The organism is Paenibacillus sp. CFBP 13594, assembly GCF_014842675.1.
GTDB lineage: Bacteria > Bacillota > Bacilli > Paenibacillales > Paenibacillaceae > Paenibacillus > Paenibacillus amylolyticus_B.
The window spans coordinates 172087-229757 of the sequence record NZ_JACYVQ010000001.1 but is presented as its reverse complement, the minus strand read 5'-3'; the positions used below and the strand labels follow the sequence as shown (position 1 = coordinate 229757).

At 46.7% G+C, this 57671-nt stretch carries 49 protein-coding genes and 1 pseudogene (2 of these 50 only partly in view); 11 read left to right on the top strand and 39 right to left on the bottom strand.

From position 1 onward, the window contains the following. The 7 genes from IFU39_RS01290 to IFU39_RS01260 all read right to left on the bottom strand — a co-directional run. A protein-coding gene (locus IFU39_RS01290; protein ID WP_105599352.1) for a dynamin family protein crosses the window boundary here: on the bottom strand, positions 1-2437 show its 5' portion. 1250 nt of this gene lie to the left of the window's left edge; the window shows 2437 of its 3687 coding nt (coding positions 1-2437); it begins with the start codon at positions 2435-2437; the stop codon falls past the left edge of the window. A 308-nt stretch (positions 2438-2745) separates the two neighbouring features. After that, positions 2746-3018 carry a hypothetical protein gene (locus tag IFU39_RS01285; protein ID WP_017687779.1) on the bottom strand — a complete coding sequence of 91 codons (273 nt, stop codon included), beginning with the start codon at positions 3016-3018 and terminating at the stop codon, positions 2746-2748. Between the two features lie 23 nt (positions 3019-3041). Next, entirely contained in the window at positions 3042-3737 is a 696-nt protein-coding gene (nth, locus tag IFU39_RS01280; protein WP_036607558.1) for an endonuclease III, read from the bottom strand. Positions 3738-3900: 163 nt separating this feature from the next. Beyond that, a complete protein-coding gene (locus tag IFU39_RS01275; protein WP_105599353.1) occupies positions 3901-6639 on the bottom strand; it encodes an S-layer homology domain-containing protein in 2739 nt (912 codons plus the stop codon). 72 nt (positions 6640-6711) lie between these two features. After that, the gene (locus IFU39_RS01270; RefSeq protein WP_105599354.1) at positions 6712-7389 is read right to left on the bottom strand and encodes a GerMN domain-containing protein; all 678 of its coding nucleotides are present in this window, start codon (positions 7387-7389) and stop codon (positions 6712-6714) included. A 35-nt stretch (positions 7390-7424) separates the two neighbouring features. Next, entirely contained in the window at positions 7425-8834 is a 1410-nt protein-coding gene (locus tag IFU39_RS01265) for an N-acetylmuramoyl-L-alanine amidase family protein (protein ID WP_076250034.1), read from the bottom strand. A 258-nt stretch (positions 8835-9092) separates the two neighbouring features. Beyond that, positions 9093-10499, bottom strand: coding sequence for an N-acetylmuramoyl-L-alanine amidase family protein (locus IFU39_RS01260; protein WP_105599355.1), 1407 nt, complete (start codon positions 10497-10499; stop codon positions 9093-9095). Positions 10500-10774: 275 nt separating this feature from the next. Here IFU39_RS01260 and IFU39_RS01255 point away from each other — a divergent pair, with 275 nt between their 5' ends. From IFU39_RS01255 to IFU39_RS01245, 3 genes are read left to right on the top strand one after another with little or no spacing between them, the layout of a single operon-like run. Further along, entirely contained in the window at positions 10775-11449 is a 675-nt protein-coding gene (locus IFU39_RS01255; RefSeq protein WP_105599357.1) for a response regulator transcription factor, read from the top strand. Further along, entirely contained in the window at positions 11434-12531 is a 1098-nt protein-coding gene (locus IFU39_RS01250) for a HAMP domain-containing sensor histidine kinase (RefSeq protein ID WP_105599358.1), read from the top strand. The genes IFU39_RS01255 and IFU39_RS01250 overlap by 16 nt, the downstream gene beginning before the upstream one ends. 51 nt (positions 12532-12582) lie before the next feature. After that, complete coding sequence (locus tag IFU39_RS01245; protein ID WP_105599360.1) at positions 12583-14055, top strand: serine hydrolase domain-containing protein; 1473 nt, start codon at positions 12583-12585, stop codon at positions 14053-14055. Between the two features lie 200 nt (positions 14056-14255). Here the strand turns inward: IFU39_RS01245 and leuD are convergent, their stop codons facing one another. From leuD to IFU39_RS01220, 5 genes are all read right to left on the bottom strand, one after another. Then, the gene (gene leuD, locus IFU39_RS01240; protein ID WP_036607574.1) at positions 14256-14858 is read right to left on the bottom strand and encodes a 3-isopropylmalate dehydratase small subunit; all 603 of its coding nucleotides are present in this window, start codon (positions 14856-14858) and stop codon (positions 14256-14258) included. Positions 14859-14889: 31 nt separating this feature from the next. After that, on the bottom strand, positions 14890-16311 hold the full coding sequence (gene leuC / locus IFU39_RS01235; RefSeq protein ID WP_036607575.1) for a 3-isopropylmalate dehydratase large subunit: 1422 nt from the start codon (positions 16309-16311) through the stop codon (positions 14890-14892). A 360-nt stretch (positions 16312-16671) separates the two neighbouring features. Continuing rightward, positions 16672-18129: a glycoside hydrolase family 1 protein gene (locus IFU39_RS01230; protein WP_091017958.1), complete on the bottom strand. Its 1458-nt coding sequence runs from the start codon at positions 18127-18129 to the stop codon at positions 16672-16674. A 45-nt stretch (positions 18130-18174) separates the two neighbouring features. Next, on the bottom strand, positions 18175-19014 hold the full coding sequence (licT, locus tag IFU39_RS01225; protein ID WP_105599361.1) for a BglG family transcription antiterminator LicT: 840 nt from the start codon (positions 19012-19014) through the stop codon (positions 18175-18177). A gap of 36 nt (positions 19015-19050) precedes the next feature. Next, positions 19051-20949 carry a beta-glucoside-specific PTS transporter subunit IIABC gene (locus IFU39_RS01220; protein WP_105599363.1) on the bottom strand — a complete coding sequence of 633 codons (1899 nt, stop codon included), beginning with the start codon at positions 20947-20949 and terminating at the stop codon, positions 19051-19053. A gap of 361 nt (positions 20950-21310) precedes the next feature. Here IFU39_RS01220 and IFU39_RS01215 point away from each other — a divergent pair, with 361 nt between their 5' ends. Beyond that, on the top strand, positions 21311-22231 hold the full coding sequence (locus IFU39_RS01215) for a LysR family transcriptional regulator (RefSeq protein ID WP_105599998.1): 921 nt from the start codon (positions 21311-21313) through the stop codon (positions 22229-22231). A 246-nt stretch (positions 22232-22477) separates the two neighbouring features. Here IFU39_RS01215 and IFU39_RS01210 read toward each other — a convergent pair whose 3' ends face one another. From IFU39_RS01210 to IFU39_RS01195, 4 genes are all read right to left on the bottom strand, one after another. Further along, positions 22478-22663 (bottom strand): hypothetical protein, encoded by a 186-nt coding sequence (locus tag IFU39_RS01210; RefSeq protein WP_017687767.1) that lies wholly within the window; start codon positions 22661-22663, stop codon positions 22478-22480. A 90-nt stretch (positions 22664-22753) separates the two neighbouring features. Then, entirely contained in the window at positions 22754-23575 is an 822-nt protein-coding gene (locus IFU39_RS01205; protein ID WP_105599365.1) for a carbon-nitrogen family hydrolase, read from the bottom strand. 73 nt (positions 23576-23648) lie between these two features. Continuing rightward, a complete protein-coding gene (locus IFU39_RS01200) occupies positions 23649-25271 on the bottom strand; it encodes an AraC family transcriptional regulator (protein WP_105599366.1) in 1623 nt (540 codons plus the stop codon). A 201-nt stretch (positions 25272-25472) separates the two neighbouring features. After that, positions 25473-26468: an ABC transporter substrate-binding protein gene (locus IFU39_RS01195; RefSeq protein WP_091017968.1), complete on the bottom strand. Its 996-nt coding sequence runs from the start codon at positions 26466-26468 to the stop codon at positions 25473-25475. 260 nt (positions 26469-26728) lie between these two features. Between IFU39_RS01195 and IFU39_RS01190 the strand changes: the two are divergent. The 7 genes and pseudogenes from IFU39_RS01190 to IFU39_RS01160 all read left to right on the top strand — a co-directional run bounded on the left by IFU39_RS01190 (position 26729) and on the right by IFU39_RS01160 (position 34154). Continuing rightward, positions 26729-27936, top strand: a pseudogene (locus tag IFU39_RS01190) (aminotransferase class I/II-fold pyridoxal phosphate-dependent enzyme). Positions 27937-28296: 360 nt separating this feature from the next. Continuing rightward, positions 28297-29400, top strand: coding sequence for a glutamate 5-kinase (gene proB, locus IFU39_RS01185; RefSeq protein ID WP_076317457.1), 1104 nt, complete (start codon positions 28297-28299; stop codon positions 29398-29400). Between the two features lie 58 nt (positions 29401-29458). Beyond that, a complete protein-coding gene (locus IFU39_RS01180; RefSeq protein ID WP_105599370.1) occupies positions 29459-30706 on the top strand; it encodes a glutamate-5-semialdehyde dehydrogenase in 1248 nt (415 codons plus the stop codon). Positions 30707-30742: 36 nt separating this feature from the next. Then, positions 30743-31603, top strand: coding sequence for a pyrroline-5-carboxylate reductase (proC, locus tag IFU39_RS01175; protein WP_036671976.1), 861 nt, complete (start codon positions 30743-30745; stop codon positions 31601-31603). Next, positions 31600-32823: a 2,3-diketo-5-methylthiopentyl-1-phosphate enolase gene (locus tag IFU39_RS01170; protein WP_179198571.1), complete on the top strand. Its 1224-nt coding sequence runs from the start codon at positions 31600-31602 to the stop codon at positions 32821-32823. The genes proC and IFU39_RS01170 overlap by 4 nt, the downstream gene beginning before the upstream one ends. Beyond that, positions 32820-33497 (top strand): 2-hydroxy-3-keto-5-methylthiopentenyl-1-phosphate phosphatase, encoded by a 678-nt coding sequence (locus IFU39_RS01165; protein WP_105599371.1) that lies wholly within the window; start codon positions 32820-32822, stop codon positions 33495-33497. Before IFU39_RS01170 ends, IFU39_RS01165 begins: the two co-directional genes overlap by 4 nt. 3 nt (positions 33498-33500) lie before the next feature. Continuing rightward, positions 33501-34154 (top strand): methylthioribulose 1-phosphate dehydratase, encoded by a 654-nt coding sequence (locus tag IFU39_RS01160; protein WP_091017978.1) that lies wholly within the window; start codon positions 33501-33503, stop codon positions 34152-34154. A gap of 161 nt (positions 34155-34315) precedes the next feature. Here IFU39_RS01160 and IFU39_RS01155 read toward each other — a convergent pair whose 3' ends face one another. From IFU39_RS01155 to dapB, 23 genes are all read right to left on the bottom strand, one after another. Further along, entirely contained in the window at positions 34316-35614 is a 1299-nt protein-coding gene (locus tag IFU39_RS01155) for a multi-tm2 domain protein (RefSeq protein WP_179198572.1), read from the bottom strand. Positions 35615-35642: 28 nt separating this feature from the next. Then, a complete protein-coding gene (locus IFU39_RS01150; protein WP_105599373.1) occupies positions 35643-36095 on the bottom strand; it encodes a hypothetical protein in 453 nt (150 codons plus the stop codon). Beyond that, positions 36088-36588 (bottom strand): RNA polymerase sigma factor, encoded by a 501-nt coding sequence (locus tag IFU39_RS01145; protein WP_244660843.1) that lies wholly within the window; start codon positions 36586-36588, stop codon positions 36088-36090. The genes IFU39_RS01150 and IFU39_RS01145 overlap by 8 nt, the downstream gene beginning before the upstream one ends. Positions 36589-36836: 248 nt before the next feature. Continuing rightward, on the bottom strand, positions 36837-37541 hold the full coding sequence (locus IFU39_RS01140; RefSeq protein ID WP_105599377.1) for a DnaD domain-containing protein: 705 nt from the start codon (positions 37539-37541) through the stop codon (positions 36837-36839). A 20-nt stretch (positions 37542-37561) separates the two neighbouring features. Next, positions 37562-38857 (bottom strand): asparagine--tRNA ligase, encoded by a 1296-nt coding sequence (asnS, locus tag IFU39_RS01135; RefSeq protein ID WP_091017987.1) that lies wholly within the window; start codon positions 38855-38857, stop codon positions 37562-37564. Between the two features lie 101 nt (positions 38858-38958). Continuing rightward, positions 38959-40164, bottom strand: a complete 1206-nt coding sequence (locus IFU39_RS01130) for an acetate/propionate family kinase (protein ID WP_091017989.1) — start codon at positions 40162-40164, stop codon at positions 38959-38961. Beyond that, a complete protein-coding gene (locus tag IFU39_RS01125; protein ID WP_017687750.1) occupies positions 40161-41033 on the bottom strand; it encodes a 3-hydroxyacyl-CoA dehydrogenase family protein in 873 nt (290 codons plus the stop codon). Before IFU39_RS01125 ends, IFU39_RS01130 begins: the two co-directional genes overlap by 4 nt. A gap of 132 nt (positions 41034-41165) precedes the next feature. Further along, positions 41166-42668: an AAA family ATPase gene (locus IFU39_RS01120; protein ID WP_091017991.1), complete on the bottom strand. Its 1503-nt coding sequence runs from the start codon at positions 42666-42668 to the stop codon at positions 41166-41168. Next, complete coding sequence (locus tag IFU39_RS01115) at positions 42661-43188, bottom strand: hypothetical protein (protein WP_105599378.1); 528 nt, start codon at positions 43186-43188, stop codon at positions 42661-42663. The genes IFU39_RS01120 and IFU39_RS01115 overlap by 8 nt, the downstream gene beginning before the upstream one ends. A 300-nt stretch (positions 43189-43488) precedes the next feature. Then, the gene (locus IFU39_RS01110) at positions 43489-44019 is read right to left on the bottom strand and encodes a cell wall elongation regulator TseB-like domain-containing protein (RefSeq protein ID WP_192131018.1); all 531 of its coding nucleotides are present in this window, start codon (positions 44017-44019) and stop codon (positions 43489-43491) included. Positions 44020-44058: 39 nt separating this feature from the next. Next, positions 44059-45366, bottom strand: coding sequence for an amidohydrolase (locus IFU39_RS01105; protein ID WP_105599381.1), 1308 nt, complete (start codon positions 45364-45366; stop codon positions 44059-44061). Continuing rightward, complete coding sequence (locus IFU39_RS01100) at positions 45353-46006, bottom strand: redox-sensing transcriptional repressor Rex (RefSeq protein WP_036607616.1); 654 nt, start codon at positions 46004-46006, stop codon at positions 45353-45355. Before IFU39_RS01100 ends, IFU39_RS01105 begins: the two co-directional genes overlap by 14 nt. A 218-nt stretch (positions 46007-46224) precedes the next feature. Next, the gene (gene dinG / locus IFU39_RS01095; protein ID WP_192131016.1) at positions 46225-49086 is read right to left on the bottom strand and encodes an ATP-dependent DNA helicase DinG; all 2862 of its coding nucleotides are present in this window, start codon (positions 49084-49086) and stop codon (positions 46225-46227) included. Positions 49087-49227: 141 nt separating this feature from the next. Beyond that, positions 49228-49851 carry a tetratricopeptide repeat protein gene (locus IFU39_RS01090; RefSeq protein WP_307534868.1) on the bottom strand — a complete coding sequence of 208 codons (624 nt, stop codon included), beginning with the start codon at positions 49849-49851 and terminating at the stop codon, positions 49228-49230. Positions 49852-49968: 117 nt separating this feature from the next. After that, entirely contained in the window at positions 49969-50352 is a 384-nt protein-coding gene (panD, locus tag IFU39_RS01085; RefSeq protein ID WP_017687742.1) for an aspartate 1-decarboxylase, read from the bottom strand. Continuing rightward, positions 50345-51241 (bottom strand): pantoate--beta-alanine ligase, encoded by an 897-nt coding sequence (gene panC / locus IFU39_RS01080; protein WP_091018001.1) that lies wholly within the window; start codon positions 51239-51241, stop codon positions 50345-50347. Before panC ends, panD begins: the two co-directional genes overlap by 8 nt. Then, positions 51238-52116 (bottom strand): 3-methyl-2-oxobutanoate hydroxymethyltransferase, encoded by an 879-nt coding sequence (gene panB / locus IFU39_RS01075; RefSeq protein ID WP_036672039.1) that lies wholly within the window; start codon positions 52114-52116, stop codon positions 51238-51240. Before panB ends, panC begins: the two co-directional genes overlap by 4 nt. 344 nt (positions 52117-52460) lie before the next feature. Further along, a complete protein-coding gene (locus IFU39_RS01070; RefSeq protein ID WP_091018004.1) occupies positions 52461-53438 on the bottom strand; it encodes a biotin--[acetyl-CoA-carboxylase] ligase in 978 nt (325 codons plus the stop codon). After that, entirely contained in the window at positions 53425-54723 is a 1299-nt protein-coding gene (locus IFU39_RS01065) for a CCA tRNA nucleotidyltransferase (protein WP_342345606.1), read from the bottom strand. The genes IFU39_RS01070 and IFU39_RS01065 overlap by 14 nt, the downstream gene beginning before the upstream one ends. Before the next feature lie 62 nt (positions 54724-54785). Then, positions 54786-55946 carry an N-acetyl-alpha-D-glucosaminyl L-malate synthase BshA gene (gene bshA / locus IFU39_RS01060; RefSeq protein WP_091018005.1) on the bottom strand — a complete coding sequence of 387 codons (1161 nt, stop codon included), beginning with the start codon at positions 55944-55946 and terminating at the stop codon, positions 54786-54788. Between the two features lie 99 nt (positions 55947-56045). Beyond that, positions 56046-56744: a bacillithiol biosynthesis deacetylase BshB1 gene (gene bshB1, locus IFU39_RS01055; protein ID WP_105599388.1), complete on the bottom strand. Its 699-nt coding sequence runs from the start codon at positions 56742-56744 to the stop codon at positions 56046-56048. After that, a complete protein-coding gene (gene mgsA / locus IFU39_RS01050; RefSeq protein WP_017687735.1) occupies positions 56741-57181 on the bottom strand; it encodes a methylglyoxal synthase in 441 nt (146 codons plus the stop codon). The genes bshB1 and mgsA overlap by 4 nt, the downstream gene beginning before the upstream one ends. Positions 57182-57192: 11 nt before the next feature. After that, positions 57193-57671 carry the 3' portion of a 4-hydroxy-tetrahydrodipicolinate reductase gene (gene dapB / locus IFU39_RS01045; RefSeq protein ID WP_036607633.1) on the bottom strand. Its footprint extends 325 nt past the window's final position, so 479 of the gene's 804 nt are visible here — the last part of the coding sequence; its start codon lies off the right edge, out of view — the gene reads right to left on this strand; its stop codon occupies positions 57193-57195.

Sequence of the window (57671 nt, the reverse complement as noted above, 5' to 3'; positions counted from 1 at the left end):
CGGCTCCTGGTGTGTCGACCAGCACAATACCCTGTTCCGTTACATCGCAACTGTAGTAGAGATCGATACTGTCTACAAAGCAGGACTTCTTCTCGTTTGCGACAAAATTACGGTAACCCTCCAGATCCACCAGTACATCCTGACCTAACTGGTCCGCTGTTTCTTCCCAACCGGCTGCCGCTGCCTGCAAAAAGCTGTAATGAGGGCGCCCCGCCGGATGCACATCCTGAGGTGAGAGGGACCGTACTCGCTTCTGCCACTCCGCTCCAGGCTCACCCAATCCGAGCAATCGGAAGGAATAGCCGAGGTCTTCCTGGAAGGCGTCCCGGGTCTTCATGCGGACCCGGGCTGTTCCATGCTCCGCGCCCCCTGCAGGAGCCATGATCCGGTTAATCGCCGCTGTTGTTGGATGCGGCGAGACGGGTAGTACAGCTTCGCCCAGCAACGCGTTGGCGAAGGAGGATTTGCCAGCGCTGAATGCTCCGAACAGCGCCAGTGTGAACGTGCCGCCCGCAAGCGAAGCCGCGCGTGCACGCAGATCCCGTACCGCCGACCCCATGGCGGGGTACGGCTCCACCAGCGCAGCAGCGGCTTCAAGCCGTGCCGCTGCTGCGTCCAGGCGTCGGCGGCGTTCAGCGCCAGCCGCCGACGATGGCCCAGGCACCGCCGCCGCGACTGCGCGCTGCTGCGGCGGTGCCTCTGACGTCTGTGGCTGCGCAGCCACAGACGTTGACGTGCCCGCATGCGAACCGGAAGCTTCGCCCGGTTCAGGCACCGCGGGCACGTGCGGGCCCTTCACCTCCGGCAATAGCCCGGAGGGGAGGGGGCCCGCATCAGGCAGCAGGCTGCGCAGCCCTGCTGCCTCTGCGGCGGCGCTGCGCTGGAGCGCCGTGTAGCGCGCCGCCGCCGCGGATTGCGCGAGCAACGCTGCGCGGCTGGCGTCCAGCGCCTGGAGCGCGGCTTCGCCTCGCGCGCCCAGCGCTTCCAGCATGCGGTCGGCCAGCATCATGGCCGACCTGCGATAGCGGGCCTCAATCTCGCCCCGCACATCTTTGCTGAATTGAATCACATACTCTGGAGATACCTCTGCACTGGCACTTCGTTTCATCTCCAGCAATGCTTCATCTACAGCAGGCAGCTCCGAATTGAGCGCCTGCTCCCACTCCGCTCCCCATACCTGATGGGATTCACCCAGCTGCCTAAGCATCGTACGAATATGTACTTCCACTTGTCCGGAAGCCTGATCCTGTAATAACCGCACCAGTTCAGAAGCACGGCGTTGTTTCTCCTGCTCGGTTTTGCCGCCTGAGAACAATAAGCCTACCCTGAAACCCGGTTTACGGCTCTCCAAATAGGCAGCAGCCGACGCGCGAATATCCGCAGGAGTAAGATTTGCATTCGCCAGAAGAGGCTCAAGCTCTGCCCGGAATTTCTCACGCACTCGTGAAGGCCCGGTACGAATGTCTTCTGCTTGTTGATCGAGAAGCTCCAGCTCCCGTTCCAAGCGTTCAATTCCTTCCTTGCCACCAATCTCATCCAGCAGAGAATTTTCTTCATCCTCACGTTTCTCCGCTTCTCTCGTCAGGTGTTGCTCCGTTACATGACTGGCCGAACTTGCCAAACTGTGCGTAATTAACGCTTCCTTCTCTTGCATCATGTGTCCAATGAGTTCCGGTAGCATATCCCACTGGTTGTAGCGATGCTCCTTGTCGCGGAGGGAAGTAAACAACAGTCCGTCATATCTAACTTCCCAGGCTGCAAATATAGCTTCGACCCCTTCGGTATATTGCTCAAAAGAAAGCTCACGTTCCCGATGCTTGTCGATCTGGTTTACGATCAAAAACAAGGGTTTGCCCCAATCCGACAGACTCTTGGCAAATGAAAGGTTTGTCTCGGACTGGACATGATTATAGTCCATGACATAGAAGACCACATCCGCCAGATGGAGCGCGGAATGGGTCGCAAGACTGTGCCCCCGATCTGTAGAATCCACACCGGGTGTATCCAGCAGAACAGCATCATCCTTCAGCAGGGGAATATCATCCCATACCTCAATGGAACTGTACGCTCCCCCATTTTTGCAATACGCCTCCAATTCCTCTGGAGAAACTTCAAGTGTTCCTGCTCCATTGTCAGCGCTTACGTTTGGCGTAGTATAAATAAGTGCTCTCGGCTTACCATTACGTATAGATACCACATTCGCACTTGTTGGCACGGGACTTGAAGGCAGCACTCGCTTACCGCACAAACTGTTGATGAGACTCGATTTGCCTGCAGAGAAATGACCACAGAACGCAATCGTCAGATGTTTCATTTCCGCCTTGCTGATTAAATCCGTTATAGCCTGTACAGCTGTATGGTCCCCTGTCTGCTCCATCGCTTCACGCAGCGGAAGCAGAGGTTTGGCCATTTCTTTTGGGTAATCTGTTCTGGACATGACTGGCCTTCCCCCTGGCTCCTCTAATTTGACATCCGTTTCGACGTCTATCTCTTTTACAACATTTATTTTAACATTATCAAGTTTGAATTTGAACGGTTGGAATTGAATATACATAAATGAACGTATAAATCTATAAACTAAAAAAAATAAAACCGAACAAGTCGGTTTTATCTGTAATACTCTTTATACTCGGCATTTAGCAAAATGCTTAAGCCAAGTGTCTGTTGCATGAATGCGATGCGATCACTTTAACCACAACGATCCTCATGACATTAATACAACAGACCCCACAGTGTAATCACTTCTTATGAAACTGCATTCTCCATGGAAGGCAGCAAGATTTCAAATACTTGTCCATGTTGCAGAATTGTAATGTCTCTGCCTTTGTCTCTCATAACCACAACTTCTGGTTTAACGGACATACGCTCCAGATAATGTTCAGGCACGTCGCCAGAATGGCTTACTGTGATACCTTCTACTTCTTTTTCTTCATTTTCAGCCATTTCCTGTTCAACGATTTGTTCAAAAATATCGGAGAAGGCCTCAAAATTGTCAGTGTACACGGAAATGCATTTCATGATTATTCATCCTTTTCTGCTCATTAATTTATTTTTCGTTTTCGGGTGGTGACACGTTCCTTATCTTTCCTGATTTGGGACGTTTTCATACGTTTTTTCCCTTCCCTGCATATGTCCAGCAATGGACAGATATGACACGCAGGGTTCTGTGCCTTGCAATGGTAGCGTCCAAAAAATATAAACCGGTGGTGAGTTAAAGTCCACTCATCCCGAGGTACGCGCTTCATTAGTTTCTTCTCGACTTCAAGTACGGAGTCATCCCAACCTGCAAGCGCCAGCCGCTTGGATACACGTTCAACATGAGTATCTACCGCAATTGCCGGTACACCAAACGCATTGGAAACAACTACATTCGCGGTTTTCCGCCCGACACCTGGTAGTGTCACAAGCTGATCATGTTCCTGCGGTACATCACCGCCATACTGCTCTATTAGAATTCGGCACATGTTCTGAATATGCTTGGCCTTGTTCCGGTACAAGCCGATTCGCCGAATATCCTGTTCCAACTCTTCGAGAGGAACCGCCAGATAATCTGCCGGGCTTCTGTACTTCTGGAACAAATCTGCGGTTACCTTGTTCACCGTTTCATCGGTGCACTGGGCAGACAAAAGGACAGCTACCGTCAATTCAAATGCATTGCTGTGATTTAATTCGCAATGTGCATCAGGAAACATTGCTTCCATAGTTTCGAGTATATGCCTAACCGTCGCTGCATTCATGAAGAGCTACCTCCCACAAAATGACTCCACTCTGCGGAGCCTTACTTCGAAGCTTCATCCGAGTACTTTGCGGGGACCTCAAAAAGCTTGCAAAAAAAACGTCTTGATGCGGGAAAGATCCCGTATCAAGACGGTCATTCTTTTGATCCTCGAAAAGAAACGATTACTGTTTTTGAATCTCCAGAATAACATTGTTCAGGAGATACAATACAATATTATCATTATCTCTGAGAGATTGCACGCTTAAAGTATTGTCACCCTGGTGAACAAAAACACTTGATCCGAGTGCAAAACGATAGTTTGTGTCTGCTGTCGTTTCCCGTTTAACCAAAATCTGGTTACCCACGCCATCATAAGACCAGAATTGTTTGCTCATGACAGTTAGTACTCTGAAGCGTGTGGAATTATCCGTATCTTTTGTCATTTCGACACGATCTCCAACCGTAAGACTCGTCAGTGAAGTTAATGTAGAGCCAGATTTCACGACTTTAACAGCACCGCTAACAGGCACGGTTTCAGTCTGACCGTTAAACTGCTTGAGCGTTACGGATGAAGCATCCACCGCTGTAACTTCAGCCAGCGTACGCTTCACGACTTGAACCGCCTTTGGCGTAGTTCCTTCAAACGTTACATTAATCAAGTTGCCTGCTGTCAGTTGTGAAGGCGTGATCGTCTGACCACTCTCTCCTGTCAGTATTGCTTGATCCACGTAGAACTGACTTGTCAACAGATCGGATTTTACTCGAATACGACTATTTGCTTCCAAGGCAACCACTTCGAATTGAGCCACAGTGTTCAGTGCAACCTTCTGCACTACATCCTGATTTGCTCCAAGCGTTACAGTCACTTTGTCACCAATCTTCAAATCTCCCAGACTTGCGCCCGATTTGTTATAGATCTCAACCGTAGGTAAGGTAGTATAAGGCACTGTAATCGTCTGATTACCAGACAACAAACTGATTTTTCTGCCCGATGTGTCAATGTTGTTGATCGTACCTTCGTACTTGTAAATCACTTTAACGGACAACGCACGTGTTCCCACATAGGTCAGATCCAATTTGCGACCATCATTTAAAATCGACTCCAGACCAGCCAGTGTAGGTTTGGTCGAATTGTAGTCCAGTTTGGTTTTTTCGTCCAATGTAAATACAAACGGTTTTTTGTTGTTGTCCAGTACGGTAAGTACCTTTGTTTTGCTGTTGTAAGATACAACCGTTACTCCGTTCATAGGTTCCATTTGACGTCCAATCACCTGAATACGCGTTACCTGATCGTCAGCGTTCAATGACAACTCCACCTGATCCCCGTTCGTTGCATCTGTGATGAGATCATTTAGCGTCGCATCCTGAATACCATTAATAATAACTTCCGGCTTTTCAGTCAGCAATTTCGCCTCAAGGGAACCCCCTTCACGTTTGAACGTTAACGTGGACTGGTTGCCACCGATCTCAACCAATGTTCCGCGCACAGATTGCTCCACACCTTGAGACAATGTGATAGTTTGCAAAACACTGTCCTTTACGGTGTATTTCACGGCACTGCCGGCTTTGAGATCGGCCACTGACATGATACGGTTTTGATATGTGATAAGCAGATTGTCATTGTATGCAAACTGCTCTGTTGCACCCGCTGCATTGACAAGTTTGATCGTTTTGCCAGAAGTGGATACTTCAGCAACTACGCCATTGTCACTCTTGTTCACAATGCCGGATTTCACACGAATAGCAACTGTTTTTTTGTCAGCCGAGAACGTCTCACGCTGTACTTCGATGATGCTATCTGCCGTAATATCGGACAGTTTGATTGCATTACCATTCTGATCGATGAATGCAGTTGCCTCATCATAACTGTACGTTTCGTAATTCTCGCCCACAAAGATACCAATTTTATTACCAGACAATGAACGTGCAAATGTACCTTCAACGCTTTCCACCTGTGGTGTAGCATCAACCACTTCCACATAGGAAGCCCCACCTGCCGAACCCACAACCATAACTTTTGTATATAGTTTCACATCTGTGGATGAAGCACGCGTCTCACTGTCTTTCGTAAAGTAAGGCGTACTGCTGTTCACTGCGAAGTTAACGGCTTTGCCGTCCACAACCAGCGTGATCTGCCCATCTTTCAATCCAGTCACATAACCCGTGGAAGTGTTCGGATACTTTGTATCTGTTAGCGATTCACCACGACTGAAGAAGGTAGCCAGTTGAGCACGGGTTACGGAACCAGTTGGATTGAATTTGTTGCCTTCCACACCTTTGGCCAGATCCAGGCTAACAGCCAGATTGACATAACCTTTACCACTTTCGGAAATACTTGCATTATCAGCAAATCCGGTAGATTGATTGTTTTGTGCCTTCGCTTCAGCATCCTTATCCAATGAACGGATTAACAATTTCGTAATCCATTCCCGTGAAGCAGGTTTTTGACCCCAGGAGGTCTTGGATACATCCACCGTTGATTCTTCCGTTTTGTCAATCAGTCCCAGTTGAAGTGCCAGCGCGACATATGGCTTGAAATAATTTCCCACTTCCATGTTTGTCGGTAATGCCGCAGCCGTGTCGGTATTCAACTGGCCCTCTTGATTCATAAAACGGATTGCCATCGTTACAGCTTCTTGCTGTGTTACCGCGTCTCCTGGACGGAACAGGCCGTTGTTACCGAGAAGAATGCCTTGATATGCCAGTTTGTACACATGTTTTTCAGCCCAGTATCCGACCTTGATGTCACTGAACAAACCAGTTGGTGCAGCCGTATTTGTTATTGCAGCAGTCTGACCCTGCCCCGTTTCTGTTGATTCTGCTGCCATGGCAGCTCCGCCGGCGCTAAGGGCCATCATGCCTGCAAGCACGGCTGATACTACTTTTTTAGAGTGTGATGTATGGTTATATTTAAAAGTCACCTATGATTCCCCTCTCTCATGTAAAACGACCCATATTCCGTGGATTCACGGTACAACAGCCTGTTGCACAGCCTATTCGGATCTTGTCATTGGATGTTCAAGATCCACATGGCCCATCAGACTCTCCGTCTGCTGACCATCCACCAGTAAATCTAGTGATTTTACTTCATCAAACTGGAAGAACGTTTGTTTTAGAGCATCCAGCGCATAAGATTCTCCACCTGCTCCAAGACGTGCCGTATCTGGCATATGAATATCCAGCGTAAGAGCTCCATCCTTGAACTGAACAGACTTCAATTCAATTTCTTTAGACCACAGCGGAACAAGTTTAGCGTCTTTGCTCTGTTGCAGTGATTCAAAGGCAGCTTTATATTTGGCATCATCCGATGCGTATGAAATCTCTGCCGAAGCTTTGTGCAACTCCAGTTCTTCTTCATCCGTATAGAATACAGTGATCGTTTTCTTTTCATTACTTTCGGAAGTTGTTGGCGTGTCCGTAGACGTTTCGCTTGGCGGATTAGTTGTAGTCGTTTCCTCCGAACTGCCTTCCGTGGATTCTGTTGGTGTTGTGTTCTCTTCTGGTTCAGCAGTTACCGGTTCGGTAATTGTTTCGCCTTCAACCTCGGTCACATTGTTTTCCGTTCCTGCGCCTTGCGTCTGATTCGGAGCCGCTGTTGGCTTGCTTCCACATCCAGCAGCTACTGCCATAACCGTTACCAGCAAGGCTGCAATCCATATTTTCTTGTTCATTCTAACTCCGCCTCCTCAACATAAGGGCTTGTCCCTTATTTAATTCCCAGATACTCCTTGATTCCTGCAACAATACCTTTGGCAACACTGTTCTGGAAACTCTCCGTGAACAGGGCTGCTTCGTCGCTCTTATTGCTAAGGAATCCACCTTCCAGCAGAACTGCTGGCATTGTCGTTTCACGGGTCACATGGAGACTTGCCGTTTTCACTCCACGATCTTTCAGTCCGGATGACTGCAAAAGATACTTGTGCATCACTGTAGCAAGTGCTTTACTGTTGGAGCGTGTATAGAATGTCTCTACACCGTTCGCAGCAGTAGGGCCACTGTTAGCATGAATGGAGATGAAGATATCCGCTTTTATGTCTTGTGCAATCTTCACACGTTCTTTTAATGCCAAAAATGTATCATCGCTGCGCGTTAACACAACGTCAATTTTGGATTCTTTTTTCAACAAGGCTTCCACTTTCAGAGCCATTGCCAGATTGAAGTCTTTTTCACGTTTACCAGTTACACCGATTGCCCCAGGATCCTGATCTCCGTGACCTGCATCGATAACGACAACTTTTTTGCCATTATTACCAACTGGAGGAGCAGGTGTACCACTTTGATTGTCGAGGTTAATCATAACCAGCCCGGAATCATTTTGCACACTGTACCCTTTTGAACTGGACAGATCGATTACAAAACGAATTGTAGATGGACTGTTGCTGTATAACGAGTAACGAATCTTCGATACATCCGGATAGCCGCTAACGACGAGTTGTCCATTCTGGTTGCTGTCTAGAGCCTGTCCTTCACTGAATGAATCAGCAAATGCGGTATTCGGCAAGTCTATAACGATTCGATCTGGTCCTGTCATCGTGAAGACGTTCGGCTTCGTACTTCCGCTTGTTGCAATCATGAAGCGGTTGTCGCTGAAGCTGATGCCGTTCACCAGTACAAGACCTTCTTGATCCGATCCTCCGCCTTCATTGCCAGAGTTCGGAGGTGTGGTTGTCCCGTTTCCGGAACCTGAATTCTGGGTAACTAATGTTACCGTCTTCGTGGTATTGTTCCAACCCACCTTAAGACCCATTTCCTCACCAATAAATCGGAGAGGTACGAGCGTAGTACCATTTTTCACGAGTGGCGGGGCATCCAAGTTTACGTTACTGCCGTTCACCGTTGCCGTCTTCTGTCCAACAATCATCTGCATGGCAGTGTTGTCTTTGCTAATAGTCACTGTTTGCGTTTGCTGCTTCCACTCCACGCTATATCCAAGATTTTCGGACACAACCCGGATCGGAACCATCACCTTGCTGTTGATAATTTCCGCTTTTGTATCCGATGGCTGTACGATTTCTTTTCCGTCTAGGATAATTTTCGTGTCTGTTGCTGCGTGACTATAGCCCGGGAATACGAGCCCAAAGACAAATAACAGTACCAAAAAACCGAACTTCTTCATCCTTCACCCCTACCATTCTCATATTTTTTTGCCGCATGTTGTCATTTTCCAACTCCGACTGACCGCTTGGGCATTACCAGACACCTATTAGACGCCCCTCGCTCTCAAAAGTTGCGAATATATTCCAACATAACAGAAAAAAAACGTTGTCAGATCAAGCTTTTTTTACATTTTAATGTCTTCTTTTTTCCTTATTTATCAAGTATACATCTCCAAACAACGTAATACCCTAACCTTCATATTTGCGCAAAATCCACTTTACAGTCCCAAAAATTCAACAATACCGTCCACAATCGCCTGTGCACATTTGTCCTGGTATTCTTCTGTGAGCATGACTGCTTCATCTGTAGGATTACTTAAAAAACCAAGTTCAAGTAACACTGCAGGCATGGTTGTTTCACGCGTCACATGCAGACTAGCCGTTTTAACCCCACGATCCTTGAGTCCTGTTACAGGCAACACATATTTGTGAAGAGTGTCAGCCAAAGTCTTGCTTTCTTTACGACTGTAGAGCGTTTCAATGCCGTTTGGTACCGGTGTAGTAAATTTGTTTCCATGAATGGACACAAAAACATCTGCCTGATTCAATTCAGCAATATCCACACGCTGTTTAAGTGAAAGTTCTGTATCATCCTGGCGTGTAATGACCGTTTGAATATTTGGGTATTGTTGAAGGATTGCCTGTACCTTCAGTCCTACAGCCAGATTGAAATCCTTCTCATAAGCTCCTGACAAACTCACTGCACCCGATTGACGACCACCATGTCCCGGATCAATGACCACAATCGTTTTACCATCATTGGTAGGTACTGCCGGTTGGCTTGTCGGTTCTCCATTCGTGGCTGTCAGGTCCACGAGCAAGACATTGTTATCTCCAACAGACCATTTGGCTGTAGCCGTCTGATTCAGATCCAGAACGACACGCACGGTAGAAGGCGATTTACTGAACATGGCATAACGGACTTTGGAAACTATTGATGAATCTGTAACGATAATCTGTCCACTGCCATCCGGATTAGATGCTTGTCCCTGAATGAATTCCTGAGAGAACTTCGCTGAAGGCAGATCAACAATAATTCGGTCTGGCCCACCAATACTGGATACTTTGGGGCTAATATTACCGTTTGTTGCTACAATCAACCGATCTCCGCTGAAGCTGATGCCTTGAAGTTCTGTCAAACCATCCGGGACAGGTGCATCGACGGGGTCACTGTCACCTTCCGTTTCAACTACAGGAGGAATACTAAATAGGCTTACTGTCTTGGTTCCATTGTCCCAGCCAACACGTAGACCCATGCCTTCCCCAACAAAGCGTAACGGAACAAGCGTAGTTCCCTGTTTGATCAGTGGGGGCGAATCCAAGTTCACCACGTTTCCATTCACTGTAGCTGCATCTTTGCCAGCCGTCATTTGGATCATGCTGTTTCCTTTTTGAACCTGGACTGACTGAGTTTCCTTCTCCCACTTCACCTTATAACCCAGGTTCTCGGATACAATTCGAATTGGAACCATGACCGTTTTCCCGATATTCTCTGCAGGTGCACCCGTCTGCTGGTTAATGGTTACACCGTCGAGTACAATCGAGGGAGTGGTGTCTGCATGGGCCATGATTGGGAATAAACATAGGAACAGAAGAAAAACGACTGCTGCCGACCATTTTTTCATACCTCATCCACCATTCTTTTTGTCTTTTGAACATCCGACCTGATTCTCTGCAGCGTAACATCAGTGACAATATGTAACCTTCCATAATCTACTAATCAGTTTATCAGATATTGTCTGATCATCCGGTTACAACGTTGTCATATTTAGTCGGAAACAGAGTGGCAAAAAGGTTACTTTCTCCATCGTCTAGTTCCCGAAATCATATGAAAATTACATTCCTCATCCATTTTTGCTATGCTGAGTTCAAATACTTGATTACAGGAGATTGAGACTTGATGCCTAAAATACTGATCGTGGATGATGAAGCAGATCTTCGAAAGCTACTGACTGATTATTTTGAAATTAACGGATATTCCGTGATGACGGCCAAGGACAGCCGGGAAGCGCTGCGGAAAGTGGAAAAACAACCCGATATCGTTTTGTTAGATATCAACATGCCTGAACAGAACGGACTTCAATTATGTGAGAAAATTCGGGACTTCGTCTCTTGCCCGATCTTATTCTTAACGGCCCGAATCGAAGATGCTGATAAAATAGCAGGTTTTCGTGCCGGAGGCGATGACTATATCCTGAAACCTTTCAGCATTCGCGAGTTGGGCGCCAGGGTCGAAGCACATATACGCAGGGAACAACGAATCCAAACTAAATCTTCGGTAAGGTTTAACAATGAATTGGTCATTGATTATACGGCTAGGGAGCTCTACTACCTGGATAAGCGAATTTCACTGCCAAAAAAAGAGTTTGATATTGTCGAATTGCTGTCCACGCATCCTGATATGGTGTTTGGAAAGGAACGCATATACGAAAAGATTTGGGGCATGGACGAGCAAGGCGACAGTAATGTGATTGCAGAGCATATCCGGCGAATTCGCTACAAATTAAAGGAATATGGCTGTGATAATCAAATCGAGACCGTTTGGGGAGTAGGCTACAAATGGCCAAGTTCATGACTAGACTCCTGTTTTTAAAGCGATTGTCCTTACTGCACTCTTTTATGCTGTTGTGTGTGGTCACACTCGTTGCCGTGCTGGCCGTTATAACTATGGAGTTTGCTTGGGCGGAGAAGCTGCGGCTACGTTTCGGAGAAACGGATTGGGTCATGCCCTCCCTCGTCACGGCGGTTCTGCTCACCGTAGCGACTGGAATTGTCACCATGGCCGTTCTATTTTACAGATGGAAGCTAAAACGTCCGCTGGAGCTATTAAAACGAGCATCCGAGAACATTTCAGCCAACGATCTAGATTTCCGCATTTCCTATGACAGCCAGGATGAGATGGGCGAGCTGATCGCGCTATTTGAAATCATGCGCTCACAATTGGAAAAAAACCTCAAGACACTTTGGCGTTCGGTTGAAGAGCGCAAGCAGATCAATGCTATTTTTGCCCATGATCTGAGGACCCCCCTGTCCGTGTTAAAAGGAAACGCCGAGCTTCTCGCCACCTATCTTCCCGAGAAGAAGTTGTCGGAAGAAAAGGTGCTCGACCTGATCCATACTATGAACCTTCACATCTTGCGTCTGGAGAGTTATGCAGAGGCCATGAACTCCATTCAGAGACTGGAGGATGTGCCGTTGAACATCCAATCGATGGATACGATCTCATTGACGGCTTTGCTGGACGGCAGCGCTGAGCAAATCGCGAAACAGTACGGCATACGTTTTGTCTCTTCCGTGGAATATGATAATGCCTCAGTGCATGTAGATCCCTATCTCGTCATGCAGATTTTCGAGAATATAGTGGCTAATGGGGCAAGATACGCAGCCAGTCAATTAAACGTTCACTATGACGTGCAAGGGGGCATTATGAAGATTACCGTCTCCGAGGACGGTCCTGGTTTCTCTGACGAGGCCCTGAGTAAGGCTATACTCCCTTTTTACCGAGGCGAAGTATGGGATGCGAGCGAACATCGCGGGCTGGGCCTTTACGTTTGCAAGGTGTTTTGCGAAAAACAGGAAGGTAGTCTTCAGATTGCAAACGGTCCTGACGGAGGTGGAAGCGTGACGGCAAGTATTGGGACGCAAGTTGATAAATAGTTGAAAATGATCTGATAACATCTCCTTATCTTGAATTCGAGGAGTGTTATCATGCTAAAACTGAAAAAAATGATGTATATCACAATTAGCTGCTTGTTGTTATGTATCGCGTGGGCGAACCCCTTATCCGCCAATGAAACCAGAGACAGGACAGAAGTTCTGCAGGAGATCGATGAATATATGAATCGGAGCATGAAGGCCAATCACATTAAGGCTGCTTCACTGGCGATTGCCAATAACGATGAGGTCTTTTACGCAAAAGGCTACGGGACATTTGCAGATGGCCAGAAGGTTACGGGCAATACCCCTTTTCCCATTGCTTCACTTAGCAAGTCCTTTACTGCATTGGCCGTTCTGCAGCTGGTGGACAAGGGGCGGATCAACTTGGATGCTACTTACGCTTCCTATTTTCCAGAGCTTTCTCCACAGGATCCCCGCGTTCTTGACATCACGGTCCGTCATTTACTGAATCAGACGAGTGGTCTCAATGACAAGATAAATCCCGATATGACAAAGACTCCGCAATTCCAATCACTGTCGGAAGCGAACCAATTATTAAACACGGTTCAACTTGCCCATATCCCCGGAACGGCCTACAGCTATCATAATCCTAATTACGTGCTGCTGGCGAACCTCGTGGAAAGTGTTAGCGGAGAGCGCTTTTCGGATTACCTGAAAAAACATATTTTTGAACCGCTAGGAATGAATCATACCTTCAGTGTCAGTACAACGCAGCAGTTCCATGAGAATAATACTATCCCGCTAGGACATTACCTGAGTTTTGGACGCTCTATAAGTCAATCCGAACCGCTTTGGTTCATTGAGGGCCCCGCCGGCATCGTTTCAACTGCAGAGGACATGTCCCTTTGGATGCTTTCCCAATATCACGGCCACCTCGTTTCCCCTGTGCTGATGAAACAATATCATTCCGCAGGAGATATCAGTCCATACGGCATGGGCTGGCTTGCAAACCAAGATGCTTCTAGCGGCCAAACGATCTCCCACAGCGGCATTTTCTGGACCTACAAGTCAGAAGAACTGGTTTATTTGAACGAGCACATGGGCATTGCCGTAATGTTTAATTCTGGTATAAACGCTTATGTGAATTACTCGGCATTTATTGATGGAATAGCGGATATTATGAGGGGGCAGGAACCCCAAACCTCTTTTGTAAACGGTCGGAATATGGAAACGATTATGATTGCGCTGATCATCGCTACGCTTGCATGGGGCATCTACGCCTATTTTCGCATACTTCGGAGCAACCAACGCCTAACGATTAGCAAATTGATTCTGATCACAGTGGGTAGACTGATCCCGATTCTAATTCTCTTGTCTCTGTTCCCATTGGTTACATTTATCGGCGGAGGACGTGTGCTGCCATGGTTTGGTATCTGGACTACCCTATCAACTCCAATCATATGGCTTATGGTTTGGTCACTTGTGAATTTCGTGCATTTGGCTTGTTATATCTATGTCTATTTTCAGAATACAAAAAACGACCCTTTGGATTTACCTCAGTAATCTATTTTTAGGTTTATCTATTTAGTCGGCTGTTGATTGTATCTGTTGAAGTATTCGACCAAAAAAAATGAGAAGTTCTATATATAGCTGACTTATTAAGCTAATTTAGCTTCTGAAATTACAAAAAGCTTCTGCCTCACCGATGGGAACAAGGTCCCTTTGGCGAGGCAGAAGCTTTCTACTATACGATACTTTAACGATTAACCGAACAGTTTTGCCGCATGGCGTTGTTCGTAAGCAGCGATCTCATCATCATGTTGAAGAGTCAAACCGATATCGTCCAATCCTTGCAACAGGAATTGACGACGATGCTCATCCAGATCAAAATCGATATGCAGTCCGTATGCATCAGTAATCGTTTTGTTTTCCAGATTTACATTCATCTCATAGCCTTCATGTGTCGCTGTACGTTGGAACAAGTCTTCAACTTGCTCTTCTGATAGCTTGATTGGCAAGATTCCGTTCTTAAAGCAGTTATTATAGAAAATGTCTGCATAAGATGGAGCGATCACACAACGGAATCCATAGTCCAAAATCGCCCATGGCGCATGCTCACGGGATGATCCACAGCCAAAATTGGCACGTGAGATCAGGATGGATGCCCCTTCATAACGAGGTTTATTCATTTCGAAGGAAGCATTATTGTTGCCCTCTTCATCAAAACGCCATTCATAGAACAAAAATTGTCCAAATCCGGTACGTTCAATCCGTTTCAGGAACTGTTTCGGAATGATTGCGTCTGTATCTACATTGACCCGGTCTACCGGTGCAACGATGCCTTGTAATGTTTTAAATTCTTCCATATTAAACGTTCTCCCTTCTGTCTGTTATAGATTAGATCGCTGCTTCTGTTTTGAAATTCCAATCCCGTACGTCCACAAAGTGACCCTTAACCGCTGCTGCTGCTGCCATTGCCGGAGATACCAGATGCGTACGTCCTCCGCGTCCTTGGCGTCCTTCAAAGTTACGGTTGGACGTCGAAGCACAACGTTGACCTGGCTTCAATACATCCGGGTTCATCGCCAGACACATGCTGCATCCCGCATCACGCCATTCAAATCCGGCTTCCGTAAAGATTTTATCCAAACCTTCTTGTTCAGCCTGAATTTTAACACGTCCTGAGCCTGGTACAACAATTGCTGTAACCTGACTGGATACCGTGTGACCTTTAGCCACTTGTGCTGCTGCACGCAGATCTTCGATCCGACCATTGGTGCAAGAACCGATAAATACATAATCAATTGGAATCTCGGCGATTGGTGTTCCCGGTTCAAGTCCCATATATTCAAGCGCTTTTTCAGCCGCTTTGCGTTCGTTTTCTGTAGGCAATTCAGCCGGAACAGGAACTTTCGAAGAAATGTCGGTTCCCATGCCAGGGCTTGTTCCCCAAGTTACTTGCGGAATCAATGTCTCCACATCGATTTCAACCACATGGTCGAACTCGGCACCTTCATCGGTTACAAGCTGTTTCCAACCTTCAACAGCTTCATCGAATTTGGCATCCGCTGGTACGTATTCACGTCCACGCAGATATTCAAATGTTGTTTCATCCGGAGCGATCAATCCTGCTCTTGCTCCACCTTCGATGGACATGTTGCAGACCGTCATACGCTCTTCCATGCTCAACTCACGGATGGACTCACCTGTGTACTCAATAACATAACCTGTTGCAAAGTCTGTACCGTATTTGGCAATGACTGCGAGGATCATATCCTTCGCGGTTACACCCGGGTTACGTTTGCCGACAAAACGAACTTCCATTGTTTTGGCTTTTGCTTGTTGCAAACATTGAGTTGCCATAACGTGCTCAACTTCACTTGTTCCGATTCCGAATGCCAGTGCGCCAAACGCACCGTGTGTGGACGTATGACTGTCACCACATACAATCGTTTTACCCGGGTGAGTCAGACCCAGTTCAGGTCCCATAACGTGTACAACGCCTTGATCAATCGTGTCCAGATCATACAATTTCACGCCGAAATCACGACAGTTTTGCGAAAGTGTATCAATTTGTTGTTTGGAGATAGGATCTGTGATGTTGAAACGGTCTTTCGTTGGAACGTTGTGGTCCATTGTTGCAAATGTCAGTTCAGGGCGACGAACTTTACGTCCGCTCAGACGAAGACCTTCAAATGCCTGTGGAGAAGTTACTTCGTGCACCAGATGCAGATCGATATACAGAATGCTTGGTTTGCCTTCTTCTTGATGAATTACGTGATTTTCCCAAATTTTCTCAAACATCGTTTTTTTACTCATCATTTTCACCTCATTATAAGTTCGGTCCTTGGAAGAGCCTCTGTTTTCTTTAAAAAGTGAAGCTCTTGAATGACATAAATATATCACCCTGTCCTTCATTGTTCCAAGATATAATATCTATAGATGTAATAGGTTTAACCTATAATGAGAGAAAGACAAATAAACCACTGCTCGTCGCAAAGGTTTCAATTGATAACAATTATCATTATCAGATACGTCTTATACTACGTTTCCGCTGCTTCGCTGTCAATGCTTTTTATCTAGAACATAAAAAACAGCCCTGAATCCAGAGCTGCTTTGCTAGTTTCTGTTATGAAATGAAAAGACGCCTTCTATGAGACTGCTTGTCCGACTACTGTATTACAAACCGTTTTTTGCAATCACATCTTTGTACCAATAGAAACTCTTCTTTCGTTTTCTCTCCAGTGTTCCATTGCCGTCATTATCCTGATCTACATAAATAAAGCCATATCGTTTCTCCATCTCTGAAGAAGAATAACTAATCAGATCAATTACTCCCCAACTGGTATAGCCGAGCAGTTCAACACCGTCCAGAATCGCCTCATGCATCTGTTCAATGTGAGAGCGGAAGTAATCAATACGATAATCATCCTGAATGCTACCATCAGCTTCAATCGTGTCTACCGCCCCAATTCCATTTTCAACGATAAACAAAGGCACCTCGTAACGACTATACAGTTCATTCAGTGAGATGCGCAGACCTACCGGGTCAATCTGCCAGCCCCAATCATTCGTTTGCAGATACGGGTTCTTCACCCCTCCAGTTGTATTGCCACTCACCTGCTCCAATCGGTCGCCATCCACACTTGATACCAGGGACATATAATAACTGAATGAGATAAAGTCCACAGTGTGTACTTTCAGAATCTCTTCATCCCCCTCAAGCATATCCAGGTTAATCCCTTTTTCGGCAAAAAATCTCTTCGTAAAGTACGGATACGCTCCACGCACCTGTACGTCCGTAAACATAAGATTGAATTGATTATCCCGGGAAGCAACAAGTACGTCTTCGGGATTACATGTATGAGCGTACGTTGTCAGTTTGGTAAGCATACATCCGATCTGGGAACCGGGAATGATCTCATGACAGTATTTCACTGCGAGTGCACTCGCTACAAATTGATGGTGTAACCCCTGATATACAGCCTGCTCCACATTTTCGAAACGCTCCGGCACAATACCACCACTCGTAAACGGATGGCGAACAATGCTGTCAATTTCATTAAATGTAATCCAATACTTCACTTTGTCCTTATAACGGGTGAACACGGTTTTGCAAAAGTGAACAAAATACTCGACGACTTTCCGATCCGTCCATCCACCGTGGTGATTCACCAGATACATCGGCATCTCATAATGCGACAACGTAATTAATGGTTCAATCCCTTGTTTCAGCATGCCATCAATAACGCGGTCATAGAACTGCAAACCGGCTTCATTCGGCTCTGTTTCGTTGCCATTCGGGAAAATTCGGGTCCAAGCAATAGATAAGCGCAACGTTTTGAGACCCATCTCCCCAAACAGGGCTAGATCCTCCTCGTAACGGTGGTAAAAATCAATGCCTCTGCGTTTCGGATATTCTCTGTCCGAGGTAGACTCCATCGCAGTTTTGATCTGTTCTTCATTGATCGCATTATGCTTTTTATACTCACTCTTGGCTACACCTTTTCGATAGATAGCAATGTCGGCTGTAGACAGACCTTTGCCATCCACATTCCACGCTCCTTCTGCCTGATTGGCAGCAATCGCTCCTCCCCATAGAAAATCTTCTGGAAACGTTCTTGTTGTATTGGTCATTGTGTATTCCTCCTTGGATTATCTCTGTAACTCTTTGATTCTTGCTCAATTGCGACTCATGACCCGATTGATATGAATAATCAAATACATCATCTCTTCATTGGAGATCGTATGTTCAAACCGTGCTTCAATATAATCCTTGATTAGCAATACGCAGGCTTCCTCCTGCGGATATTTATTCGCGATCTGCTCAAAGAGCTCATGATCCTGCGTGTTTAACGTTTTATGTTCAAAAAGCCGTTGAATGAAAAATTGCAAATGGGTCAAAAAGCGTGAATAGTTGATGCTGTGTGTATCCAGCTCCACTTGGTAGTGAATTTTGATAATATTGAGTACATCCTTGACGGTATTGGTCATCATCATGACCTGATTCATATTGTCATCATTCTGCTGCGCATTCACGAGATGAAAGGCAATATTCGCCGCTTCCTCTTCAGGCAGGGAGAGTCCAAGCTGTTTTTGAATGAGAGACAGACCATGCAACCCGATGTTGAACTCCTGTGGATAGAACTTTTTAACTTCCCACAACATTCGGTTCTGGATCGTCATATTGTCCTTGAATCGCTTCATGGCCATATACAGATGATCCGTTAATGCGACATAGAGATGATCACTCATATGGCGGGACAATGTATGTTTGGCATGGGAGATGATTTCGTCAGCCAGAATCAGATATTCTTTTGGCGTTTCCTTCATCAGAGCGGTGAGATCCGAAGAGATCATTTCATTTTCAAGGACATAGATCTTCTCGATCTCATCCTCGCCCACGACATCTCCCGGTTTGCTCCTGTAGCCGATGCCCTTTCCCATCACAATAATTTCCTTGTCATCCTCACCACGTCTGGCAAGAACAATGCTCGAATTCAATATTTTTATGACTTCCATATCAGGCTGCCTGCCTTTCATTCATATTTCAGCGAGTTATAACACCGTAATTAATGGTTTCCCCGGTCCTGTTGTCGCCGCAGATTCATTGCCCAGCACCTCCAGATAATCCGAGGAATTGGTCACAATTACAGGGGTCGTGGTGTCATAACCTGCGGCTTGTATAGCTTCAAGATCAAATTCAATCAGGAGCTGACCATGAGAGATCTGTTCTCCTTCGTTCACTTTTACATCAAAATGCTGGCCTTTCAGTTTCACCGTATCCAATCCGACATGAATCAGAATTTCTACACCTTCTACCGATCTCAGACCGATGGAATGTTTAGTGCGGAACACCGTCTCAACGTTACCATCAAACGGGGCAAACACCTTGCCAACACTTGGCTGAATGGCCATACCTTGTCCCATGGCTTCTTGCGAGAAGGCCTCGTCCTTCACCTCTCTTAATGGCAGAACTTTGCCTTCCAGTGGAGCAAAAACGATCTTTTTCGATTTGATCCCTTTGGATGGCTGGATTTCAGATTCGCCTCTCGCTTTGTTTGTAGGACTGCCTGCTATCGACACTGCTGTTGGAACAACATCCTGAAATCCAATGACATATACAGCGACAAACGCGACAAGAGCAGAGATCAGCATGGTAATGATCGCATAGATAATATTCATATGATCTTCACTGATAAACATAGGCATAGATGCAATCCCCGGACCCACGGCAGCATATGCCTTGAGATTCACAATACCTGCGAACAACCCAGCGACTCCGGCGCCGATCATGCAGGCAAACAGCGTTTTCTTGAGCCTTAAATGTACACCGTAGAGAGCAGGTTCCGTGATACCGAATACACCTGAAATTCCTGCAGACAAAGCGACTTGTTTCAACTTGATGTCTTTGGTTTTGAATGACACCGCCAGTGCGCCTGCTCCCTGCGCCATATTGGATGCCAGCATCGCGACCAGCACCAGTGTTTCATATCCAGGTGAAGCCAAGGCTGCGAAAATAATGGGATAAAATACTTTATGCATACCGAACATGACAATCAGAGGCATCAGTATAGCCATAATGACAACGGTCAACCATCCAATCTTATCCTGAATCCAATAGATCAGGTTGGACATTCCCGTTCCGAGATACATCCCCAGAGGTCCAAGTACAATCAGGGCAACTGGAGCAACAATGAGAATAACAATCAAAGGTTTGAGGAAAATTTTTACTGGTCCTGGTGAGATCTTGTCCGCGAACTTTTCAATGTAAGACATGAACCAGACCGTTAAAATAATCGGTACCACGGATGTCGCATATTGAACGGATGCAACAGGTATGCCAATAAAGGACACCGGATCTTCCCCCCCAAGCAGACCAATCATATTCGGGTGTAACATGATTCCACCAAACAGAACGGCAACAAAGGGGTTCGTTTTAAATCTATTTGCACTGGAATAGGCCAGTAGAATCGGAAGAAAGTAAAAGGCAGCATCAGACATGACACTCAAAACGGTATATGTCTGGCTCTCTTTAGACATCAGGCCGGTCACGGTCGCCAGTAGCAAAAGTGCCTTAAGCATGCCCGAGGCAGCAATGGCTGGGATAATAGGTTGGAAAATGCCTGCAATGACACTGGCAAAAGTATTAAACAGTCCTTTGGGGCTATAATCCGCTTTTTGTTTCTCCTGAATTTCGTTTGATTGCCGAGTATCCATCATCTTGGCAAGTTCATTGTAGACGTACGCGACGTCATTACCGATAATAACCTGATATTGTCCGCCGCTATTCACTGCGCCAATAACACCATCAAGGCTCTTAATTTCTTGGGTCTTCGCCATATCCGGATTCTTCAGGGTAAGTCTGAGCCTGGTAGAGCAATGAATTAACGTGTTGATATTATCATTGCCACCGACCAGCTCCATAATCGATTGGGCTAATTGTTTGTGATTCATGGTGCACCTCCGTTTCTTGATGGGAACAAAAAAAGACCTAAAAAGGGCAGGAAAAGAGAAACTCTTCCCACCCAATCTAGGTCTTGCCTGCCGAACAGTAACACGCCATCGTTGGATGAATGTTATTCAATTATATGAACGAAAAAGAATATGAACATTTGAAATGGTTCTGTGCTAACACTTGAAACTGGTACACATGAAAACGTTGATTTTGTTTTACCCGGGTAAGTGGTTCTTATTAAGCGTTTTCAAAATTAGTATAGCAACTCTTCTGATGGAGTGCAAGCGGTTAAGCGAAATTAATGATTTCTTTATCTGTAGTGATATAATGGTGGCATAACGAAAGGAATGACCAATGACGATGGAATTCAGACAACTTCAATATACGTTGCAAATTGCGGCCGAACGCAATTTCTCCCGGGCAGCAGAGAAACTGCATATTGCTCAACCTTCATTAAGCCAGCAATTATCCAAATTGGAAAAAGAATTGGGTGTGCTGTTGTTTCAGCGTAATACAAGTACCGTGGAGTTAACCCATGCGGGTGTTACGTTTGTCGAGCAAGCCCAGAAGATCGTAGATGCCGTGGAGCTATTGCGTCAGGAAATGTCAGACATCTCCCAGCTTCGCAAAGGTAAAGTCGTTGTGGGCAGCATGCCGATCACGGGTTCACACTTGCTCCCACACGTGCTTCCAGCTTTCCAACAAGCTTATCCCGAGATTGAGGTTACCTTATTGGAAGACTCCGGGCTTACGCTTGAGAAATTGACAGCAAGCGGCAAAGCAGATCTCAGTCTGTTATCTCTTCCTTTACAAGAGCCAAGTCTCGCCTACGTTGCCATTGGAGAGGAAAAGATTGATCTGGCAGTTCCCCCGAATCACCCTTTGGCACGCAGGGCAGATCCGGAGCATCCGATTCCTGTGCGAATTGAAGAGCTTCGTGATGAACCCTTTGTTGTATTGAAAAAAGGACAGGGTTTCCGCAAACTTACATTTGATCTCTGTGAGCAGGCTGGTTTTGATCCCCAAGTTGTGTTTGAGAGCACAAATATTGAAACCGTTCAGTCGCTGGTCGCCACAGGCATGGGTATTACACTGGTTCCACGCTTTATTGCCCGTGCGCCGCGCAGTGAATTCGTACCTGTGTACGTGCCGCTTGCTGAGCCAACTCCCAGCAGAACACTTGTTGTGGCTTATCGTCAAGGAAGAGTACTGTCAAAGGCAGCCGAAGCATTCATCCATACGTTTCAACAAACGGTGGCCGAACTGTCAAAGGGAAACTAAGAAATTGCTCTATGTTAAAGGTACATTTCTTTAGGTACAATTCATACTGAACCAAAACAAAGGCTTGACCCTTATGGGCCAAGCCTTTGTCATATACTCGTTTCCTGCATCCGCAGGATAGAGTTCTTACATTGCAATCACAGTAACTGGTTACAGTACAATGTTGCTTGTTAAGTTGTTTAGCTACAATGCTAATTTATAATGTTAACGTAGAAACGTACATAAGAAAACTTCATGTCTGGCGGTTTATTTACGCAAATTACGATCGCTTGTCAGCCTGTTTTGCTGATTCATTACACGGCCTTCGTCCTGAACAGTTGAATCAGGGGGTGATAGCCCTCCTGCTCCATTCTCTAAGAATGCTCTTAAGTGATCTTCCCTTGTGTTATCCTGTTCCAGTCTCCTGAGCGTATCTTTCACATGGTTGTCCATTGATTGATCATCTCCTTGGTAACGGGATAGTTATCATTACCCGCGCCCTGGAAGAATAAACACTTTATCTAAAGAATTTTATTTCAATTTTTATTTTTCGCCAAAATAAACGCCAGGTCGACGGTCTTCAAACACGGGAATACGCCCGCGAACCTCATCTACCAGGGAAGGGCGAATGATTCCAGTCACGATCTCTTCCCCTTCGCCACCTTCAGCCACAATCTCACCCCACGGATCAATGATGAGAGAATGTCCGAAAAACTCGGTGTCCCCCCCTTTTCCCACACGGTTACAGGCGATCACATACATTTGGTTCTCAATCGCTCGTGCAGTAAGTAACGTACGCCAGTGGTGCAGACGAGGGTTCGGCCATTCGGCCGGTACAATCAATGCTTTGGCACCATTCAAAGCAAGTGTGCGGGCTAGTTCCGGGAACCGGATGTCATAACAGATCGAAGCACCCGCTGTAAGACCGTTCTGCAATTCAAAAATTTCAGGTTCCGCACCTGGCTGTAAATATTTCTCCTCGTCCATTAGACGGAACAAATGTAATTTATCATATCGTGTTACCTGTTTTCCTTCACGATCATACGCGTACATTGTATTGTATATTTGACCATCCCGTTTCTCGGCAATGGAACCGCCAACGATGGAAATTTGATGTTTTTGAGCAAAAGCAGACAGCCATTCCCGAGATTTCCGGCCTTCCGGGTCAGCGAGTTCATGAATTTGGTTCAAAGCGTATCCGGTATTCCACATCTCAGGCAGCACAGCCAGCCCCAGATCCGGATATTGTTCTACCGCACGCTCAAGCAACGTCTGCATATGTTTATGATTGGCCTCAGGGTCTCCGAGTTGAATATCGCCCTGAATCAGGGCTACACGCATTTCTCCCTGTTGTTTTTCTGTCATGACAAGCACTCCTCTGAACCGTAATACCTGCTATCATAGCTTGATCCTCTTGAGGACTGCAAGCCTGTTTTTATTATGAACTTGCACACAACAACTCAGGCAGCAGGGTCAACAATCGATCACTCGTGAGCGCATCACCCACATTCCATGTTGACTCCTCCACAGGGTATACCCGTCCATTCTGCACAGCCGGAAGGGCCTTCCAGCTGGGACTTTTCATTAGCATCTCTGTAGCCTGTCTCGCCACGAATTCCTCAGGCAGCATAACAAATACATGATCTCCCGCATACTGACGTACCGCTTCAGCCGAAATTTCCTTATAGGCTCTGCCCGCTGCAAGTGCTTCCTTCACTTTGGTAACTGGCCTGAATCCCATCGGATGATATAACAATGGCGCCAGACCGATATTGCCCATAACAAATAATCGTGCACCCCGATGATATGTAAATACCGAAGCCGTTTCCCCCTCTTCAATCACAGTATGGATCTTCGCCCACATCTGCTCAGTACGCTCCTCATAGGAGGTTAGCCATTGTTCAGCCTGAGGTTGTCTGCCAAACCAGCTGCCCAATCTGCGCATTCGTTCTTCCAACGTGGCATGTGAATTGTAAGCAAGCGTCGGAGCAATCCGGTAAAGTTGTTCATACTGCTGTTCATTGCTGCTATCAAAAATAATCAAATTCGGCTTCATTTGAACAGCTGCTTCCACATTAACCGGAGCAACCGCGTCATAGGTCTGATCTCCCAATATCTGAATACCCAGCATCAGCAGATCCCCAGCCGAATCTCCGTAATACATAATTCGCTCCGGGTTTACTGGAATATTCACATCATGACCCAACCAATCTTGTACCAACGTCTGCTGCTGAATCGATCTGTCATATTGACGAGGAGATAATCCGGTCATTTGGCGAAAACGCCTGCTGAAATAATACTCATCCTTAAACCCTACGCGACTCGCTATATCCCGAAGTGGTTCATCTGATTTGCGAAGCCAGTCCTTGGCATGTTTGATGCGTACATGATTTACATAATCGAGCGGCTTGTGACCCGTGAGTTGTCTGAAAAGAGTCGTAAATTGTACAGGTCTGATCTCCGCAAGACGTGCCAGTTTCTGTACAGTGATTTCTTCAGCATAATGGTCGTCCACATACTGAATCGTACTGTGTAGTCTTGCTTCCATACTCTGTTCCGTCTTTGGAGAAGTGTACCGGATAATGATCATCTCCATCCATTTTTGGAACTGTGCATTCAAATGACTGTATTCGGCATCTGTTTTATAATTCCGAATAACATACATTTGCTCAAGCAGACCACTTAACGGAGCATAGGGATAACCATTCAATTGGTTTCTGTGCTCAAATACAGGGCGGGTAAAGAGCTCGGGATCACCCGTCAACACATGAATAACATCAAAAGCCATTACGAAATATTTCAATTCCAAGTTGTTACGATGTTCAATCTGGTGCCCCTCTCCCGGAGAAAGCGGATAAACACATCCCGTAGTAAACGGAAACTGTTCATGTCCAATATATAAACGCCCATCCCCTTCTTCGCAGATCAGGAAGGCATGTTTCTCGCAAGCAACTTCCAGCATCACCTGTTCAGGTGGTTCAATTCGTCGTACCAGATGATCCAGCCGAAACATGAATGCTGAAAAGAACAACGCTCCCCCATCGGCATCCAAAGCCTGCATGTCGGTTCACCTCGTTTTTCTAAAATGAGAATAATTATCAATCATTCTGTATGGTCTGATTATAAGCGAGCGATGGTCAATAATCCAGATATGAGTTTATTCAGCAAAAAAGAGCCTTCAACGAAAGGTTGAAGGCTCCTTTTACTTTTTAAATCCGCATTACTCAAAGGTGTTACCAGTGCCTTACTAGCTCATAACTAATTATTGGATCATCTGTTTTGGCAGCTCTTGTAACAACCACTCCCTGGAAAGGGCATCACTAGAAGCTTTGACGATATCAAAGCGGTATACTTTTCCTTCTTTCACCGCAGGCAGGTTCTTCCAGATTGAACTATCTAGCAATTCTTTGGTGGATTGCTTCGCATCGTCGGTCACAGGATCCAGAATAAATATCCGATCACCGGCAAATTCAGATAATTTTTCAGTCGAAATCTCTACAAATCCCATGTCTTCATCCAATACTTTCTGGATTTCCGCGGTTGGCTTCAGCCCGTCTTTTCCGTATAACAACTGTGGCAATCCTGCACCCGCCATGACAAACAGACGGTTCCCGGGATACATGGTGAATACCGAAGCGGTCTCCCCTTTTTTCAATCCGTTCTCATGAAGTTGCGTCCACATCTCTTCAGTCGCTTTTTGATGAGCCGTAATCCAGTCCTCCGCTTCTTGCTTCTTATTCAACAAATCGCCAAGGATACGCATGCGATCTTCTATTAAACCAAACGAATCAAATGTAACCGTGGGTGCAACCTTCGCGATCTGATCATATTGACCCTCGTCACTGTTGGAGAAAATGATCAGATCGGGATTCAGGTCTAACGCCTTTTCCACACTGATCGGAAATCCTACATCTTCTGCCTGAGCAACCTGATCATCGAATACGGTTCCCTCTTGACGAAGTATGCCGACAGGGACAACACCAAGCGCGAGCAGATCCCCTGTAACTTCTCCGTGATAGATAACTCGCTTCGGATTTACAGGAACCTCTACTTCATGGCCTGTCCAGTCTTTGAATATCCGGGTCTCGCCTTCATTCGTTTCTTCCATTGCAGTCGTGGTCTCTGTCGTTTCTGTGGCTGCTTTGGATTCATCTGTGCCGGCAGCAGGTGTTGCAGCCTGATTTCCACAAGCTAGTAGCAAAATGGATAACCACGTTACTGTAAATAATACTGCCGTATTTCGAATGCCCTTTTTCATTTCTATTTCTCCCCCTATATCACGTGCGTTGTGGAATGAATTAATGATATTGATTATCATTATCGGATATTATCATAAAACATGGCTTCTCTTAGCTCAATGGACAAAACTAAATGAGTACTTTCAGTTTTGTACAATACTCTGCTCTTTGCTCCTATGTACTGTCTATTCAAATCGATTTCCCTCTATACAGCTCGGGATTGGCGTGATAAATTAATGAGAACTATTTGCCATTTTTAATAACCGGAGTGATGAATATAATGACCCATCCAGACCATATAACTGCTCGTTCAGCTTTTAAGATACCAACTTCTGATGTAATGACACAGCTGCCAACGCAATTTTTTGCTACCCTTGTTCAAAATGTAAATCGTGAAATCGCAAGTGGACATGATGTAATCAATCTGGGGCAGGGCAACCCGGATACACCTACACCACCTCATATTGTGAAAACACTGCAAAAGTCGGCTGAAAATCCCCTCTACCACAAATACTCCCCTTTTAGAGGGTACTCTTTCCTGAAGGAAGCTGTCGCCAAACGTTATAAGGAAGATTACAACGTTGATCTGGATCCCGAGACTGAAGTAGCCATTCTGTTCGGAGGCAAAACCGGATTGGTTCAGTTACCTCAAGTCCTGCTTAACCCCGGCGACACCATTCTCGTTCCCGATCCAGGCTACCCGGATTACTGGTCTGGTGTTGCACTCGCCAAAGCTAACATGTCATTTATGCCTTTGCTGGAGTCCAATGCATTTCTGCCGGATTACGAAGCTGTTACAGCCGAAGATCGGGAGAAGGCCAAGCTGATGTTCCTGAACTATCCCAACAACCCAACGTCAGCAACGGCTCCCCTTTCGTTCTACGAAGATACCGTTGAATTCGCCATTCAAAATCAAATCGTAGTTGCCAGTGATTTTGCTTACGGTGCAATTGGATTTGACGGACATCGTCCCGTAAGTTTCCTGCAAGCCCCTGGTGCCAAAGAAGTGGGCATTGAGTTCTATACGTTATCCAAAACGTATAATATGGCTGGATGGCGTGTTGGATTCGCATTAGGTAATGCAGCGATTGTCTCTAAAATTAATCTGCTTCAGGATCATATCTATGTTAGTCTTTTCGGTGGGTTCAAGCAGCCGCAACGGAAGCACTTACTGGATCTCAGGAATGTGTCACTTCGCTGGTTTCACGTTACGAATTCCGTCGCAATGCATTTTATGACGCTCTATCATCCATTGGCTGGCAAGCTTCGAAACCCGCAGGTTCATTCTTCAGCTGGTTGCCTGTACCTGCAGGTTATACCTCAGCTTCATTTGCAGACTTGTTACTACGAGAAGCGAAGGTGGCCGTAGCCCCAGGTATTGGTTTTGGTTCGCATGGCGAAGGTTATGTGCGCGCAGGACTGCTAAGTGATGAAAACCGATTACGCGAAGCTGTCGAGCGGATCGGCAAGCTGAATTTATTCAAGTAATTTACAGGACCATAACCCCTTTGCATATGCCAAGTTTCCATGGTATGTTATAAGAAATATTGAACGAAACGTGATGACGGGACCAGTAAGAGAATATCAGTCGCGCCCAGAGAGTAAATTCCACCCTGCTGAAAGAATTTACCGCGACTCTTCTCTGAAACCTACCCCTGAGCGGCCTGTTACGTGCAGGACAGTGCCTTCTGTTACAGGGCATGAAGCCGGATGATCTAATCATCAATAAAGGTGGTACCGCGGAAGTAACGAACTTTCGTCCTTTTTAACTAAAGGGCGGGAGTTTTTTTTGTACCGCAAAAGCCAGCTCCAGAAGCACTAATTAATCATGTTTAAGGAAGTGAAACCATGACTTCACGTATTGTAGTTAAGATTGGAAGCAGCTCGCTTACAACGGAAGAAGGCGGTCTGGATCGCAGTTCGATCACTTTTTTTGCCGGAGAAATTGCGGCATTGGCTGATCAGGGCCATGAAGTACTTCTGGTCACCTCAGGAGCGGTAGCGGCCGGATTCCGGGAGATTGGTTACCCTCAGCGGCCCAAACTGCTACATGAGAAACAAGCCGCAGCGGCCGTTGGGCAGGCATTACTGATGCAGGCATATCAACAGGCTTTTGCAGCGCACCGCGTTACTACGGCGCAAATTCTGTTAACCCGCACAGACTTTCACAGTCGTAAACGCATGGGTAATGCAGGCATGACCGTGGAAGAGCTGCTCAAACAGCGAGTGATTCCAATTTTCAATGAGAATGATACAGTGTCGGTGGACGAATTGAAGTTTGGTGATAACGATCTGTTGTCCGCGTTGGTTGCAAACCTGGTGAAGGCACAGCATCTGATCATTCTTACGGATACCAACGGCCTGTACACCGCAGATCCGCGTAAAGATCCATCTGCCGTGCGTTACGACCGTATCCCCGAGATAACGGCTGAAATTTATGCTTTTGCTGGTGGTTCAGGTTCAGCGGTTGGGACAGGCGGAATGCGATCCAAAGTCGATGCAGCCAAGGTAGCAACCCGTGGAGGCGTACCTGTATTCGTGGGAAGTGTGAAAGAACCCGGAGATATGCAGAAAGCGGTTGATGGCACGGGCAAAGGAACTTACTTTGAGACACGACTCGCTTCGTTATCCCGTAAAAAGCAGTGGCTTGGCTTCATGTCTACTCCGCTGGGAACCGTCGTTGTGGATGATGGTGCTGAAGAGGCCCTTGTCCATGGGGGCCACAGTCTTCTGCCTGTAGGGGTCAAACGCGTACTTGGAACGTTCCATGCCGGAGACGTCGTAGAGGTCATTGGCATGGATGAAACCTTGCTCGGTCGCGGTATTGTCAATTATGATGATGACCAGCTTCGACTCATTGCCGGACTTCCCAGTGGCGAAGTGATGAAACAACTCGCTAGCATCCACAGGCTTGAGGTTATTCATAGAGACGAATGGATTACGTTAAAATAAAGATGAAGCTATATAGTGGTCGAAATACTCAACTTTATATATATGAGGAGGAATTAAGATGAGTGAAGTCAGAGAAAAAGCCATCAAAGCCCAAGCCACGGTTCCACAGCTGAACCGATTGAATACAGAACAGAAAAATGCGGCCCTGCGTGTCATGGCAGATGCATTGATTACAGAGACGGATTCCATCATTACGGCAAACGCTGAAGATCTGGTACGAGGCAGAGAACAAGGTACGCCGGAATCCATGCTGGATCGGCTCGCACTTAATAAGGAGCGCATTGCTGGCATTGCTGAAGGATTACGTCAGATTGCAGATCTGCCTGATCCAGTCGGCGAAGTGTTAGAGACATTTACCCGTCCAAACGGATTGCATGTTGAAAAATTAAGAGTGCCGATTGGCCTAATTGGCATCATCTACGAAGCTCGTCCGAATGTAACTGTAGACGCAGCTGGATTATGTCTCAAAACAGGTAATGCAGTGCTTCTGCGCGGTGGCTCCTCTGCCCTGTCCTCCAATCGTAAAATTGTGGAGGTGCTGCATCAGGCACTCACAACGACAGACATGCCTGCTGATGCTTTGCAATTGGTTGAAGATGCAGATCGTGCTTCCGTAGATGAGATGCTCAAGTTAAACGGACTGCTGGATGTTATCATTCCACGCGGAGGGGCTTCCCTCATTCGTAATGTGGTTGCCAATGCAACCGTACCTGTTATCGAAACTGGGGCAGGCATCTGCCATACCTATGTGGATGAATCAGCTGATCCAGTTATGGCAGCCGAAATTGCCATCAATGCCAAGGCACAACGGCCATCCGTATGTAACTCCATGGAAACGTTGCTGCTGCACGCCGCATATGCAGAAAAGCATCTGCCTGCTCTTGCCGAGGAATTCCGTGAGGCCAATGTAATCTTGAAAGGTTGCGATACCGTGCGCCGACTTGTTCCTTCTGCCCTTGAGGTAACCGAGGAAGACTATGCGACCGAGTACAACGACTACATTTTAAATATCCGGGTGGTTGAGAACCTGGACGAAGCGATGCAGCACATCGCACATTACGGAACCAAACATTCCGAGTGTATCGTAACCCGTGATACAGACCATGCAGAGCGCTTTATGCATGATGTGGATACAGCAGCCGTCTATCACAATGCGTCCACGCGTTTCACCGACGGATTTGAATTTGGCTATGGAGCCGAAATCGGAATCAGTACCCAGAAACTGCATGCACGAGGACCAATGGGACTACCAGCACTGACGTCAACCAAATATCGGATTACAGGCAATGGACAGATTCGTCAATAATATCCCAGCACCAGTTATATAGGAGGAACGATTAATATGAGTCAAGAGCAACAGACGTTATTACAACAGAAGATTACTTTCCACGGAGCAGGCGCGATGGCCGAAGCCATCGTGCGCGGACTCATCTCCCGCCTAGTCGTTCGTCCTCAGGATATTACGATGCTGAACCGCAGCAACCAGAAACGTCAGGAGGAGCTCAGCACCCGTTATGCTGTACATACCGGAACTGCCTCGCAATCCTTGGATCACCTTGCCTCCACTCCGGTCATTGTACTCTGTATGAAACCCAAAGATGCTGCCGCAGCGCTGCGCGAGCTTGGTCCGTTGTTATCACCTGATCAACTGATCGTGTCTGTCATTGCCGGATTATCGATCCGCACGATGCAGTCCTTGCTTGGTCGTAAACAGCCAATCGCCAGAACCATGCCGAACACATCCAGTACCATTGGACTTGGTGCAACCGGGCTTGCCTTCTCTGCGGAGATTACGGATGAACAGCGCAGTACGGTAATGACCATGTTTGAAGCGGTTGGTATCGTGACCATCGTGCCTGAAGATAAACTCGAAGTGCTCACAGGGATTTCCGGAAGCGGCCCTGCTTATGTATACTATTTAATGGAGGCCATGATTGCCGCAGGTATTCGTGGTGGCTTATCCAGCCAGCAATCTCGTGATCTCACTGTTCAAACGGTGCTGGGCGCGTCACGAATGGTACAACAAACCGGTTTGGAACCGATGAAGCTTCGTAGTGATGTGACATCCCCAGGAGGGGCAACGCAAGCAGCACTGAAGACGCTGGACGAAGGAGATTTCTTTGAAAATGTAATCGCAGCCGTCAACCGCTGTGCAGAGCGCTCACGGGAGATGGGAGCTGCTTTGGAAGGGGATTTAAAATGAATAACATGTGCACAGCCACATATCGTCTGCACGATGATCATGCAGACTTTCGCAAGAAAGCTCAGTCCATCGCGATTGGCATGACCGTGGGTAGCTGGACGGAGTTGCCACAAGCTCAGCGTGAAGTGATGCAGAAGCATCTGGGTGAAGTCATAAGCGTAGAAGTCCATGAAGCTGATGGAATGGCTGCGGGTGAGCGTTACGCTGACATTACCATCGGATATCCTGATATCAACTTTAGCCGTGATATTCCTGCCCTGCTCGTGACGGTCTTTGGCAAAATCTCAATGGATGGCCGGATCAAATTAACAAAGCTTGGTTTCTCGAATGGTTTCCTCAGTGCATTCCCGGGACCCAAGTTTGGACTGAATGGCGTTCGTGATCTGCTTGGTGTGCATGATCGTCCACTATTAATGAGTATCTTCAAATCAGTTATTGGGCTGGATGCAGATGAACTTCGTGAACAATTTATTCGTCAGGCACTTGGGGGCGTTGATCTGATCAAAGACGATGAGATCCTGTTCGAGAATAAATTGACACCTATCGAAAAAAGAGTCGAGGTCTGCATGAAAGCTGCCGAACAGGCACGCCAGGAGACTGGCAAGAAACTTCTATATGCAACTAATCTCACTGGGCCTACATCTCGTCTGAAAGAGCAAGCTGAACGCGCCATAGGTGCAGGAGCCAATGCCCTGCTATTCAACGTATTGTCTTACGGATATGATGTGCTGCATGAACTCAGCAGTGATCCTGACATCAATGTGCCAATTATGGCTCATCCTGCTCTTGCAGGCGCACTGTATCCTTCACCACATTACGGCATGTCGGCTTCGGTTGTACTTGGTCAGTTGATGCGTCTTGCAGGTGCCGATCTGGTGCTCTTCCCTTCTCCTTATGGATCAGTAACGATGCCGAAGGAAGAAAATATGGCGATCACGGAGCAATTACTGACAGCTGATCTGCCAGTACGAACCAGTATGCCAGTGCCTTCAGCCGGCATCCATCCAGGCCTTGTACCGCTCATTTTGCGCGACTTTGGTACAGATGTCATCGTTAATGCTGGTGGCGGTATTCATGGACATCCTATGGGCACTGAGGCAGGCGGACGTGCATTCCTGCAAGCGATTGAGGCAGCTCAGCGTTCCATTCCACTCGCGCAATATGCAACCGAGCATCCGGAGCTAAAAAGCGCATTGGACCTGTGGGGTGGCGAGCGATGAGAAGTGATAAGAAAACAGTCATTTTCTGTGACTTTGACGGTACGATTACCCTCTCGGACAATATCGTAGCGATCATGAAACATTTCAAGCCTGAGGGCATTGAAGCGATCATGAAAGATACGATCGAGCAAAAAATCTCGCTGCGTGAAGGTGTTGGAGCCATGTTTGCTCTTCTGCCTGCATCGCAGAAAGATGAAATTGTGGAGTTTGTGCTTGGACAAGCGGGGATCCGTGAAGGATTCAGCGAGTTTCTTGACTACGTTCGCAGCGAAGGGATCGAATTCAATGTGACCAGCGGCGGCATGGACTTTTTCATTGAACCGTTACTCGCACCATTTCATATCCCGCAGGATCACGTCTATTGCAACGGCGCTGACTTCTCTGGTGAAACCATCCGGATTGAATGGCCGCATCCCTGCCAGCTTCCTTGTGAGAACGGCTGCGGCATGTGCAAAACGACCGTGATTCGTACCTTCCCGGAAGATCAATATAATCGAATTCTTATTGGAGACAGTCTGACTGATTTTGAGGGTGCAAAGATTGCCGATCTAGTATACTCCCGCTCCATTTTGACGGACAAATGTATTGAGCTGGGTGTAGACCATGTGCCATTCGCTACCTTTTACGATATCATCGAAGATATGAAACAGAAGCAAACACAAGGAGTGCTGTAAACGATGGGCTTTGAAAAGATTACATTGGAACACAAACGTCAGGTCCTTGAAGAACTGGCTGATATTAAAGCGTTGTTCGCCAGTCGTAACTGGTTCCCCGGAACAAGTGGCAATCTGTCGATGCGTGTAGGAGACTTTGACCCGGAGCAATTTTATTTTGCGGTTACCGCCTCAGGCAAAGACAAATCCCTTCGCACACCGGAAGACTTCCTTTTTGTGGACAAGCACGGCAAAGCGATTGAGACAACAACGTTAAAACCAAGTGCCGAAACGTTGATTCACTGTGAAATCTATCGTTTGACCGGCTGCGGTGCTGTATTTCACGTGCATACCGTGTTTAACAACCTGATAAGTGAATTCTTTGGAGCAGATGGACACATACCGATTCAAGGAATCGAATTGATTAAGGCTTTCAACATTTGGGAAGAAAATGCGGAGATTCGTGTCCCCGTCCTGCCTAACTTTGCAGATATTCCATCTATCGCTGAATTGGTGCCAGGTGTACTTGATACCAACGTACCAGGGATCTTGCTTCGGAACCACGGTATTTATGCCTGGGGTAAAGATGCTTTTGAAGCGAAACGTCATCTGGAAGCGTTCGAGTTCCTGTTCGAAGTGATGTACCGTCAACTTCTGCTGAAGGGCGCTACGAAATAGCAATCATTTATTCAAAATCAAAGCTGCAAAACCAAAAACACGCCAGAGGCTGGTATACATAGCCCTTGGCGTGTTTTTATGTTGTGGGATGACATGCAATGAAAGGTTTCTTTGTCATCCCAGCGTCAGTAAAATCATCCTTAATCCACTTCGATTACAACTTACAGTCGATCATCCCGATCCTTGAATAAAAAGAGGCTATCCACTTCTTCGTCATTCCGATGAATCGCATGATTGGTGCCTATACCCCGTTGCTTACCGAACAGCAGCTTCAAGCCGCCAAAAATGAGCAGCAAGGATACAATGACGGTGTTCAAATAGGAACGGATCTCATACGTCATGAATGCATTAGGGAAGAGCTCATTCAGCTGTGGAATGACAAGACGGATCGTCAGGTAATATAGACCCAGCGCGGCAATTCCGAATCCAATCAGGCGCTGATGGCGGGCCCAATCCTTAAAGATCGGCTGATCGATCAATGGCTCGCGTCCATAGCGACTGGAGCACTGTAGCCCGTCAAAGAAACTGTAGAACCAGATCAACGGTATCATGAACAGGAACACTGATAAGTGAAGCAGGTCCAGAACATAGATGCTGCCCAGGAACAGGAACATCAATTGCATGCCTCTTTTTTGCAAACCCAGATATAGATGACCCGCACCTGGAAAAGCAGATAGCAGCGTCGCAAGCACTTTACTGCGTCGTCCGGCTACTCTGCCCATCTCCAATTCCTCGAATAACGTCCGATCCTGCAGTACCTCTCCAGCCTGCTTACGGTGGACATGCTGCACCGCATCAAACATGCAGTATACCCATATTACAGGCAGAATGAGCAGGAACATTAGAAACACCGATTCATTGGTGATTGAAGCTACAAAAACCATCATGGCAAAGGAACCAAAAAACGCCATCAGAAACGACAACCCGCGATGCAACAATCCCAGATGAAGATGTCCCAATCCAGGAACAAATGAAAGCAAAATGGTAAAGAATCGTTCTCCCTCACTGCCTTTTCGGTACATGGGTTGACCATAGGGCCCCTCGGGCACACCATACACTCCACCATGATCCTGATGTGGCTCCTCCTGATCCATCTGTCCGAGAGGCTCTTCCTGGCCAGCATATGCTTTCTGGTAAGCGGCGCCTTGATGGAGACCACCGTAATGTGTCCCATAACCTTGGTAATGAACTTCGTGCAATGAAGGGGCACGGAGTAGAACGATAATCATATCCAGCATGCTGATACACCAGAAGAATATGGCTCCAAGGAACCCGACAATCATCAATTCCTTTTCATCAGTCAACAACGCCAACATGATGAAGCCAATGCCTGTTCCAAAAAAGAGTAATGGATAGACCACAGCTCTGGTAGGCCGTCCCCAATACATAAAACCGAGACCTGGTATCAGGTTTAATAGAAATGCGAGTAGTTTGTTACGATCTGAGTGCACAGTCGTCATCCTTTCTTTTCAGGCAATGCAAAACTATTTATGGTTTAGGCTTGAAGTTATCCAGCCATGTAGTGGCTGCCTCCGTCCATTTCTCGGAAAAAGACCCTCTGTGGTCGCCATCCTGGAACTTGTGATATGGTGCTACCTTGTCAAAAAGTCCAGACGAGAGGAAGATCAATGTCAAACAGGCTGCTACCGCGTAATGGAACACTTTATGATCAAGCCAGCGCCGGTTTCGTCCAGCACGGGATTTGCGTTGTACCTTGGGTGATTGAATGCCCTCAATCCGATGCATGACTGAATCCGCAAACCCTGTTGGGTCATGTAGCGGAGGCAGTTCTCCGTGGATACCAAGCGCTTCCAGATAGATGTCCATCGCATCCGGATCTTCCATCAGAATCTGTTCCATTTGGTTCGCTTGAGTTTCACTCATATGGCCTTCAATATAATCAGTCCATTGCGCAGCGGTATACTTCTCCTGTTTACTCACGCCATTCATCCTCCTTCCAATGTTTTCGAATCCACTGCCGTGCACGATACAAGCGGGATTCCACGGTCTTCACAGCCACCTGTGCATCACTGGCAATCTGCTCATAATTTTTTTCGCTTAGATAATACGCAGTGATAATGTCACGATGCTGAGCAGGCAACTGATTAATTCGTTCGCGAAGTTTATCCTGACGTTCTTCACGAACGAGACGGGTAAGAACGTCTTCATCCCGTCCGGGCAAATTGATTATTTTTTCTTCTCCACCCAGATCCTCAGCAGTTCGTCTGCCCAGCTTGCGTTTGGCATCAATCGCTTTGTGAAAGGCAATTCGGGTTAACCACGTTTTGAAACCTTCAGAACGGTAGTCGGGGAGAGACTTATACATCTGTATGAACGCCTCCTGAGCTGCATCCTGTGCTTCCTGATCGTTCCTGAGTACGGAATAGGCCACATGGTATACATGCTGGCTATACTTATCAATCAGAGTACGCATCTGGGATGTATCTCCTTGACGGATTTGTTCGATTACGCGCGCTTCATCAATAACTCTCCCCTCCTCTCCAATACAATAGACGACAGCTTGTGTGTTAACCCCTGCGTGATCTATCAAATTTTTGTAAAACAAAGTGAAAGCATTGCCTGAAAGGTTGATGTTACTGATCACTCATCTATTCTATAATCCAAAAAAAACAGGCACAGAATGACTTCTGGCCTGTTTCTTGTGTCTTGCCTACACTTGAATCAACGTCCACCATTACGAAACCGCTGCGTGTATGCCTTCGCGTCTTGAACGGTCTTGACACGATTACGGCTCCACTCAAGCAGTATTCGATCGATATACCGGAAATGTACTTTGCCTGCAAAAACCGCTTCCTTCAGAGCCATTAGAATCAATTCCTCTTGGTAACGGTCCTGATCCAACCAGCCGGATATCGTCTCACACTCCATTGGAGAGAGCGGACGTCCGAATTCTTTTTCAAAGATGGAGAACATGTTCCGTTCTTCCTCTTCTTTTTGAACACTGTTCGAATCTTGACGTGCTGTACTGATGCTCAGCTGCTCCGCACGGAATGCGGCTACTTCTTCCGCAGTGCACGCTGCAAGCTTGGCATATAATCCATGTAAGTCATATCGCTCGTACTGGATGTCACGTTCCTCGTCACGATGCTCGTCAATAGCGATATATCCATCCCTCATCAGACGTTGCAACATTCTGGCAATACCTTCAGGTGCAAGTCCCATACGCCCAGCAAGCTCTTCAAGCGTCGGAAACTCATTGAACTCCGCCTGACGGAACCCTAGCAATTGAATCAGAAGAAGCACTTCTGCATCTGATAGGCCAAGCTGGTGATAATAACGTAACAAGGCATAAGGCAGATGGGCTGTACCCGAAGTCATGCCATAAGCTGCTCCATCCAACCAAGCTTTCGATGTGGTGTCTTCCATAGACGCTCCTCGGTTAAGCATTAAGGGTACAGACGATAGAGCATACGTGGGAATGCGATTGTTTCACGCACATGATCCAATCCACAGATCCATGCTACCGTCCGCTCCAATCCCAGACCGAAACCGGAGTGAGGAACCGATCCGTATTTACGCAAATCCAGATACCATTGGTAAGCTTCATCCGAGAGATTGTGCTCCTCAAAACGTTGTTGCATCAATTCCGGATCATCGATACGCTGCGAACCGCCAATAATCTCTCCGTAACCTTCTGGTGCAATCATATCAGCACAGAGAACAACTTCAGGACGATTTGGATCTGGTTTCATGTAGAAAGCCTTGATTCCAGCAGGATAATGTGTGATAAAGACAGGTGTATTGTACTTCTCAGCAATAGCTGTTTCGTGCGGTGCACCAAAGTCTTCTCCCCAAGGAATATCAAAACCTTGTCCATGCAGGAATTCAATCGCTTCATCATACGTAATACGCGGGAATGGAGCTACGATGCCTTCGAGTTTGGATACGTCACGACCGATAGATTCCAGTTCTGCACGGCAGTTTTTCACCACGGATTGAACGACATGAGCGATAAATTTCTCTTGTACGCGCAGACTTTCCTCGTGATCTACAAATGCCATTTCCGGCTCTATCATCCAGAACTCAATCAAGTGGCGACGTGTTTTGGACTTCTCTGCGCGGAATGTTGGACCAAATGAATATACCTTACCCAGCGCCATGGCTGCGGCTTCCATATACAATTGACCACTTTGTGTCAGATAAGCATCTTCATCAAAGTATTTGATGTGGAACAGGTTCGTTGTTCCTTCCGCAGACGATGGTGTCAAAATCGGAGGATCAACTTGTGTGAATCCGTTACCATCAAAGAACTGCTGAACAGCGCGAATAATCTCTGCCCGAATCACCATAACAGCACGTTGCTTCGTAGAACGAAGCCACAGGTGACGATGGTCCATCAAGAAATCAACACCATGCTCTTTAGGCGTGATTGGATAGTTTTCAGTCAGATGAATGATTTCGACCCCAGTAACAGTCATTTCGTAACCGGACGCACTGCGAGGTTCTTCACGAATAATCCCTGTAACATACAAAGAACTTTCTTGTGTCAAGCTCTTGGCATTGTTCCAGATCTCTTCGCTAACTTCACTTTTTACAACAACCCCTTGAATATATCCGGTTCCATCACGCAACTGCAAAAACTGAATTTTGCCGCTGGAACGTTTGTTGTTAATCCAGGCACCGATCGTTACGGTTTCGCCCACATGCTCGTTCACATTACGAATTACACAATTCGTATCCATGCCATATCTCCCCTTGATTCCTGAAATTTGAAAATGCAGCGGACAGGCTGTTGCCTGTCCTCTGCACTTCCTTGCCATTCTATATTTACTTTACAGTTAGATTACTGAGAATTCAATACGATTCGATGCGTATCGCGAGCAATGACCAATTCTTCATTCGTTGGAACAACGAGAACATCAACTTTCGAGTTCGCAGTTGTGATGCGACGCGGCTCACCAGAACGGACTGCGTTCAGGGCTTCGTCCAGCTCAACGCCAAGATACGTAAGCTGTTCACATACTTTTTGGCGAAGTACAACGGAGTTCTCCCCTACACCAGCTGTGAAGACGATCACGTCTACACCGTTCATTGCAGCTGCATATGATCCGATGTATTTACGCAGACGGTATTCGTACATTTCAAAAGCAAGCGTGGAGTTGGCATCGCCATTCTCCATACCTTCCGTAATCTCACGCATGTCACTACTGATTCCGGAGATCGCAAGCAATCCACTGTGTTTGTTCAACATGGAGTTCACTTCGCTTACACTCAGTTCTTCCTTGTTCATTACATAAGGTACGATGGCTGGGTCAAGGTCACCCGAACGCGTTCCCATCATCAGTCCCTCTAGTGGAGTCATACCCATCGAAGTATCAACGGATACGCCACCTTTAACTGCTGTTACACTACCACCGTTACCGACGTGACAAGTGATGATTTTCAGATCTTCCACTGGACGATCCAGATATTCAGCAGCTGCCTTGCTTACGAAATCATGGGAAGTACCATGTGCGCCGTAGCGACGTACTTTATATTTTTTGTAAAGTACACGCGGAATAGCATACAGATATGCTTTTTCCGGCATCGTTTGATGGAACGCCGTATCGAAGACCATTACCTGAGGCACACCTGGCATATTTAATTCAGCCGCACGAATCCCCATCATTGCTGCAGGGTTATGAAGTGGAGCCAAGTCGAACAAACGACGAATTTCAGCTTTGGCAGCATCATCTACCAATGCAGATTCTTTAAATGCTTCACCACCGTGAACAACACGGTGTCCAACAGCTTGAATTTCACTTACAGAATCCAGTACACCATTTTCTTTATGAGTCAAAATATCAATGACTTTACGGATCGCTGTTGTATGCTCCAGAATCTCGCTAACTTCTGTAACATCCTCGCGGCCTGTCGGTTTGTGTGTCAGAATGGAGGAATCCATTCCGATCCGTTCCACCAAACCTTTGGCCAGTACAGATTCGTCAGTCATATTATACAGTTGATATTTGAGCGAGGAACTCCCCGCATTAATTACGAGTACTTTCACAGTCGGTCACCATCCTTGTCGTACTTGAAGAATCCTTCGCCTGTTTTGGCACCCAGGTGTCCTGCACGCACCATTTTCTTCAGGACTGTAGAAGGACGATATTTCAATTCTCCGAATTCACGGAACATTCTTTCGAGTGCAGCTTCAACAGAATCCAATCCAAAACGGTCAGCCATTTCGAGTGGTCCATGTTGGAAGTTGTATCCGATACGCATTGCATCATCGATATCTTCAGCAGATGCAACACCTTCTTGCAATACATGCAACGCTTCGTTAATCAGCAGGCAGATCAGACGGGAAGTTACGAAGCCAGGGGATTCATAGATCATGACTCCTTTTTTGTCTGCTACTTCTTCAACAAAACGTCTGGTCTCTTCGAATGTTGTATCCGAAGTTTTCAGTCCACGAATAATCTCTACAAGATCAACCCGGGATACCGGGTGAATAAAGTGCATACCAATAACACGCTCTGGGTATTTGGTCGAGCTTGCAAGCTCGGTCAAACTCAGCGTGGATGTATTACTTGCCAGAATGACATTGCTTGGACAAACTTGGTCCAGTTGGCTGAATACTGCTTTTTTCGCATCCAGATCCTCTGAAATTGTCTCAATGACCATGTCGCAAGTTCCAAGTTCAGCTAAATGAGCTACCTTGGTAATACGGGAAAGAATCAATTTCTTCTCCGCTTTTGTAATCGCCCATTTCTCCAGTTGTTTATCCAGATTGGTTTCGATCATGTCATAGGCATGATCCAGCTTTTGTGTTGTGTGCTCCACGAGAAGCACATCAAGTCCTTTGGCTGCGAGCATCTGGGAAATACCTTGTCCCATCGTACCGCCGCCGACAACTCCTATTTTTTTGAAAAACATGGTTCTGCTCCATCCTTTCGGTTCTCTATTCTCTATTGTACCCTGTTCGCCGAAAATTACAAATTTCGACCCAACATATAATAATATCTTAGCACGAGTGAAATGTAAAAAAAAATAACCAGCATAAATAAATTATGCTGGTAGAAGGGCACTGTCACGAAATTGACAACGAAATTGCTCGCCAGACAAAACTTCCTCACGAATCAAGATGTCCAGTGAATTGTCGAAAATTGTCCGTTGTTCTTCAAGCAACCGCTTTGTCTGTTCCATCAGATCTTGCAGAATCAATTTATTCTCCCGCATGAGTTCTTCGGTTGTAACCATATCCATGTTCACAATACCAAGTGAAGTCAATCCCGAAGCCATCATGGTCTGTACGACATTCGTTGCCTGATCAAAGTCATTGCGTGACCCAGTGGAGCGTCCACCGTAGTACATTTCCTCCGCAGCGGCTCCTCCGAGTGCAATCATGATCTGCTCTTCCAGGAAACGCTTCGTATAGAGGAACTGTTCCTGTTGCGGGTTGTGACGTACATATCCCAGCGCCTGACCACGCGGACTAAGTGCCACCTGACTAACACTGCCTGGACGAACGAGTTCAGCCATAATGGCATGTCCCAATTCATGAATGGCAACCCTTTTCTTCTCTTCCACACTGGACTCACGGTCCGTCTTCTCACCCATCATGACTTTATCAATAGCCAGGGACAAGTGCCGTTGTTCAATGTGTAACAGCCCGTCCCGCATGGCGTATATTGCTGCTTCGTTCATAACACTTTCAAGCTGCGCACCGGAAAACCCATATGATTCCTCGGCTGTCTTCTCCAGATTAACTTCCTCCATCAGAGGTTTGTTCACCGCATGCAGTTCAAGAATGTGCTTTCTGCCCTTTTTGTCGGGCAAGTCCACTTGAATGTGACGGTCAAAACGTCCCGGACGTGTCAGGGCACTATCCAGCATTTCTTTGCGGTTTGTTGCAGCTATAACCAGAATTCGAGGTGTCTCAGAAGAATAAATTCCATCCATCTCCGTCAAGAGCTGATTCAGAGTCTGATCATACTCGCGCTGTTGACCACCTTCACGTTTACCCCCGATGACATCAATCTCATCGATAAATATAATGGCATTTTCCTTATTTTCCTTGGTGGCACGGGTTCTCGCATCCTTGAATAAATCCCGAATTCTGCTGGCACCCACACCAACATACATTTCCACGAACTCACTACCCGATGCTGCTACAAATACAGAATCTGTGTAATGGGCAGCAGCCTTGGCCATCAACGTTTTCCCTGTCCCTGGAGGGCCCGTCAGCAAGATCCCTTTTAACGGACGAATTCCGAACTTCCGAATTTCTTCATGTTTGATGAGAAAGTCAAGTGCTTCACGCAATTCCTGCTTGGCACTGTCCTGACCTCCAATTTCTTCAAAAGTAAGCTTCGAAGGTCCTTTCTTCTTCCGTTTACGTTCCTGTGCAGCGCCTACTGTAATCCCGCCGCGCATTTGCATCATGAACAGCAGACCACCGACAACCGCCGCCGCAATAAGAATCGGAACAATATTAACACCCGTAAACGCAAGGAAAATAATCAACACAGGAAAAAATCCGATGGCAACTTCTTTTGTCCATTTAGGCATTAGGCCACACTCCTATCTGACCGGGCATACGCGGCAGAATAATAAACTTGCTGGCATCTCCGTCACTGAGACTGACATATACATTGTTGTCATCCATAGCTGTATTCACCTTAATCCCGTTCGTCGCCATCTTCGACAACGTTGGTGTAATCTCGGTGTACTGCTTGTTCTCCATCGCCTGGGCTACGGTAAACATGGCATCACCCCACCAGTTCTCAAGCGCCTCGTTGGAATGATCCACAACATCCAGCTTTAACGAGCGTGAACCAATCACCGTCTGTCCTTCTTTGTGAATATATTGTACCAGTCTGCCCAAATCAACATCCGGTTGCAGATCCAGTTTCAATTGTACGTCATTGCGGTTAATAGTTAATTGAACGTCATTGACTCCATCGTACTGGGTAACCATCTTTTCAATCGGATTCTGCACGGCCACCTGACGATATACAAACCAACCTCCAAACAACACAACGGCTGAAATGACGGCAGTTAAAGCAATAGGCAATACTTTTAGCTTCAAGTGAATTACCCCTCCCAGATTTTGGCCCAACCTACTGGCTTATTGGTATATACGAATATGTGCACATTGACTCCTGCGATAATTTCGACAGGATTATTTGTTTTGAATGTAACTGTGAGTACATATCTGAGTATATCACATCGTATATACATTTTCGAAGGCGAAAATATGAATAAATTATTAATTTTAACTATTTAAATCAAAAATGTTTACAGGCAACACAAAGAACCGGTTCAGTCGGATATCCGTCTGCCGGTTCTTTCATTTCTCTAATTCTCTAGTTATGTCACTCTATTTGTACTAGCTGTTCGGGAGTGTGTAGACCAGGTCCACCTGTTCTCCATTGCTAAAACGATAAAAGCGATAGTGGTTATGCGTACCGTCTTTATAATACACTTGCCACACATATATTCCATTCACAACTCCGGGCATGATTCGTTTAATCTCGCCGGCAGGAACTTCAGAACTGAAGCGATTGCGGATCTGCGCTTCGGACATGCCATTCTGCAGCAGCTCACTGTGTACAGCGTTTGCACCCTTAGCCGGTTCATTGTTTGCATCGAATTTAACCCAGACCATAACATCCTGGTTATCCTTATTTTTGCCGATCAGGGTCCAGTAGATGTTGTCTGAGCCTTCTTTGTCTCCCCAGATGTACTTGCGCAATTCATCATAGGATGTAATGCCCAGTTGCTTCTGTGCTGCCTGTATAGCGAGAGCTTCTTCCTTACGCTGGTCCTGCGTGACATAGACGTAATAACGCTGAAGTCCAAACAGAATCAGAACCAGTGCAAGCAGCGAAATCCATATCCACTTCTTTTTTTTCTTCAAAAGTCGAACTTCCTTTCCCTATGATGCTCTGTCCTGCAATTAACGAGCAAGCAGACCATCAAATGCCAATTGAGCCTCACGCAAAATGCGTTCTTCATCCAGCGTCAGACATTCGCCGTGTTTGACCACTTGTTTTCCATCCACCCATACGTGCTCAACATCTTTGGCAGAAGCCGAGTAGATCGTATGTGAGATCAGGTCTGTATGTGGATAGAAATGTGCCTGTTCAATGTCAAGAGCGATAAAATCAGCCTTCATGCCGACCTCAAGTGCTCCGGTATTGTTCAAGAAAATGGATTTGGCACCGTATGACGTTCCGAGGAGTAACGCTTCGCCTGCTGGCACAGCCGTCGGGTCACCAGATACACCTTTGTGGATCAATGCAGCCAGTCTCATTTCCTCGAACATATCCAGGTTGTTGTTGCTTGCCGGTCCGTCTGTTCCGAGTGACACGGTAACTCCTGCTTTCAGTAACGCTGGTACCCGCGCAACACCGGAAGCAAGTTTCAGGTTACTTCCCGGGTTATGGGATACAGCCACATCATGACGGGCCAGAATCTCAATCTCTTCGTCATTCAGATGCACCGCATGTGCAACCAGGGATGGACGTGAGAAAAAGCCCAGTTTCTCCAGATGTGCCACAGGACGCAGTCCATAATCAGCCACGTTCTGCTCCACTTCACGAAGCGTTTCAGACATATGTGTATGGAGAGGAAGGTTCAGGTCGTTCGCGACCTGCACAAGCTTCTCTATGTAGTCAGGAGGGCATGTATATGGGGCGTGTGGCGAGATTACAGTTGTAATGCGACCATCTGCCTGTCCATTCCACTCACGTGCAAACGCTGCCGACTCCTCCAGTTTCCGCAGTTGCTCTTCTTCCGAGCACAGCCCGATTACACCACGTGCCAGTGCTGCTCTAACGCCGGATTGCTCCACAACTTTGGCAACTTGATCCATGTGATCGTACATGTCCAGGAAAGCTGTAGTTCCGCCTTTCAACATTTCAAGCACCGATAGCGAAGTTCCCCAATATACGTCTTGTGAAGTCATTTTCGCTTCCATCGGCCACATTTTTTCCTGCAACCATACTTGCAACGCAAGATCATCTCCGTGCCCTCTGAGCAACGACATTGCTGCATGACCATGCGTATTGATCAGACCCGGCAGGAAGAACAGTCCTTTTCCATCCACTTTGGTACAATTTTTGTCTCCATCCGGCAATGTCTCACCAATATGCACAATCTTGTCATCCTCGACAACCATGTATCCTTGAACCACGTTCCATGTTGTGCCGCCTTCATTAACGGCAAATTTGCCGTTGTGAATTACCCATCTATTTGTTGTCATCTTCCTCGTCGTCCTTTCCAGTCTCCAAGTAATAGGCCAAACTAAGCAGATCCGTTGTAAAGTCAGCATGGTGAATGCGGATATGCGGCGGTGTTTTTAGAATGGTTGGTGCAAAATTAAGAATCGCTTCGATTCCGGATTCAATAAGCTGATCGGCTACATTTTGGGCTTCCGTATCCGGAACCGTGATAATTCCGATGCGGATGTTTTCTGTTTTAACCGCTTCCGTCAATTCATTCATTGGTTTAACCGTCAAACTGTTAATTTGACTACCAATCTTCGGTCCATATGCATCAAATACAGCAACAATCTTCATGTTGTCTTTCAGATATGCGTTGTAGTTGGACAAGGCTTGACCGAGATTACCCGCTCCTACCAGAGCTACATTAATTTGCTGATCGATTTTGAGAATGTGACGAATTTTCTCGATCAAATAGGATACATCATACCCGATCCCTTTACGACCAAAATCACCGAAGTAAGCCAGGTCTTTACGAATTTGGGCCGGATTCAGATCCAGCCTCTGTCCAAGCTCTTGAGAAGAAACAGTAGCCACCTCACGCTGATGCAACTCGTTCAAATAACGCAAGTATACAGGCAGACGTCGTACCACCGCTTCCGAAATTTTATCCGATTTCATTCTTGCTCCCCCTTACCAAGGCCACGATAAAATAATAGATGAAAAGATGAGCATTCTGTATAAACTCAAAGATAAACATGACATTTTATACAGAATGCTCCTTGTAATTTAGGTTATAAGTTCTTACGTGCAACTGCTTTAATCGGATACGGAAATATCTAATAAAGTTTAACGCCAAACGATAGTGTCATGCAATGATATAACGAACAAAACAACCATTATTCTTGTTCATTAGCAGGTTTTTCCAACCACTCGGTAATTCGTGGAACCATCTGCTCCGTGAGCATATGCTCCATTTTGGGACCAGGCAAAGAATATAAAAAGAATTTACCATAGTACGCTTCAATCACCCGTGTATCATAAACAATGACAATTCCTCTGTCCTTCGCTGTACGCACCAACCGGCCAAATCCCTGCTTGAAACGAATGACCGCTTGCGGCACGGACAGTTTCATGAACGGATTTTTCTTCTGTTCCTGAAGCAACTCACTCTTGGCTTCCACCAACGGATGATTCGGTGGCTGGAAAGGCAGTCGCACAATAGCGAGACAGGTTAGCGCCTCTCCCGGGATATCTACACCCTCCCAGAAGCTGCTTGTACCCAGAAGTACCGTAGCTTTGGCATCTTGGAACCTGCGAGTCAGCTTAGAGCGGCTTCCACTGTCAACGCCTTGCCCAAGCAACGAGATGTCGTTACCAGATAGCGCCTCCTTCAGCGGATCATAGACCTGTCGCAACATCTTGTATGAAGTAAACAGAACCATCATGCGTCCACGCGTGGCAATTGCCGTCTCTGCAAGTGATTGCACCAGCATATTGACAAAGTGCGCATCACCCACACTGCCCTTCACACTCGGGAAATCACGCGGAATCACCAGAAGTGCCTGATCGCGATAGTTGAAAGGTGATGGCAGCATCGACGTTAACAACCGATTATTCTCGGAAGCTTCCTGCAAGCCAAGCTGTTCAATCATGAACTGGAATGATTTATCTACCGAAAGCGTAGCCGATGTAAGCACAACACTTTTCTTTTTATCAAAAAATAAATCCTTAAGTTGTGCACTGACATCTACAGGTACAGCATACAGCTGGAGAGATTTGCTGCGGAATTGACCGCTGGCTTCCATCCAGTACACCGTTTTGGCATCATCCATACGCATGAAGAAACGCAGATTCTCCTTCAATGTGGTCAGATCTTTCAGCAATCCTGTAATGTCCGTAATCAGACTATCCGATTGATAATCATCCTGATCCTCTTTCACTTCAAGCAGCAATTTGTCCCCTTTGCGAACCAAATCGCCCAGAGTCACATAGATCTGGTTCTCCAGATCCTGCAACTCCTGCCATTTTGCAGGTTTCTGAGAAGCTTTCAGACGCAGGGAAAATTGCCCCGTCTCTCCCGGTGAAGCATCACTTCGTTCAGGCAACAGACCGAACAAGGCATCACTCATACGATCCCACAGCTCCTTAACTTCAAGAGCGAGCGGGAACATCTGATCCACCATGGAGCCCCATTGCACCGAATTTTCATGCCCGGATAACTGCGAACGAAGCATAGGCAGCTGTCCATTACGACTGTCTTTAAACAGGCGGGTCAGTGTATGAACCAAGGTGAAATATTTCATATGCATTCCAAGATGTTTACCAGCTACATCCTCCAGATGATGTGCTTCATCGATCACAAGACTCTCATAGGCTGGCAGCAGCTGATGCGCGGCTTTCACATCCGTAAATAATTTGGAGTGATTGGTGATTACAATATCAGACAACCCGGCCTCATGTTTGGCACGATGGTAGAAACATTTGCGGAACCATGGACATGATCTTCCCAGACAAGACTCAGATTCGCTCTGTACCGTCTCCCAGAAGTCCCCTCCGCGTCCGCTAAGGTTAAGTTCCTCATCATCTCCGGTTTCGGTCTGCGTAAGCCAGACAATCATCTGAGCAGCTGTGAAATAATCCTCTTTAGGTGTGGCGAATTCACGTTTATTGATTTTGTGTTCAAATTTGCGCAGGCACAGGTAATGTCCACGTCCTTTGAATACAGCAGCCTTAAACGGGAACGGAACCACTTGAGTCAGCATCGGAATGTCCCGCTCTCTCAATTGCTCCTGCAGGTTGATTGTATGCGTGCTGACCATAACTTTCTGTTCTTGCTTCACACTTTCGTAAATAGCAGGCAAGAGATAACCCAGAGATTTACCAGTGCCTGTTCCTGCTTCGATCAAGAGATGTTTCTCTTCATCCAGGGCTTGCCTTACACTGCTGAACATCTGAGTCTGCGCTTCACGCTCTTCATAATGATCCAGCGTATCCTTCAGGTTCTCCCGAACCTGGTCCATAAACTGTTCGAAGCTTACACCATCGAGGGGGTTAGCCTCCCGCTCATCGCGTGGTGCACCTATATCAGTCCAATCACTTACATTAAGAGCAAGCTGACGATAATAGGTATGTCCGTCCAGATCCTGAATCGGCTCTGCTTCCTTCTCACTGCGCATTCCGTCCAAAAACCAACCCAAGTCACTGTCTTCTGGTGCAAACAGATCACTGAGGCGCTGAATCGTTATGAGCGGTAATTCCTTTAACTCATCCAGACATTTGAGCAGCACATAGGCTGTCGCCAGTGCATCACTGTCTGCCTGGTGAGGGCGATCATGTTGAAATCCAAATTCGGAAGACACATAACCAAGTTGATAAGAACCCAGTGATGGGAATGTAATCTTCAGAAAATCAATCGTGTCCAGAATGCGGCCAGTGAACGGCAAATACCCGCAACGGTCAAGAGCATTCTGCAAAAAGTGAAAATCAAAAGCGACGTTGTGTCCAACAAGCACCACATCATTAAGCAGCGGAACCATCTCCATCATCATCTCTTCGAGTGAAGGAGCGCCCGCCACATCTTCATCGGTAATACCCGTCAACCCCGAAATAAACGGGGGAATCGGTACACCAGGGTTCACATAAGAACTATATATTTGAGTTATGCTGTAGTCATGATCTATGATGGCAAGTCCGGCCTGTATAATCTCACCGTCGGACTGCGTGCCGGTTGTTTCGAAATCCAATACGGCAAATTTCATTGCAATGTACGGTCCCTTCCATTCCAGTCTATGTTACAGCATAGCAAAAAAAAGGGGATTTGAAAATTAACTGACAAAAAAGCGGTGTCCCCGCCGCTATGCCAAAGGAGGGAACACCGTTTTTTGTCGCCGAATTCCCGCTTAATGAAGGGTCGTCAGCTGATTAGCATATTGCAATTTTCCCCTGTTCAACCTGCAAGCTTCCATGTTGTACAGTGGTTCGGTCAATGTCGGGTCATACTGAAGGGCCTGTGCAAAGAGTGAGCATGCAGCTTCGGGATTCGCAAGCTTGGCTTGAATACAGCCCAGGGCGTTACATACAAGCCCTTTTAATCGAGGAGAACCCTTAAGGTACATGATCTGCTGCAAATGTGTCCCGGCTTCCGCCATTTGTTCCAGATTCAGATACGCGAGCGCCAGGTAAAAACGTGTCAATGCACTCTCCGGATGGTCGGTCACAACCCGGGAGAACTGCATGATCGCCTGCGGATACATCTGTAATTTGAAATAGCCCTGACCTCGACTGAAACATTCCAGATGGAGTTCAGGCAGAGCAGTAACAGCTTCCTGTTCCGGTTCAAGGGAAGTAGGCTTATCCATCTCCCGCTCCCTCACCTGGCTCATCTTTTCTTCAAACATCAGCCATTCATCCAGCATTCCGTCACTCATCCGCTTAAGCAAATTCCACTTTTGCAGCAATTCCTGTTTGTTCAGGCCTTCAGCGGAAGGATAGCTCTTGATAATTTCATCTAACATGTCGTTCATTTCTGCGAAAACATGCTGGAACATCGATGCATCCCCACCCTTGAAAAAATGGATTAGTGCAGTGACCTGTACTCATTTTTTGCTTCAAGGGCCGATTTCATTCTCCTTACCAGTCGATTACATAATTGTTGCGTGGACTTCCTGTTTCATCGTTTGTACAGGTTTATTCTGTCCATCTACAAACACAACGGTTGGTTTGTGAGTATTTGCCTCTTCTTGCGACATCATGGCGTAAGAAATGATAATGACGTTATCTCCAGGCTGCACCAGACGTGCAGCTGCGCCGTTAAGACATATGACCCCGCTTCCGCGTGGTCCTGGAATCACATAAGTTTCCAGACGTGCACCATTGTTGTTGTTCACGATTTGCACTTTTTCGTTTTCCATCAAGTCGGATGTTTCCATCAAATCTTCATCTATGGTAATGCTACCCACATAGTTCAAGTTGGCTTCCGTTACCGTAGCCCGGTGAATTTTGGATTTCATCAGTGTTCTAAACATGGGACAGTACCTCCGATTTTTGCAACCTTATATTGTCAATCAATCTTGTTTTTCCGAATTTCACCGCAAGTGCAATGAGCAGATCATCACGTCCTTGAACTTCTTCCTGATCTGCGAGCGGCTCCAGGCTTGGAAAAGCCTGAATCTCGGCGTAGTCGATAACCGCAAGTGGTGAGGTTGCAATCTGCTCGTGCAGAATACGACGGATATCTGCGGCGTTTATAGCTGCACCTGTATCTGCGGCTTCCTGAGCTGCACGCAGTGCCTTCGACAGAACCAACGCCTGTGTACGCTGTTCAGCGCTAAGATAGACATTTCGTGAGCTGAGGGCAAGCCCATCCTCTTCGCGAACAATTGGACAGGGTACAATTTCTACAGACATATTCAAATCATTCACCATCTGTTGAATGACCGCAACCTGCTGAGCGTCTTTCATACCAAAAAATGCACGCTGTGGCTGTACGATGTTGAAGAGCTTGGAGACTACAGTTGTTACCCCATCAAAATGACCCGGACGGGAAGCACCACATAAGCGATCCGTCAGTTTTGAGACAGATACCGTCGTTTGCGTTGCCTGTGGATACATCTCTTCCACAGAGGGAATAAATACGATATCCACTCCTTGTGAGCGTGCTGTTTCCACATCTCTGGCTTCATCCCGCGGATAGCTGTCAAAATCTTCATTAGGGCCAAATTGAATCGGATTAACAAATATGCTTAATACCACGATATCGCTCTGTTGTCTGGCTGCCTGCATCAAGCTTGCATGACCTTGATGAAGATAACCCATTGTTGGTACCAGACCTACAACGGATGTATTGGACCTAATCGCTTGACGCTTCAAGCTTAGTTCCTGTCTTAACTCTGCGATTGTCCGTAATACTTTCATGAGTTACTCCCCACCTTTTCCTTGCGTTGTCCGCCGTACAGTTGATCCAAAACACCATCCGCAGCATTGAATACATGCTCTTCGGCCGGGAACGAACGATCTTTCACTTCTTTCACGTATGCTTCGATGCTGGTTCTGATTAATGTACCCACATCTCCATAGGTTTTGACAAAACGTTTGGGCGTATACGGAGAAGCGTATTGAACCACATCATGGAATACCAGTACCTGACCATCACAGCCTCGTCCTGCTCCAATTCCGATGGTAGGGATGGATAGTTCCTCCGAGATCGCCCGTGCAACTTCTTCCGTAACCAGTTCAAGCACAATACCGAACGCACCAGCAGCTTCCAAGGCCTTGGCTTCGTCCATCAGACGTTTCGCATCCGCTGCATCCTTGCCCTGAATGCGGTAACCACCAATCTGATTAACCGATTGAGGTGTCAGTCCGATATGTCCAAGAACCGGCACGCCTGCTTGCACGACTGCTCTGACGGTGTCCGCTATCTCAACTCCGCCTTCCATTTTAACCGCATGGGCATGCCCCTCTTGCATCAGTCGACGTACACCCTTAAGCGTCTCATCCACGCTGCCATGATACGTCATAAAAGGCATATCAGCCACAATAAATGTCTTCTCAGCACCGCGCACAACGGAACGTGTGTGGTACACCATGTCGTCGATGGTCACCGGAAGCGTCGAATTATAACCCAGTACTACATTGCCAAGTGAATCGCCGACCAGGATCAGATCGATACCTGCTTCCTCTGCTAGGAGTGCTGTTGGATAATCGTAAGCCGTTATCATGGTAAGCGGCACGCCATCCTGCTTATATTTTTTCATTTTCACAATATTCAATGCTTGTTTGTTCGCCATTTTCTCTCATGGCTCCTTTCTTCTTTTCAAATAAACGCAACAAAAAAACCTTTTAGTTTTCCACTAAAAAGTCCCGAAAAGTCAAAAAAGAGTCACTTGCGATCGTCCCTTCTGTCTCGGTCCTCTTCGGCTCAGAGCAGAATCCAACAACTCACTTAAACGTATTTCATTCTTGCACTGCGGTCTGCTTATATAAAACACATCAAAGCAGAACAAAGGTTACTGTTACGGGAGTGCAATTCGGTCTGCATTAGCCGATATCGCCTCACGAACACAGTATACCAAAGTTCTGCTCAAACTTCACGTCTTATGTTCATTTTACCAGTGAAAATTCGACAAATTGTTTATGATTTCCAGGAAATCTCACCAGAGATGATTAGTGTATGTTCTCCATCGTGCTTCTCCACGATAAGTGCTCCAGAAGGGTCAAGACCGATTGCCTTCCCTTCAATGACACCATGAGGATTCGTCACTGTAATCTCTCGATTCATCGATACGGACAGGGCCTCCCATAGGGCTGAGATTACGCCAAATCCTTCTTTTTGATACAAAAAATATAACTGTTCAAGCTCCGTCAGAATGGCAGCCGTTAGTTTGGTGCGATCTACGGATTGCCCCGTCTCCATCTTGAGTGAAGTAGCTATAGTTGTCAGATCTCCCGGATAATCCTCGGGATCAAAATTCACGTCAACACCTATACCTGCAATACAGTATCTGACTTCATGATCTTCCACCGTGGATTCAAGCAATATGCCACATACCTTGCGTCCATCAATCAACAGATCATTTGGCCATTTGATGCCTGCATCAGCTCCTGAACAAGCTCGAACGGCACGACATACAGCCACACCTGTTAATAAAGTTAGCTGCGGCGTGTGCTGAAGTGGTAGATCAGGGCGTAACAGAACACTCATCCAGATTCCTTTACCCGGAGGAGAGAACCACTGTCGACCGAAACGTCCTCTTCCTCCTGTTTGTTCTTCCGCAATGACCACAGCACCTTCTGCCTGCCCTTGCTCAGCTAGCTTGAGAACATCCCCTTGCGTAGACAGGGTCGAGGCCAACAAAACAGCCTTACGGCCAAATACGGTTGTATCCAGTGCCAATTGGAGGCCAGTAGCATCAATGCTATCCGGCTTCGTTACCAGACGGTATCCTTTGCGGGATACAGCTTCAAACTCATACCCCATGTCTCGCAACTTGTTCACATGTTTCCACACAGCGGTCCGACTGATGGACAGATTACGGCTAATCTCTTCACCCGATACGAATCGTCCTTCTGCATTTAATAACATATGTAACAGATCTTCATGTTTGGTCATCTTGAACCACCCGCTTCACTTCTGCACTTAGTGCTTCATGCTGATTCGCTATCGTTCCAATCGCTGTTTCTCGTAACAAATGTTTCATCAGTTGCCCCAGCCAAGGCCCGCCTTTGCGCTGCACCATTTGTAACACTTGTTCCCCTGTGATATCCAGCTCTTTCAAGTCATGCACAGAAATCGATTGACTCCATTCGGCTGCAAGCTCTTGAACCAAAACAACCTGCATTTCTGCCTGTTCGGATTGATTCCGCCATCCTGCTGGCAGTGTAGACTGTATTCTAAGCCAATCATCTGCCGCCTGAACACCACAAGCCAGAACAGTAACAATCCAATCGGAACGGAGACTGACCGTATCCTTCTGCTCCTGAACGGAAGTATGAATCAACTGCTCCACCTGAAGGACCCCTGTTATACGAGAACGATGTTCATTGGAGAATGTCCACTGACGTAATAATACGTCTGCTTCGTCCTTGCTATAACCGCCAGCAATCAGAATAAGTGACCAACGGAGCAACACATGCTCACCTGACAGCTGTTCCAGATTGGATAACAACATCTTGTTGAATCGGGCCGAGCTTATCGGCGCTTTGATATGCGCAAGCGCATTACTTCTGTATAGCAGTTCCAACCCTCTTAATGGATGCGGTCCCGACATCATTTTTACCATCTCGGTCCGTACCCGTTCCATCGCTATATGTTGAAGCAGGTCCTTCTGCCTTACAAGACCCTTCCACGTATTATGAGCAATTTTGAAATCGAATACCGATGCAAACCGGACACAGCGGAGCATCCGCAGTGCATCTTCACCAAATCGTTCCATCGCAGAACCTACACATCTGACTCGCTCTTCCTTGATATCTGTCTGTCCACCGAACGGGTCAACGATTGTCCCAGTGACGTCCATGGCAAGAGCGTTCATCGTGAAGTCACGCCGCTGTAAATCTTCCTTGATATCCTGAACAAATTGAACTGCAGCAGGTCTGCGGTTATCCTGATATTCGGACTCTGTTCGAAATGTGGTCACTTCAAAGTAATAACCGCCTGAACGAACGGTAACCGTACCGTGCTGCAAACCTGTAGGAATACAATCGTCAAACCGTTCCATGACTTGCTGAGGAGAAGCAGATGTCGTGATATCCATATCGTCTACAACTCGTTCCAGCAATTCGTCACGAACGCAACCACCTACCCAATATGCCTTGTAGCCATGTTTGTTTAATGTTGTGAGTACATTCTCACTTTGCCTTGCCATTTCACGATCAACCTGTGTCCATTGAACCACCACATATCACCTCTTCTCTTGCCTGTTGTGGTATCCACAGTATGATTTCGTCTAAGAAATGATTAACCGCAAATCGGCTTCAGATTCGGAACTTCCCTTCCCAACACCCGGTAATATATCTGTTCATATTCATGCCGAATAGCATCATTGCAAAAGTCGTGATGCGCGCGCTGAAGACATGCTTCCCTGAACTCAGCAGCCAAACGATCGTCCGTCAATAAACGGATGGTGTTCTCGGCCATGGATTGTGTATCCCCAATCGCGGATAAGAATCCCGTCTTACCATGTAAGACCAGTTCCGGAATTCCTCCGGCCTGTGAACCGATCGTGGGTACGCCACAAGCCATTGCTTCGAGCGCCACAAGTCCGAAACTTTCCTTCTCCGATGGAAGCATCAACACGTCAGCCATGGAAATGACCTGAGCAATGTCATCCTGTTTGCCAAGGAAATGAACTTTATCATTCAAGCCGAGATCATTAATCTTCCATTGCATCTTCGGCAAATCAGGTCCTTCACCAACAAATAACAGTTTGGCAGGAACCTGCTCCTGCACCTGACGGAAGACCTCTACCACATCCTGAGTTCTCTTCACCGGTCGGAAATTGGAGATGTGCATTAATATTTTTTCGTCGGGCGCAGCAAAGTCTCTTCGCAGACTCGCAGCATCCCGAGGATAATATATTCGTTTGTCAATAAAATTATAGGTTAGATCGATTGGGCGCTGAATATCCAGCAATTCGACCGTTTCCCGAATCAAATCTTGTGATACGGCAGTAACCGCGTCACTTTCATTAATGGCCAGACGGATCAGATCCTTCAGAGATTCATCCTGAGCCAGAACCGTAATATCCGTTCCATGTAACGTGGTAACCACTTTAAGGCCGTCCCCTACCATTTGTTTCGCAAGAAAGGCACATACTGCGTGTGGAACGGCGTAATGAACATGCAGCAGATCCAGCTGCTGTGACTTAGCCACCTGAGCCATCTTTGTTGCCAGTGAAAGGTCATACGGAGGGTAACGGAAAACATAATAATCATTTACTTCAACTTCGTGATAAAAAATATTTTTCTGGAACGTACCCAGTCTGAACGGGATACTGTTGGCAATAAAATGAACCTGATGCCCCTGTTCGGCAAGTAATTTGCCCAGCTCCGTTGCGACAACGCCAGACCCGCCGAGGGACGGATAACAGGTGATGCCGATTTTTAGCTTTTTATCCATCCTGTGGACGCTCCTTTGATCTCCCGCTTCATGCAGGTTGATATCTTGCAATGGAATAATGAAACCCTTCGTTTCATTAAACGTAAAATGTAAAATCGTTTATTGGGCACCCGAGCCAAATTGATGAACCACGTAAGGTGTAATTGTAGCAAAACCTTCTGCAAACGGGATGAGACTACGCTGTCCGAGCAAGGAATCACGGGCTCTTACACGTTCAATATACCCTTGATTCAATGGCGTTGAGACCGCTCCGTCTCCCAGTTCGAATTGGGAACGATAAGAGAGCAATGAAGCTTCTTTATGCTCATAGTGTTCCGTAATATCGACAATCAAATCCGTAGGCCCGATGTCATTAATAAAGTAAAAATAAAGTTCCTTCACCTGCACGGCAGGCATGTCCGGCATGTAGTTGCGAAGCTTGGCGTTAAATACAGCCTCCTGCACAAGCTTACTGCAATTGACATGATCCGGATGACGATCTTCCCAATACGGAGCAAACACCATCCGAGGGGCATGACGTCGTATCTCAGCCGTCACCGCCTGTACATGTTCAGGCGTAAGATATAAGCCACGATCAGGAAGCCCCAGATTCGTTCGACACGAAAGACCGAGGACGCGGGAGGCTTGCTCCGCTTCCTCGGTTCTGCGCTCTACTGTTCCGTTGGAAGACATCTCAGCACGAGTCAGATCACACACGCCTACTTTCAAGCCGGCAGCGGTATGTTTGGCAATCGTTCCACCCATACCAATCTCCGCATCGTCTGCATGTGCTCCAAAGATGAGAATATCCAGACTCATTCGGAATCACCTGAATTCAATCCAGCCTCCGGCTTGTACTTATGTACCAGCTCTCTCCAGGCAAAATCACCACGATCCAGAGCCTTAACCAGAATCTCAGCGGTTGCGATATTCGTGGCAAGGGGAATTCCCTGCACATCACAAAGACGTAACAACGCATTGATATCCGGCTCATGAGGTTGTGCCATCAGTGGATCTCGCAGGAAAATAATCAGATCCATCTCATTTTGCGCAACCAAAGCTCCAATCTGCTGATCTCCGCCCAGTGGGCCTGATTCGAATCGATGAATCTTCAGAGATGTTCCTTCCATAATACGAAGGCCTGTTGTTCCTGTAGAATATAATTGATGGTCCGTAAAAACAGGCTCATATGCCGTCACGAAGTTAACCATCTCTTCTTTTTTACGATCATGGGCGATAAATGCTATTTTCAACATGACAATCTCCTTTAGTCGATAAAGTGGTCAAATCCGTAGATCATTCCTGTATACTCCATAACCTTTTGCACACCAATCTTAACACCAGGCATATAACCTGCGCGCTCGTAGGAGTCATGCCGAATTTTGAGTGACTGTCCATAGTCTCCGAAAACAACTTCCTGCTGCGCGAATACGCCAGGCAATCGTACACTGTGAATTCGGAAGCCATTGTAATACCCGCCCCGTGATCCTTCAATCGTTTCTTCCTCATTTGGATTACCTTGACGAAGTTCTTCCCGATTGGCAGCAATCAGTTCCGCTGTTTTGATCGCAGTTCCGGAAGGAGCATCCAGCTTCTGATCCCCGTGATATTCGATAATCTCCACATTTGGCATATGTTTGGCAGCCTGTGCTGCGAATCGCATCATCAAAATGGCACCAATCGAGAAGTTAGGGGCAATAAGCCCTCCAATTCCTTTGTCCTGGCACTGCTTGTCCAACTGTTCGA

What these genes read in the sequence shown, in the direction of transcription:
- IFU39_RS01285 (WP_017687779.1), bottom strand. Translation starts at nt 3,018, where the DNA reads ATGAAATGCATTTCCGTGTACACTGACAATTTTGAGGCCTTCTCCGAT.
- nth (WP_036607558.1), bottom strand. Translation starts at nt 3,737, where the DNA reads ATGAATGCAGCGACGGTTAGGCATATACTCGAAACTATGGAAGCAATG.
- IFU39_RS01270 (WP_105599354.1), bottom strand. Translation starts at nt 7,389, where the DNA reads ATGAACAAGAAAATATGGATTGCAGCCTTGCTGGTAACGGTTATGGCA.
- IFU39_RS01265 (WP_076250034.1), bottom strand. Translation starts at nt 8,834, where the DNA reads ATGAAGAAGTTCGGTTTTTTGGTACTGTTATTTGTCTTTGGGCTCGTA.
- IFU39_RS01260 (WP_105599355.1), bottom strand. Translation starts at nt 10,499, where the DNA reads ATGAAAAAATGGTCGGCAGCAGTCGTTTTTCTTCTGTTCCTATGTTTA.
- IFU39_RS01255 (WP_105599357.1), top strand. Translation starts at nt 10,775, where the DNA reads ATGCCTAAAATACTGATCGTGGATGATGAAGCAGATCTTCGAAAGCTA.
- IFU39_RS01250 (WP_105599358.1), top strand. Translation starts at nt 11,434, where the DNA reads ATGGCCAAGTTCATGACTAGACTCCTGTTTTTAAAGCGATTGTCCTTA.
- IFU39_RS01245 (WP_105599360.1), top strand. Translation starts at nt 12,583, where the DNA reads ATGCTAAAACTGAAAAAAATGATGTATATCACAATTAGCTGCTTGTTG.
- leuD (WP_036607574.1), bottom strand. Translation starts at nt 14,858, where the DNA reads ATGGAAGAATTTAAAACATTACAAGGCATCGTTGCACCGGTAGACCGG.
- leuC (WP_036607575.1), bottom strand. Translation starts at nt 16,311, where the DNA reads ATGAGTAAAAAAACGATGTTTGAGAAAATTTGGGAAAATCACGTAATT.
- IFU39_RS01230 (WP_091017958.1), bottom strand. Translation starts at nt 18,129, where the DNA reads ATGACCAATACAACAAGAACGTTTCCAGAAGATTTTCTATGGGGAGGA.
- licT (WP_105599361.1), bottom strand. Translation starts at nt 19,014, where the DNA reads ATGGAAGTCATAAAAATATTGAATTCGAGCATTGTTCTTGCCAGACGT.
- IFU39_RS01220 (WP_105599363.1), bottom strand. Translation starts at nt 20,949, where the DNA reads ATGAATCACAAACAATTAGCCCAATCGATTATGGAGCTGGTCGGTGGC.
- IFU39_RS01215 (WP_105599998.1), top strand. Translation starts at nt 21,311, where the DNA reads ATGGAATTCAGACAACTTCAATATACGTTGCAAATTGCGGCCGAACGC.
- IFU39_RS01210 (WP_017687767.1), bottom strand. Translation starts at nt 22,663, where the DNA reads ATGGACAACCATGTGAAAGATACGCTCAGGAGACTGGAACAGGATAAC.
- IFU39_RS01205 (WP_105599365.1), bottom strand. Translation starts at nt 23,575, where the DNA reads ATGACAGAAAAACAACAGGGAGAAATGCGTGTAGCCCTGATTCAGGGC.
- IFU39_RS01200 (WP_105599366.1), bottom strand. Translation starts at nt 25,271, where the DNA reads ATGCAGGCTTTGGATGCCGATGGGGGAGCGTTGTTCTTTTCAGCATTC.
- IFU39_RS01195 (WP_091017968.1), bottom strand. Translation starts at nt 26,468, where the DNA reads ATGAAAAAGGGCATTCGAAATACGGCAGTATTATTTACAGTAACGTGG.
- proB (WP_076317457.1), top strand. Translation starts at nt 28,297, where the DNA reads ATGACTTCACGTATTGTAGTTAAGATTGGAAGCAGCTCGCTTACAACG.
- IFU39_RS01180 (WP_105599370.1), top strand. Translation starts at nt 29,459, where the DNA reads ATGAGTGAAGTCAGAGAAAAAGCCATCAAAGCCCAAGCCACGGTTCCA.
- proC (WP_036671976.1), top strand. Translation starts at nt 30,743, where the DNA reads ATGAGTCAAGAGCAACAGACGTTATTACAACAGAAGATTACTTTCCAC.
- IFU39_RS01170 (WP_179198571.1), top strand. Translation starts at nt 31,600, where the DNA reads ATGAATAACATGTGCACAGCCACATATCGTCTGCACGATGATCATGCA.
- IFU39_RS01165 (WP_105599371.1), top strand. Translation starts at nt 32,820, where the DNA reads ATGAGAAGTGATAAGAAAACAGTCATTTTCTGTGACTTTGACGGTACG.
- IFU39_RS01160 (WP_091017978.1), top strand. Translation starts at nt 33,501, where the DNA reads ATGGGCTTTGAAAAGATTACATTGGAACACAAACGTCAGGTCCTTGAA.
- IFU39_RS01155 (WP_179198572.1), bottom strand. Translation starts at nt 35,614, where the DNA reads ATGACGACTGTGCACTCAGATCGTAACAAACTACTCGCATTTCTATTA.
- IFU39_RS01145 (WP_244660843.1), bottom strand. Translation starts at nt 36,588, where the DNA reads ATGCGTACTCTGATTGATAAGTATAGCCAGCATGTATACCATGTGGCC.
- IFU39_RS01140 (WP_105599377.1), bottom strand. Translation starts at nt 37,541, where the DNA reads ATGGAAGACACCACATCGAAAGCTTGGTTGGATGGAGCAGCTTATGGC.
- asnS (WP_091017987.1), bottom strand. Translation starts at nt 38,857, where the DNA reads ATGGATACGAATTGTGTAATTCGTAATGTGAACGAGCATGTGGGCGAA.
- IFU39_RS01125 (WP_017687750.1), bottom strand. Translation starts at nt 41,033, where the DNA reads ATGTTTTTCAAAAAAATAGGAGTTGTCGGCGGCGGTACGATGGGACAA.
- IFU39_RS01120 (WP_091017991.1), bottom strand. Translation starts at nt 42,668, where the DNA reads ATGCCTAAATGGACAAAAGAAGTTGCCATCGGATTTTTTCCTGTGTTG.
- IFU39_RS01105 (WP_105599381.1), bottom strand. Translation starts at nt 45,366, where the DNA reads ATGACAACAAATAGATGGGTAATTCACAACGGCAAATTTGCCGTTAAT.
- IFU39_RS01100 (WP_036607616.1), bottom strand. Translation starts at nt 46,006, where the DNA reads ATGAAATCGGATAAAATTTCGGAAGCGGTGGTACGACGTCTGCCTGTA.
- dinG (WP_192131016.1), bottom strand. Translation starts at nt 49,086, where the DNA reads ATGAAATTTGCCGTATTGGATTTCGAAACAACCGGCACGCAGTCCGAC.
- IFU39_RS01090 (WP_307534868.1), bottom strand. Translation starts at nt 49,851, where the DNA reads ATGAACGACATGTTAGATGAAATTATCAAGAGCTATCCTTCCGCTGAA.
- panD (WP_017687742.1), bottom strand. Translation starts at nt 50,352, where the DNA reads ATGTTTAGAACACTGATGAAATCCAAAATTCACCGGGCTACGGTAACG.
- panC (WP_091018001.1), bottom strand. Translation starts at nt 51,241, where the DNA reads ATGAAAGTATTACGGACAATCGCAGAGTTAAGACAGGAACTAAGCTTG.
- panB (WP_036672039.1), bottom strand. Translation starts at nt 52,116, where the DNA reads ATGGCGAACAAACAAGCATTGAATATTGTGAAAATGAAAAAATATAAG.
- IFU39_RS01070 (WP_091018004.1), bottom strand. Translation starts at nt 53,438, where the DNA reads ATGACCAAACATGAAGATCTGTTACATATGTTATTAAATGCAGAAGGA.
- bshA (WP_091018005.1), bottom strand. Translation starts at nt 55,946, where the DNA reads ATGGATAAAAAGCTAAAAATCGGCATCACCTGTTATCCGTCCCTCGGC.
- bshB1 (WP_105599388.1), bottom strand. Translation starts at nt 56,744, where the DNA reads ATGAGTCTGGATATTCTCATCTTTGGAGCACATGCAGACGATGCGGAG.
- mgsA (WP_017687735.1), bottom strand. Translation starts at nt 57,181, where the DNA reads ATGTTGAAAATAGCATTTATCGCCCATGATCGTAAAAAAGAAGAGATG.